The organism is Desulfosporosinus fructosivorans (genome assembly GCF_004766045.1).
Lineage (GTDB): Bacteria > Bacillota > Desulfitobacteriia > Desulfitobacteriales > Desulfitobacteriaceae > Desulfosporosinus > Desulfosporosinus fructosivorans.
In genome coordinates this window covers 1-57671 of sequence record NZ_SPQQ01000015.1, presented here as the reverse complement: position 1 = coordinate 57671, position 57671 = coordinate 1, and the positions used below count along the sequence as shown (strand labels likewise).

At 43.5% G+C, this 57671-nt stretch carries 55 protein-coding genes (1 of these 55 running past the window's edge); 36 read left to right on the top strand and 19 right to left on the bottom strand.

Translation table 11 applies throughout. From position 1 onward, the window contains the following. The 6 genes in view from E4K67_RS25715 to E4K67_RS25690 are tightly spaced (at most 28 nt apart) and all read left to right on the top strand, a layout consistent with a single transcriptional unit that may run on beyond the window. Nucleotides 1–591 carry the 3' portion of a sugar phosphate isomerase/epimerase family protein gene (locus E4K67_RS25715; protein ID WP_135551990.1) on the top strand. Its footprint begins 228 nt before the window's first position, so 591 of the gene's 819 nt are visible here — the last part of the coding sequence; the start codon falls outside the window, past its left edge; it ends in the stop codon at nucleotides 589–591. A 14-nt stretch (nucleotides 592–605) separates the two neighbouring features. Then, nucleotides 606–1643, top strand: coding sequence for a Gfo/Idh/MocA family protein (locus tag E4K67_RS25710; RefSeq protein ID WP_135551988.1), 1038 nt, complete (start codon nucleotides 606–608; stop codon nucleotides 1641–1643). A 14-nt stretch (nucleotides 1644–1657) separates the two neighbouring features. Further along, nucleotides 1658–2494, top strand: coding sequence for an SDR family oxidoreductase (locus E4K67_RS25705; RefSeq protein ID WP_135551986.1), 837 nt, complete (start codon nucleotides 1658–1660; stop codon nucleotides 2492–2494). Then, nucleotides 2485–2976, top strand: a complete 492-nt coding sequence (locus tag E4K67_RS25700) for a KdsC family phosphatase (protein WP_135551984.1) — start codon at nucleotides 2485–2487, stop codon at nucleotides 2974–2976. Before E4K67_RS25705 ends, E4K67_RS25700 begins: the two co-directional genes overlap by 10 nt. A 28-nt stretch (nucleotides 2977–3004) precedes the next feature. Beyond that, nucleotides 3005–4816, top strand: coding sequence for a thiamine pyrophosphate-binding protein (locus tag E4K67_RS25695; protein WP_199242651.1), 1812 nt, complete (start codon nucleotides 3005–3007; stop codon nucleotides 4814–4816). A gap of 15 nt (nucleotides 4817–4831) precedes the next feature. Further along, entirely contained in the window at nucleotides 4832–6004 is a 1173-nt protein-coding gene (locus E4K67_RS25690; protein WP_135551982.1) for a class I SAM-dependent methyltransferase, read from the top strand. A gap of 209 nt (nucleotides 6005–6213) precedes the next feature. Here E4K67_RS25690 and E4K67_RS31210 read toward each other — a convergent pair whose 3' ends face one another. The 6 genes from E4K67_RS31210 to E4K67_RS25665 form a co-directional block, all read right to left on the bottom strand. Further along, entirely contained in the window at nucleotides 6214–6699 is a 486-nt protein-coding gene (locus E4K67_RS31210; protein WP_274594913.1) for an SDR family NAD(P)-dependent oxidoreductase, read from the bottom strand. A gap of 22 nt (nucleotides 6700–6721) precedes the next feature. Continuing rightward, nucleotides 6722–6991 (bottom strand): SDR family NAD(P)-dependent oxidoreductase, encoded by a 270-nt coding sequence (locus E4K67_RS31205; protein ID WP_199242649.1) that lies wholly within the window; start codon nucleotides 6989–6991, stop codon nucleotides 6722–6724. A 141-nt stretch (nucleotides 6992–7132) separates the two neighbouring features. Beyond that, nucleotides 7133–8005, bottom strand: a complete 873-nt coding sequence (locus E4K67_RS25680; RefSeq protein WP_135551980.1) for an NAD-dependent epimerase/dehydratase family protein — start codon at nucleotides 8003–8005, stop codon at nucleotides 7133–7135. A 48-nt stretch (nucleotides 8006–8053) separates the two neighbouring features. Further along, nucleotides 8054–8824, bottom strand: a complete 771-nt coding sequence (gene rfbF / locus E4K67_RS25675) for a glucose-1-phosphate cytidylyltransferase (protein WP_135551978.1) — start codon at nucleotides 8822–8824, stop codon at nucleotides 8054–8056. A gap of 192 nt (nucleotides 8825–9016) precedes the next feature. After that, nucleotides 9017–10681 carry a glycosyltransferase family 2 protein gene (locus E4K67_RS25670; RefSeq protein WP_135551976.1) on the bottom strand — a complete coding sequence of 555 codons (1665 nt, stop codon included), beginning with the start codon at nucleotides 10679–10681 and terminating at the stop codon, nucleotides 9017–9019. A gap of 291 nt (nucleotides 10682–10972) precedes the next feature. Next, nucleotides 10973–11962, bottom strand: a complete 990-nt coding sequence (locus tag E4K67_RS25665; RefSeq protein ID WP_135551975.1) for a glycosyltransferase family 4 protein — start codon at nucleotides 11960–11962, stop codon at nucleotides 10973–10975. Nucleotides 11963–12096: 134 nt separating this feature from the next. Here E4K67_RS25665 and E4K67_RS25660 point away from each other — a divergent pair, with 134 nt between their 5' ends. Then, the gene (locus E4K67_RS25660; RefSeq protein WP_135551973.1) at nucleotides 12097–12672 is read left to right on the top strand and encodes a class I SAM-dependent methyltransferase; all 576 of its coding nucleotides are present in this window, start codon (nucleotides 12097–12099) and stop codon (nucleotides 12670–12672) included. 7 nt (nucleotides 12673–12679) lie between these two features. Here the strand turns inward: E4K67_RS25660 and E4K67_RS25655 are convergent, their stop codons facing one another. Then, a complete protein-coding gene (locus E4K67_RS25655) occupies nucleotides 12680–13675 on the bottom strand; it encodes a glycosyltransferase family 4 protein (RefSeq protein ID WP_135551971.1) in 996 nt (331 codons plus the stop codon). 365 nt (nucleotides 13676–14040) lie between these two features. Between E4K67_RS25655 and E4K67_RS25650 the strand changes: the two genes are divergently transcribed. The 10 genes from E4K67_RS25650 to E4K67_RS25605 all read left to right on the top strand — a co-directional run bounded on the left by E4K67_RS25650 (nucleotide 14041) and on the right by E4K67_RS25605 (nucleotide 23821). Continuing rightward, complete coding sequence (locus E4K67_RS25650) at nucleotides 14041–15099, top strand: nucleotide sugar dehydrogenase (protein WP_135551969.1); 1059 nt, start codon at nucleotides 14041–14043, stop codon at nucleotides 15097–15099. A gap of 90 nt (nucleotides 15100–15189) precedes the next feature. Continuing rightward, on the top strand, nucleotides 15190–16104 hold the full coding sequence (locus E4K67_RS25645; RefSeq protein WP_135551967.1) for an NAD-dependent epimerase/dehydratase family protein: 915 nt from the start codon (nucleotides 15190–15192) through the stop codon (nucleotides 16102–16104). Between the two features lie 120 nt (nucleotides 16105–16224). Next, the gene (locus E4K67_RS25640) at nucleotides 16225–16926 is read left to right on the top strand and encodes a glycosyltransferase (RefSeq protein ID WP_135551965.1); all 702 of its coding nucleotides are present in this window, start codon (nucleotides 16225–16227) and stop codon (nucleotides 16924–16926) included. 108 nt (nucleotides 16927–17034) lie between these two features. After that, on the top strand, nucleotides 17035–17901 hold the full coding sequence (locus E4K67_RS25635; protein WP_135551963.1) for a YncE family protein: 867 nt from the start codon (nucleotides 17035–17037) through the stop codon (nucleotides 17899–17901). Between the two features lie 333 nt (nucleotides 17902–18234). Continuing rightward, the gene (locus tag E4K67_RS25630; RefSeq protein WP_243454633.1) at nucleotides 18235–19026 is read left to right on the top strand and encodes a UDP-N-acetyl glucosamine 2-epimerase; all 792 of its coding nucleotides are present in this window, start codon (nucleotides 18235–18237) and stop codon (nucleotides 19024–19026) included. A gap of 23 nt (nucleotides 19027–19049) precedes the next feature. Continuing rightward, nucleotides 19050–19547 carry a class I SAM-dependent methyltransferase gene (locus E4K67_RS25625; RefSeq protein ID WP_243454632.1) on the top strand — a complete coding sequence of 166 codons (498 nt, stop codon included), beginning with the start codon at nucleotides 19050–19052 and terminating at the stop codon, nucleotides 19545–19547. A 233-nt stretch (nucleotides 19548–19780) separates the two neighbouring features. Further along, complete coding sequence (locus E4K67_RS25620) at nucleotides 19781–20356, top strand: TetR/AcrR family transcriptional regulator (RefSeq protein WP_135551961.1); 576 nt, start codon at nucleotides 19781–19783, stop codon at nucleotides 20354–20356. 114 nt (nucleotides 20357–20470) lie between these two features. Then, nucleotides 20471–21670 (top strand): iron-containing alcohol dehydrogenase, encoded by a 1200-nt coding sequence (locus E4K67_RS25615; RefSeq protein ID WP_135551959.1) that lies wholly within the window; start codon nucleotides 20471–20473, stop codon nucleotides 21668–21670. 7 nt (nucleotides 21671–21677) lie between these two features. Beyond that, on the top strand, nucleotides 21678–23576 hold the full coding sequence (locus tag E4K67_RS25610; RefSeq protein ID WP_135551957.1) for an aldehyde ferredoxin oxidoreductase family protein: 1899 nt from the start codon (nucleotides 21678–21680) through the stop codon (nucleotides 23574–23576). Further along, the gene (locus E4K67_RS25605; protein WP_135551955.1) at nucleotides 23573–23821 is read left to right on the top strand and encodes a MoaD/ThiS family protein; all 249 of its coding nucleotides are present in this window, start codon (nucleotides 23573–23575) and stop codon (nucleotides 23819–23821) included. The genes E4K67_RS25610 and E4K67_RS25605 overlap by 4 nt, the downstream gene beginning before the upstream one ends. A gap of 129 nt (nucleotides 23822–23950) precedes the next feature. Here the strand turns inward: E4K67_RS25605 and E4K67_RS25600 are convergent, their stop codons facing one another. Then, the gene (locus E4K67_RS25600) at nucleotides 23951–24751 is read right to left on the bottom strand and encodes a CAP domain-containing protein (RefSeq protein WP_135551953.1); all 801 of its coding nucleotides are present in this window, start codon (nucleotides 24749–24751) and stop codon (nucleotides 23951–23953) included. A 288-nt stretch (nucleotides 24752–25039) separates the two neighbouring features. On the opposite strand from E4K67_RS25600, the gene E4K67_RS25595 reads away from it, so the two are divergent. From E4K67_RS25595 to E4K67_RS25525, 15 genes are all read left to right on the top strand, one after another. Then, a complete protein-coding gene (locus E4K67_RS25595) occupies nucleotides 25040–25771 on the top strand; it encodes a PIG-L deacetylase family protein (RefSeq protein ID WP_135551952.1) in 732 nt (243 codons plus the stop codon). Beyond that, nucleotides 25772–26920 (top strand): DUF362 domain-containing protein, encoded by a 1149-nt coding sequence (locus tag E4K67_RS25590; protein ID WP_135551950.1) that lies wholly within the window; start codon nucleotides 25772–25774, stop codon nucleotides 26918–26920. A gap of 78 nt (nucleotides 26921–26998) precedes the next feature. Continuing rightward, nucleotides 26999–28021 (top strand): DUF1786 domain-containing protein, encoded by a 1023-nt coding sequence (locus E4K67_RS25585; RefSeq protein ID WP_135551948.1) that lies wholly within the window; start codon nucleotides 26999–27001, stop codon nucleotides 28019–28021. A gap of 105 nt (nucleotides 28022–28126) precedes the next feature. Then, the gene (cdaA, locus tag E4K67_RS25580) at nucleotides 28127–28939 is read left to right on the top strand and encodes a diadenylate cyclase CdaA (RefSeq protein ID WP_135551946.1); all 813 of its coding nucleotides are present in this window, start codon (nucleotides 28127–28129) and stop codon (nucleotides 28937–28939) included. Nucleotides 28940–28942: 3 nt separating this feature from the next. Then, nucleotides 28943–30184 carry a CdaR family protein gene (locus E4K67_RS25575; RefSeq protein ID WP_135551945.1) on the top strand — a complete coding sequence of 414 codons (1242 nt, stop codon included), beginning with the start codon at nucleotides 28943–28945 and terminating at the stop codon, nucleotides 30182–30184. 5 nt (nucleotides 30185–30189) lie between these two features. Beyond that, nucleotides 30190–31791 (top strand): NAD(P)/FAD-dependent oxidoreductase, encoded by a 1602-nt coding sequence (locus tag E4K67_RS25570; protein ID WP_135551943.1) that lies wholly within the window; start codon nucleotides 30190–30192, stop codon nucleotides 31789–31791. Nucleotides 31792–31880: 89 nt separating this feature from the next. Continuing rightward, nucleotides 31881–33218 (top strand): phosphoglucosamine mutase, encoded by a 1338-nt coding sequence (gene glmM / locus E4K67_RS25565; RefSeq protein ID WP_135551941.1) that lies wholly within the window; start codon nucleotides 31881–31883, stop codon nucleotides 33216–33218. A gap of 666 nt (nucleotides 33219–33884) precedes the next feature. After that, nucleotides 33885–35708 (top strand): glutamine--fructose-6-phosphate transaminase (isomerizing), encoded by a 1824-nt coding sequence (gene glmS / locus E4K67_RS25560; RefSeq protein WP_135551939.1) that lies wholly within the window; start codon nucleotides 33885–33887, stop codon nucleotides 35706–35708. 702 nt (nucleotides 35709–36410) lie between these two features. Then, complete coding sequence (locus tag E4K67_RS25555) at nucleotides 36411–36863, top strand: MarR family winged helix-turn-helix transcriptional regulator (RefSeq protein ID WP_135551937.1); 453 nt, start codon at nucleotides 36411–36413, stop codon at nucleotides 36861–36863. Nucleotides 36864–37007: 144 nt separating this feature from the next. Beyond that, a complete protein-coding gene (locus E4K67_RS25550; RefSeq protein WP_135551935.1) occupies nucleotides 37008–37334 on the top strand; it encodes a putative quinol monooxygenase in 327 nt (108 codons plus the stop codon). Nucleotides 37335–37640: 306 nt separating this feature from the next. Next, entirely contained in the window at nucleotides 37641–38363 is a 723-nt protein-coding gene (locus E4K67_RS25545) for a helix-turn-helix transcriptional regulator (RefSeq protein ID WP_135551933.1), read from the top strand. Nucleotides 38364–38480: 117 nt separating this feature from the next. Beyond that, nucleotides 38481–39353 (top strand): EamA family transporter, encoded by an 873-nt coding sequence (locus tag E4K67_RS25540; protein WP_135551931.1) that lies wholly within the window; start codon nucleotides 38481–38483, stop codon nucleotides 39351–39353. Between the two features lie 280 nt (nucleotides 39354–39633). Then, nucleotides 39634–39972: a PadR family transcriptional regulator gene (locus E4K67_RS25535; protein WP_135551929.1), complete on the top strand. Its 339-nt coding sequence runs from the start codon at nucleotides 39634–39636 to the stop codon at nucleotides 39970–39972. 11 nt (nucleotides 39973–39983) lie between these two features. Continuing rightward, nucleotides 39984–41345 carry a permease prefix domain 1-containing protein gene (locus tag E4K67_RS25530; RefSeq protein ID WP_135551927.1) on the top strand — a complete coding sequence of 454 codons (1362 nt, stop codon included), beginning with the start codon at nucleotides 39984–39986 and terminating at the stop codon, nucleotides 41343–41345. A gap of 216 nt (nucleotides 41346–41561) precedes the next feature. After that, nucleotides 41562–41864 (top strand): hypothetical protein, encoded by a 303-nt coding sequence (locus E4K67_RS25525; RefSeq protein ID WP_135551925.1) that lies wholly within the window; start codon nucleotides 41562–41564, stop codon nucleotides 41862–41864. 221 nt (nucleotides 41865–42085) lie between these two features. Here E4K67_RS25525 and E4K67_RS25520 read toward each other — a convergent pair whose 3' ends face one another. The 11 genes from E4K67_RS25520 to E4K67_RS25470 all read right to left on the bottom strand — a co-directional run bounded on the left by E4K67_RS25520 (nucleotide 42086) and on the right by E4K67_RS25470 (nucleotide 53953). After that, complete coding sequence (locus E4K67_RS25520) at nucleotides 42086–43138, bottom strand: electron transfer flavoprotein subunit alpha/FixB family protein (protein WP_135551923.1); 1053 nt, start codon at nucleotides 43136–43138, stop codon at nucleotides 42086–42088. Between the two features lie 16 nt (nucleotides 43139–43154). Next, nucleotides 43155–43940 (bottom strand): electron transfer flavoprotein subunit beta/FixA family protein, encoded by a 786-nt coding sequence (locus E4K67_RS25515; protein ID WP_135551921.1) that lies wholly within the window; start codon nucleotides 43938–43940, stop codon nucleotides 43155–43157. A 32-nt stretch (nucleotides 43941–43972) separates the two neighbouring features. Beyond that, nucleotides 43973–44269, bottom strand: a complete 297-nt coding sequence (locus tag E4K67_RS25510; protein WP_135551919.1) for a ferredoxin family protein — start codon at nucleotides 44267–44269, stop codon at nucleotides 43973–43975. After that, nucleotides 44266–45549 carry an FAD-dependent oxidoreductase gene (locus E4K67_RS25505; RefSeq protein WP_243454630.1) on the bottom strand — a complete coding sequence of 428 codons (1284 nt, stop codon included), beginning with the start codon at nucleotides 45547–45549 and terminating at the stop codon, nucleotides 44266–44268. Before E4K67_RS25505 ends, E4K67_RS25510 begins: the two co-directional genes overlap by 4 nt. An 11-nt stretch (nucleotides 45550–45560) precedes the next feature. After that, nucleotides 45561–46460, bottom strand: coding sequence for an electron transfer flavoprotein subunit alpha/FixB family protein (locus E4K67_RS25500; RefSeq protein WP_135551917.1), 900 nt, complete (start codon nucleotides 46458–46460; stop codon nucleotides 45561–45563). Continuing rightward, the gene (locus E4K67_RS25495) at nucleotides 46461–47225 is read right to left on the bottom strand and encodes an adenine nucleotide alpha hydrolase family protein (protein WP_135551915.1); all 765 of its coding nucleotides are present in this window, start codon (nucleotides 47223–47225) and stop codon (nucleotides 46461–46463) included. Nucleotides 47226–47344: 119 nt separating this feature from the next. Further along, the gene (locus E4K67_RS25490) at nucleotides 47345–48154 is read right to left on the bottom strand and encodes an enoyl-CoA hydratase/isomerase family protein (protein ID WP_135551913.1); all 810 of its coding nucleotides are present in this window, start codon (nucleotides 48152–48154) and stop codon (nucleotides 47345–47347) included. A 28-nt stretch (nucleotides 48155–48182) separates the two neighbouring features. Then, nucleotides 48183–49337 (bottom strand): acyl-CoA dehydrogenase family protein, encoded by a 1155-nt coding sequence (locus tag E4K67_RS25485; protein ID WP_135551911.1) that lies wholly within the window; start codon nucleotides 49335–49337, stop codon nucleotides 48183–48185. Nucleotides 49338–49402: 65 nt separating this feature from the next. Further along, nucleotides 49403–50158 (bottom strand): SDR family NAD(P)-dependent oxidoreductase, encoded by a 756-nt coding sequence (locus E4K67_RS25480; protein WP_135551909.1) that lies wholly within the window; start codon nucleotides 50156–50158, stop codon nucleotides 49403–49405. 335 nt (nucleotides 50159–50493) lie between these two features. Further along, a complete protein-coding gene (locus E4K67_RS25475; RefSeq protein WP_135551907.1) occupies nucleotides 50494–53067 on the bottom strand; it encodes a winged helix-turn-helix domain-containing protein in 2574 nt (857 codons plus the stop codon). Nucleotides 53068–53350: 283 nt separating this feature from the next. Beyond that, entirely contained in the window at nucleotides 53351–53953 is a 603-nt protein-coding gene (locus E4K67_RS25470; protein ID WP_243454629.1) for a hypothetical protein, read from the bottom strand. Between the two features lie 696 nt (nucleotides 53954–54649). Between E4K67_RS25470 and E4K67_RS25465 the strand changes: the two genes are divergently transcribed. The 4 genes from E4K67_RS25465 to E4K67_RS25450 all read left to right on the top strand — a co-directional run bounded on the left by E4K67_RS25465 (nucleotide 54650) and on the right by E4K67_RS25450 (nucleotide 57219). After that, nucleotides 54650–55150, top strand: coding sequence for a DinB family protein (locus E4K67_RS25465; protein ID WP_135552028.1), 501 nt, complete (start codon nucleotides 54650–54652; stop codon nucleotides 55148–55150). Between the two features lie 84 nt (nucleotides 55151–55234). Beyond that, the gene (locus E4K67_RS25460; RefSeq protein WP_135551904.1) at nucleotides 55235–55495 is read left to right on the top strand and encodes a hypothetical protein; all 261 of its coding nucleotides are present in this window, start codon (nucleotides 55235–55237) and stop codon (nucleotides 55493–55495) included. Between the two features lie 153 nt (nucleotides 55496–55648). Further along, a complete protein-coding gene (locus E4K67_RS25455) occupies nucleotides 55649–56122 on the top strand; it encodes a glutathione peroxidase (protein WP_135552026.1) in 474 nt (157 codons plus the stop codon). A gap of 275 nt (nucleotides 56123–56397) precedes the next feature. Then, a complete protein-coding gene (locus E4K67_RS25450; protein ID WP_135551902.1) occupies nucleotides 56398–57219 on the top strand; it encodes a flavodoxin family protein in 822 nt (273 codons plus the stop codon). The last annotated feature ends 452 nt before the right edge of the window (nucleotides 57220–57671 follow it).

Below are 57671 nucleotides of genomic sequence, written 5' to 3'. Positions count from 1 at the left end.
CAGACTCTTTGTGCTGATTATTTCATGGATCATCCTTTCTTTAGAGTCCCAGATCAAGAGCGGAGAGCAAGTATAGAAATTTTACAGGAATTAATCGAAAAGGCTTCTAAAATTGGCATTAAAGCTATCCTTATTCCGGTACTGGAAGTTAGTGAAATTCGATCTATTGAAGATAGGGATTGTTTAGTATTAGCTTTGGGTGAATGTGTTCAACAAGCAAAAGAATTTAATGTGAAACTTGGATTAGAGACGGAGTTGCCGGGGCAAGAATACTTCAATTTAATACGGTCTTTTAATAGCGACTATATTGGAGCCTACTATGATGCTGGTAATACTGCTTACTGTGGTTTCAACATGCGTGAAGATATGGAAATTTTGAAAGAAGTCTTAGTTGGGGTTCATATTAAGGACCGAAAAAAGGGTGGAGAGAGTGTACCCATCGGTACAGGAGACGCTAATTTTCTGGAGGGAATTCCCTTTCTGAAAAAGCAAGGATTCAGGGGCGGATTTATTTTACAGCACTATTTTGAGGAAGATCAGATAGAAGCTGCTAAGCAAAGTTTGAAATTTGTCAATACCCTGATGGCATAGGATGTGATAACAGAATGAAAGTGTTGATGGTAGGGCTGGGCGGGATTGGTCAGCGCCACATGCGCAATCTGAAGAGTATTTTAGGAAGCAAAGTAAGTTTTTCGGCTTATCGCGTACAAGGCTTAAATCTAACCGTTACGGATCAGATGACAGTTAATGAAGGAATAAACTTAGAACAAGAATTTAATATTACGGTTTATTCAGATTTGGACCAAGCATTAGACGAGAAACCTGATATTGTTTTCGTGACGAATCCTACTAGTGAGCATATGAAAGTGGCCTTAGCAGCAGCTAAAGTCGGTTGTGACTTATTTATTGAGAAGCCTTTGTCACATTCTTACGAAAATGTTACAGAGCTAATCCAAACCGTTGCAGACCGCAAGATCGTCTGTTATGTAGGTTTTCAAAATCGGTTTCATCCATGCCTCCAACTTCTACACCAGCTATTGTCAGAGAAAGCGGTGGGGAGAATCCTAGCCGTTAACGCAGAAGTTGGGGAATTTTTACCCGGATGGCATCCTTATGAGGATTACCGTCAGATGTATGCGTCAAGGAGTGATCAAGGTGGGGGAGTGATCCTTAGTCAAATTCATGAAATAGATTATTTGTATTGGCTATTTGGTGCCCCACGCCGAGTTTTTGCCCTAGGAGGGAAGTTAAGTAAGCTAGCCATTGATGTAGAAGACGTGGCAAGTATGATGTTGGAGTGCGCTTCTGAAGGCCAGGTTATTCCTATTCACATTCATGCTGATTTTATCCAAAAACCAGCATCTCGTGGTTGCAAGATTATAGGGGATGAAGGTAAGATTGTCGTCGATTTGATAGGAAATTCTTTATATATGTACTCAAGGAATGGTGATTTGCTAAGGAAGACGGTATTCGATGATTTTGTGCGTAATGAAATGTTTTTAAAGGAGATTTCTGAATTTCTTACGTGTATCGAGAATCGGTCAAAATCTTTTATTTCAGTTGAAGATGGTGCTATTAGCTTAAAAATTGCCCTAGCAGCTAAAGAATCGATGGTTACTGGTGAATGTATTACTCTAAATTGACTCAGGAGGAAGATATGAGGAGAGAATTAGAGCGATTATTTGATCTTTCTGGAAAAGTTGCTGTGATTACCGGTGGGGCTGGATTGTTGGGGATAAAACATGCTGAGGCGCTCATGGAAGCTGGGGCTTATTGCGTACTGGCGGATATCAATGGGGAGATGGCGAGAACGGCAGCCGCTAAACTTATAGCTGAAAAGTCATCTAGAGCTATTGGCGTTCAAACTGATATCACCAATTCGGAGTCGGTAGCAGGGCTGTTAAATCAGACCTTACAAGAGTTTGGTAGGGTTGATATTTTGATTAACAATGCAGCTAATAATCCTCACTATGCTAAGTTAGCCGATGGCTTAGAATCAAGGCGATTTGAATCGTTTCCTTTAGGCATATGGAATCAGGATATCGCAGTGGGGCTAACTGGTTCTTTTTTATGTAGTCAAATTATCGGATCCTATTTAGCCCAACAAGGGCAAGGGGTAATTTTGAATATCGCCTCCGATCTGGCCTTAATTGCCCCAGATCAGAGGATATACAAGGAAGAAGAAACTCCCCCTGAGCTTCAGCCAACTAAACCTATCACCTATTCAGTCGTCAAATCCGGCATTATTGGGTTGACGCGTTATCTGGCCACCTATTGGGCGGATAAAGGGGTAAGATCCAATGCTCTAGTGCCTGGGGGCGTATATGCAAATCAAGATGAGAAGTTTGTTATAAAATTAACGAACTTGATCCCCTTTCAGAGGATGGCCAAACCCGACGAATATAAAGCAGCTGTAGTCTTTTTGTGTTCTGAGGCCTCTTCCTATATGACTGGGGCGTCTTTAGTCATTGACGGAGGGCGAACATGTTGGTGACAAAAGGTATCCTTAATAGGCTTAAGCTTATAGCCACTGATGTCGACGGAGTATTAACAGATGGACACGCAATAATCGACTCAAATGGGCATGAACAGAAACGGATCTACTTTCGTGATTTAGATGCCATTGCTATCGGGAAAAAATTGGGGTTAGAATTTGCGTTAATAACCGGTGAAGACAACGGGATGGTGGACGTAATAGCTAAACGGTTTAACATAACTCAAGTGAGTAGAGGGGCAAAGGATAAGTTGGTTGCTCTACGGACTATTTGTTCAGTGTTGGGATTAGATTCTGCAGAGGTTTGTTATATTGGAGATAGTGATAGAGATGCGCCGGCTATTGCCTGGGCTGGTTTCGGAGTGGCACCTGCTAATGGGTCAAATCAAGCTAAAACCGCAGCTGATTATATTACTGTCTGCAAGGGGGGGGACGGAGTGCTAGCGGAGGTCGTAGACTTAGCTAGGGAGAAAAATGGTTGAATTGTGAAGTGTTAGGTGGGGTGAAACTGTGGAGATTAAACTATCGGACTATATAATGAATTTTGTCGCTGCGCAAGGTGTTAAACACATTTTTCTACTGCCTGGTGGCGGGTCTATGCACTTAGTGGATTCATTGGGACGAAATACTCAGTTAGAATATATACCTCTCCTTCATGAGCAGGCCTGTTCGATCGCTGCTGAGGCCTATGCCAGAATAACGAATAATCTGGGTGTGGTATTAGTTACCACTGGTCCGGGTGGAACTAACGCCATCACGGGCGTAGCCGGAGGATGGCTGGAGTCAACGCCTATGCTCATCCTGTCTGGGCAGGTCAAAAGGAGTGACTTAAAGGGAGAGTCCAAAGTGCGGCAATTGGGTCCTCAGGAATTGGATATCGTTACAGTGGTTAAGTCAATTACCAAGTATGCAGTCACAGTAGAAGATCCAAAGCTGATCGGATACCATCTGGAAAAAGCTATATTCCTAGCTAAACATGGTAGACCTGGCCCTGTTTGGCTTGACGTACCCCTTGATGTACAAGGGTCATTAATTGACACTGAGGACCTAATTCACTTCAAGGAAACAGAAACAGAAATAGAAGAAGGAACTTCCGGGTATCAAGTCTTTGACTGTGTGAGCAGAGCCATAGAGATCCTTAACAACTCGCGGCGGCCTGTGGTGTTAGTTGGGCAGGGGATTCAACGTTCCGGTGCTTCAGAGGTCTTTCAAAAGTTCATTGAAGTTCTGGGTGTGCCTGTTCTGACAACCTGGATGGCGGCGGAACTGCTTCCTGATGCCCATCGCCTGAATTTTGGCAAACCTGGGATGATCGCCTCCAGGGGAGCAAACCTATCTCTCCAGAACGCCGATTGTGTGGTAGCCATTGGGGTTAGGATGGACTCTACCGTGATAGGATTTGATCATACGGACTTTGCCAGAGGTGCGAAGAAAATCGTGGTAGATATCGACCAGCATGAGATAGAAAAACTAAAGACGGACATCGAAGTGGCAGCGGTTGTTGACGCTAAACTGTTCATTCAGACATTTCTAGAAGAGTCCTCCAAATTAATTCCCCAAGACCGACTGGAGTGGATGGTTCGCTGTGAAGAGTGGAAGAAGAAATATCCGATTGTTATGCCGGAATATCGCGCAGAAAAGGACTTTGTCAATGTCTATCACTTTACGGAAGTACTGGCAGAGGAACTAAGGCAAGATGAGATAATCATACCGGGTAGTTCGGGAGCAGGACTTGATGCTTTTTGGCTAGCCTATAAAGTCAAAGGCCAGCAGCGTTTATTTAGTACAGGGGGATTGGGAGCCATGGGATTTGGTATTCCTGCAGCCATTGGTGGCTGTATTGCTGGTAAAAAAAGAGTGATTTCGGTTGATGGGGACGGAGGATTTCAGTTAAATATTCAAGAACTAGCGACTGTAGCTAGTAGAAAATTGCCCATTAAGTTTTTTATTCTAAATAATCAGGGTTATGCTTCCATTCGGAACATGCAGATGGGACGTTTTTCCGGCAATTTAGTAGCGAGTGATAAAACTAGCGGCTTGATGTTACCTGATGTGCTTAGCCTGGCAACTGCTTACGGATTAAAAACCTCTAGAATTGTGACCCACCAAGGGATGAGAGAAAAGATCAGGGAGATTCTGACTGGAGATGAACCTGTGATATGCGATGTGTTGGTAAACCCTAATCTGCAAGTCGTTCCTAGGGTAGTATCAGAGCTCCTTCCCGATGGTTCAATGCGATCAAAACCATTGGAAGATCTTTGGCCATTTCTGAGTCGGGAAGAGTTAGCCGAAAATATGATAATCAAAAGTAGAGTATTTTAGGGGGCTGTTAAGATAATGAAAGACAAGGAGCGTAACTGCCCAATATGTGGTGATATTAACAAAAAGTTTTTATATCATCAGCTATTTGGGTCAGAAAAAATATTCCCTTTCAGAGAATATTCCGTAGTGGTATGTCATAATTGTGGCTTTGGGTATGCCAATATTGTTGAAGATCAAGATAAATTGACGAAATACTATGCGCAAAGTTCTAAATACGAGAATTCGGGTAATGACTTGGGCCCTTCTGCGTTTGATACGGAAAGGTATGAATTAGTTGCAAACTTTCTTGTGACTGCAGGTGTGGACAAATCTGCAAGAATTCTTGAAGTCGGGTGTGCAACAGGTGGTCTAGCACTTGCTCTTCGATCAAAGGGCTTTGATCAATTCATGGGACTTGATCCCTCGCCGTTATGTGCCCAAATTGCTAAGGACTTGTTTGGCGTAGAAGTAATTATTGGGGACCTGGATTCAGTTAAATTTGAATCTAGGTTCGATGTGGTTATACTTGAGGCGGTGTTGGAGCACGTTGTTAATATCCATAGCTTAATTAATTCATGTAAAAAAATATTGAATCCAGGTGGAAGGATTTATTTCGGTGTTCCGGATGCTACGAAGTTTAAAGACTTTACGGATGGGCCATTTCAGCAATTTAGTACAGAACACATCAATTATTTTTCACCAGACTCTCTAGAAAATTTAATGGGTTTGCACGGTTTCACTTGTAAGGATTCTATGCAGTACAAGTTAAATTGTAATCCTCAAACGGAGGTCGCTGGATACTCCAGTTTGTGGATTGAAGGTATATGTATGGATATTAGAAAGGATCTTCAAACCGAGAGTTGTCTAAATGAGTATATTCGTTTGTCGAACGAACAAGCAAACAAGATTGAAACAGTAATTAGTCGTATAGTAGACTCTGGTACGGAGATAATTGTGTGGGGCACAGGTACCCATACAGCGCGGTTACTTTCTGATGGAGGATTAAAAAAGGCTAAGATAATAGCCTTCGTTGACTCTAACCGCCATTATCAGGGAGAACACTTAAACGACATTCCAATCTTACCTCCGGCTAAAATATCCACATTGAGACAACCTATTCTTGTTTCCTCAAGAGTTTATCAATCTGAAATAGTACACGAAATTAGAGAAAACATGAAGCTGCCTAACGAGATTATTCTCCTTTATTAATTAAAATTTGTTCTCATCCATAATTTCTTCGTCCGCGAAATTAATGGGGTTAGACCCCAGAGTAAGCGAAGCTAGCATTGAGCAGTAAAGAATAATCCGCCCAAGCTGTCACTCACACTGGAGTCGAATATACAATGCTCTCGCCAGGCGTGTTTATTCCTAATACACGAATGTCCTGCTGAGCAGCTCAAGTTCTCTTCGCTTTGTGATCAGCGTTGTAAGGCGCCTCCATCTATCAAAAAGCTTTGACCTGTGATATGAGTGGACAGGTCAGAAGCTAGGTAGAGCATCAGGTTGGCCACCTCTTCCGGTTCAGCATAGCGACCATCAGGTATAGTACTCATGATTTGCCGGGCGCAGACTGCTGGAGCTCCAGGTGAATAGGCTTCCTCAAGAGAATGCATCATGCGGGTGTTAACATTGCCGGGGCAAACCGCATTTATGCGAATACCCAACCGGGCGACCTCCAATGCTGCGGTCTTAGTAACTCCCAGCACAGCGTGCTTGCTGGCAATATAAGCTACCGTATTAAGGGAGCCTGTGAATCCGCTCGTTGAAGCCGTGTTGATCACTGTTCCGCTTTTCTGCTTGATCATTTCCGGCAGCACGTACTTCAGACCAAGAAAGACTCCCTTGACATTGATCGCCAGCACTCGATCGAACGTGTCTTCAGGGTACGAAACTATTGGCTTCACGATTCCCTCCCAGCCGGCATTGTTAATCAAGACATCGAATTCGGCCATATGCCGTCAATGTTTCATGGACATACCTTTGGACATCTTCGGTCTTGGACACATCCGCTTGGATGAATATGGCTTCACCACCTTCATGATTAACCAACGTCACTGTTTCGCTGCCCAGTTCCTGGACCAGGTCCACCACAGTGACCTTAGCTCCAGCCTTCGCCAGTGCAAGACAAGCTGCCCGACCGATGCCGCTCCCTCCACCAGTGACAATAGCAATCTTGCCCTTAAATCTTTCTCGCATAAACTTACCTCCCCAAGTAATCCTATTTATTAATCAGACACGGGTACTACTGAGATGACAACTTTAAAACATTTAATAATTTTGAACGGTTGAGAAATGTTCAACCTGTCCCCCATTGGAATGATCACTGGAATTCGCTACTTAAAGACGGGCGGGATCGATGTTGTCTTTCCGTCCTCCATACCATTGATAAAGTTCATTGATGGCAGAACTCATATCTGCAAAGGTGTAGCCCCCTATTTCGTCTAGCAGCATCAGGTTGTTTCCACTGTATTCGGGTCCTAAACCCGGGCGAGCAATTTCAATAGCAAGGTCCTTGCCAGCTGTGTTGAGAACTTTGCCGGCGAGGGTCCGTAAGTCATAGACTTGTCCGGAACAAATATTATAAGCTTTGCATTTCGGCTCGTTTTCGATAAACCAGGTCATGATTTGCACTAAATCATTGATATATAAATAATCAAAATAAACATTCTGCCTTATTGTAATCGGCATATCCCAGATTACCCTGCAACAAGCATGTGAAATAAAGCGGAGCTCCCAGTCTTCATATTTGCCGAAAACACCGAATAGGCGTAAATCATAAGTGTTGGGAGCTTCTAAAGTGTATTTGGCCATAACATATTTGGAGAAACCATAAGGGTCGACCGGCACATGATTGTCAAAGTAGCTTTCCGGCATCTTAGGAAGATAATAACGGCGGTCATATTCCGCCCCCGATCCGAAATAATACATTTTGCCGTAAAGTTCATGACTTCGAGCCAGGTTAAAAAACATGCGCAAATTATTGGGAAGGACACTGTGGATATCCCGCTTGGCATTAAGGGTAGCATTTTCGGTAGCTGTATGAATTACAACATCAAAATGCTGGCTGGACAAGAAGGTATGGACGACTTCTTCATCTAATAAATCCAGTTCCGTGTGCGAAGGGGCGACGATGATATAGTTGTCTGCTAGTTGCTCTTTTAGATTGTGACCGATAAAACCGAAGCTACCGGTGATTAGAATTCTTTTCATAAATTCCCCCTGAGTCTATTACATAAGAAGATTCTCCCCAGGAACTTCTCACCAGACTTTCCATGGGGCTTGACTGGTTTGCCAAAGTTGTTCCAACAAAGTTTTATCCCTTAGAGTATCCATTGGTTGCCAAAATCCGGCATGTTCATAGGCTTGAAGTTGGCCGGCATTGGCCAAGCTTTCCAAAGGTTCTTGTTCAAAGAGCGTCTGGTCGCCCTCTATATAATCAAAAATACCCGGTTCCAACACAAAGAACCCTCCATTGAACCATGCCCCATCACCACCAGTCTTTTCCGAAAATGTTTTAACGCTTTGCTCGCCATCTATTTGCAAGGAGCCAAAGCGCCCTTGGGGCTGTATAGCTGTAATGGTGGCCAGCTTTTTGTGCCTTCGGTGAAAAGCCAATAAGTTATGGAGATCGATATTGGCAACACCATCGCCGTACGTGAGCATAAAGGTTTCATTGTTAAGGTAGCTTTGAACCCTTTTTATCCGGCCTCCGGTCATAGTGTTAAGCCCCGTATCAATCAAAGTCACATGCCAGGATTCTGCGGAATTCTGGTGAATTTCCATGCCTCTAGTGCGCAAGTCAAAGGAAATATCGCAGTTGTGCAGGAAATAATTATAAAAATATTCTTTGATAATATAGCCTTTGTAGCCTAAACAGATCACAAAGTCATTAAAGCCGTAATGACTATAAATCTTCATAATGTGCCAAAGAATTGGTTTGTCGGCTATTTCAATCATCGGTTTTGGTTTGAGATGGCTTTCTTCGACAATACGGGTGCCAAAACCACCGGCTAGGATTACTACTTTCACGGGTATTCAATCCCCCCTCAGCCTACGCTCATGTTGTGGCTGTCTTGACAACGTTACAATCTAGTCTATGAAAGGAGCGGTTCAAAAGTTCTTAAGCAAGCAAGGGTATCCGGACTTATAGTATACATAGAGATGGTCATGAGGATTAGGTTTCATATAAGGGGATTAACAGAAGTGTTTGAGGCGTTAGGTCTATTCTCCTGTTGGCCTTCCAGAATACCATAATAACCAGCAATAATTACCTTCTATGATTGTCTTATCAGCATTTAACATGTTAAGGTATTGAAGTTCATTATTATTTGTAGCACATATTGCAAGTGTTCCACCTCTAGTCAGCATGTTTCTGAGTTTATTAAAGTTGTTAGATTCACATATAACCCTCTCAACATTTCCTTCTAATAAGATAAAGTCAAATAAAATATTGTTGAAGATACCATCAGTTATAATTGGAACGTATCGTACATCGTTACTTAATGCCTGTAAATCTGGAATATATCGCTCATCATCCGTAACAAGATGTAAACCTACATCCTCATTTCCCGCTTCTTTATGCAGGGTTATTATCTTAAGCGGATTTGAACCAAAGCCAGAATTTATACCTAAGATATTAGCTCGCCCAGTTGATTTGACAGTTAAGGTTGCAATCAATTGGGGGTCATAACAAAAACCCTTACTCCATGCATCCACCCCGTATCGCTCAATGAAAAGCTTTCGGCTTTTTTCAAGAGTGTTTTCTGTGGTGTGTGCTTCTTTGTTTGTGATACTACCAAAATGATAGCAATAGCAATCTTTTGCTAAAATCATTTTGTATCCTGCACGTCTCACTCGTAAAGCAAAGGCATCATCCCCAAATTCACCAAATATAAAATATTTGTCAAATGCACCTATACCCTGGGATGAACAAAAAATGTCACTCCTATAAAAAGCAAGTGGATTACATAGTCTTGTTCTCTCCTCCCAGCGGTGTGAATCCGAAATATTGTTTGCCTTTGCAAAAGCATGCATTCCTTCCAATGTTGAATAGCCCGCTGATATTGTTTGGAGATTTGAGATATTAGGGGTTGCAGGAACAACCATAGCTATTTTAGAATCGGATTCAATACAATTTATCAGGTTATCGAGATAATTTTCGGTAACGATAACGTCATTTGAGACCGATAATAAATATCGGCCTTCAATAATTCTGGAAACCGCACTGACCATTATATTTAGAGAGTTTTTCTGAAGGGTAAATATCTTCGTGGGAGAAAGGGATTCAAAGTATTGGGATGTACCGTCATTTGACCCATTATCGATTAGAATCAACTCGTAATTTAAATAGCCTGGCGTGAATTTTAGGACGCTTTCAATGCATTGTTTTGTATAGTCTAGTTTATTGTAAGCAAGGATTAAAATTGAAATATCATATTTGTATTGACCATTCTTAATACTGCGATCAATGTATGGATTAGCATTCATCAGAAAATATTCTTCTTCATAATGATGTTTCTCTTTCTCTTTATCACCAAAGATAGAAGTAAAAAAATAAAAGTCATAATAAAAGTCTTTTAAAATTGGGATTAGCTCAAATTCAATTTTTGAAGTTGCTTTATCAGAACGAGTTCTAACCAGTATTAAAACTCTATTGATAGTATGAAGAAGATTTTCACAACTAATCGGGGCCGAGATATAATAAATTACCTCCTTTATTTGAATGGCAATAGGATATATCGCTTCCAATACATTTAGCATATCTCTTGCAGTTGTTTCAACTTGTACAAAGTTTCGATCAACAGCACAATCATACATAGATTGTGCTTCCTCTATTAAAGAGTTGATTATTACCAAAACTTGTTTGGCTAACGCTTGGTCAATCACCGAAGTTACCTCCAAAGTTTAGATGTAGGGATAAGGAACAGTACCGCCCGTCAACGGAGCGGCCTGATTTTTGCACTGGCTACACATTAGTGGGTTATTGATACATTCTATTCACAAATTAAGTTATCAGTTACAGTTACGACTGTTCCGCAAAATCCTATCGCAATATAGACGTTCATTGATAGCAATAGCTTGGAGGTTGCGTAATGCAAAAACTGAAAAGTATCTTCTATAGGAATAACCAACATTGTAAAAAAACGGGTTGAGTACTACTCAATCCCGTTTCTGCGATTACATAAGGCTCCTTAAGAATGCCTCTACCTGGTCCGCGGTGCGTTGCCATGTCCAAGCTTGCGCGAAAAGATGACCCGAGGAAGCTAAACGCTGACGTTCGGTATCTTGTGTTAATAAGTGATAGATTGCAGTGCTTAGCTGTTCGATGTCGCTAGGAGGAACTAACAAACAGTTTTCACCGTTTCTAACGTAATCCCGATTTCCACCACAATCGGTGGTCACAACGGCTGTACCACAAGCCATCGCTTCGAGGGGTGGTAAACCAAACGCCTCGAAGTAAGAGGTGTAAACGAAGATGTCTGCCTGAGCATAGAGCTGGGCGAGTTCTTCATCCGTCGCTGAAGTTTTAATCAGACAAGGCACAGGGCTGGAAAATAGGGCATTCTCTGGGATCGAAACGGTTAAGTCAAAATTAACCCGTTCCTTTAAACGGGTGACAACTTTTAAAAAATCTCCGCCTCCTTTCCAGGTATATCCAGAGACAGGGTCGCGCATGATGTAAAAAATGTTCTTGCACCCTGTTTGTTCAGACCGTTTAGGATACGGATGAAATGTTGAAGTGTCTACTCCACCAGAAATGACCGTGCTTTCTAAACCAGTTTCCTGGCGTATAAGTTGGCGGTGCCACTCTGATATTGCCATGATGGGGGCGCCACTCAGATAGGTCTGTTTCGCAGCTGTCGAATCAGGAACCCAGAGGGGTTCATAGCCAAGACTAAGGCGTACTACCCGACCTTTTTGAGATTCCCAGGCCGGCTTAAACGTTAAATAGAAATTAGGGAGTATGAAATCAGCTGAAGGTATGGAATTGGGGGTTAATTCTTTCACCCGTCTTAATTTAGTACGCAAGGGCCAGACTTGGAGTCCTTTTTCAGGCATGACGACTTCAATATCATGCCCCTTATCTGCTAAAGCATTAGCTAGGTGATAAATAAAACGGGCCCCCCCACCCATTTCTAAACTAAGAACAGGAAACACAATTTTCATGGTTTGTCCTCCCTTTTGCTTACGTACTACATATTATGCGTGCTAGTAGGTGATTTGTGTGTCAGATGGTACTTTAAGGAAAATTTTGAATACCATGATAAAGAAAGAATTTAACATTGAAAGGATGTTAGCCAGTGACAGTCAATGTTGTAAATGATAAAGATTTCCTCGTTGTGATTAATGAGCTCCTGTCAGATTCCCGCACGGTCCTAGATATTGGCTGCGGAGTTGGTGAGACTCTTAAAGAATTTTCTTGCCCAATTAAAATTGGAGTTGATGCTCATCGGCCATACTTAGAGCATGCTAAGTATGCCGAACAATTTATCAAATTGAATTTTAGGGCAGAGCGCTTGAGCGAACTATTTCTGCCTAAGTCACTAGATAGTGTAACGTTGATTGATGTGATTGAACATTTTGAGAAGGAGGTTGCCTGGGACGTTTTGCGCCAAGTAGAAGAGATAGCTGCTAAAAAAGTTATTATCTTTACCCCTAGGGGTTTTTTTCAGCAGCTAGACGTTGATCATTACGGTTTAGGGGGAGAAAGCTTTCAACGGCATCGATCGGGATGGGAGGTTGAGGACTTACAAAAACTCGGGTACAATATAATTATTTTCAGCAAGTTCCATGATCAGGAGAATAAAGCGTTTTTGGAAGCCTATGGTATAGATGCCGAGCCCCTCGATGCCCTCTTAGCTTGGAAGGATTGTTAAACAGTAGCTAAGTGCGGGCTAATTGTAAAAGTAAGGTTTCTAGTTTATCGGCTGAATTTCGCCAGGTCCAAGACTGGGCGAAGTGGCGTCCGACTTCGGCAAGTTGATTCCGTGTATTTGGTTGAGTTAATAAGTGAGCAAGTATAAGGGTAAGTTGTTGGATATCACTGGGGGGAACAAGAAAACAGTTCTCCCCGTTTTTTGTATAATCGCGGTTACCGCCATTATCGGTGGTTACGACCGCAGTTCCACAGGCCATTGCTTCCAGAGGTGGCATGGAAAACGCTTCAAAATAGGAGGTGGAAACGAAAATGTCCGTCTGTGCATAGAAGCGGGCCATCTCACTGTCAGCGTGGGCTTTCACTATCTCATAGGGAAGGGGTGCATGATAATTTGCTCCTTCCGGAGCGACCACCTGAATATCAAAGCCTGGAACTAACTCAGCTAAATTTTGGCAGGCTTGCCAAAAGTCCTCGCTTCCTTTCCAAGTATAGCCATGTTCCTTGGAACGTAGGATATAGCCGATCGTTAGGCGTCCCGTTGATAGTGATTTCTTGGTGTAGGGGCAGAAGACTGTGGAGTCCACGCCCCCAGGGATTACGGTGCTATTTCGCCCGGTTCCTTGTAAAATTAATTGACGATGCCATTCTGAAATGGAAATAATCGGGGCATTTATAAGGTAAGAAGCCAGAGCTTTTTCTTTTTCTGCTACCCACAGAGGCTCAAACCCAAGGCTAAGTCGAACGACTCGGCCTTTTTTTGATTCCCAGGCAGGAAAAACAGTGGGATAAAAATTTGGAAGTATGAAATCCGCAGGTGGTATGGCATCAGGACTAAGTTCTTTGACCCGGGTAATTTGCGCTCGTAGAGGCCAAGCTACTACAGCATTTTCAGGAAGTACAATTTCCACACTGTGTCCTTTATCCACCATTTCATTGGCTAATTGATAGATAAAACGTGTCCCCCCTGTTTCTAAACTTAGTACGGGAATAACAAGTTTCATAGTTTAATCCTCCTTGTATGGTGGTCCCTTCTCACCATTCTTGGTTACAGGGACACTCGGCCAAGCATGGCCAGCGGTCCCTTCTCGCTATGCTTGGCCAGCAAACTAATTATCCTTATAGTGTATGCAAGGCCATGCATCAAGGTGGCATGCCTGCCAAATCTTCTACTCCTTTTTGAAGAGTACATAGTTGCTTGTTCTTGGCTAGGTTTAGTTAACTCTAATCTGAAAAACCGTATCGTCTCCTGTGTTTCTATCTGCGTTTCCCGCGATTATTTCGGGGAAAAGCAAACTGTGGTTGTGTCAATACTAGGTGGACTTCCATAACTTATAGGGATGAGTTATGGGGAGGTTGGATCCAAAAAATGAGAATATGTGTTGTTGGTTTGGGTAATATCGGCTTTAATCTTTTCACTTACCTTAGTCATAAATTCCCGGGAGAGGTCCAAGGTGTGGATATAAATGAGAGTAGGGTCAACGAATTACAGCACCAAGGTTATAGGGTGACCTCAGATTATCGAGCTTTAACGGGGATTGATGTTTGGTTAATGGCTCCTTCCACTGGTAATCAGGGACAAAACTTGTTTTCGGCTTTAGAGCAAATGATTCTCTTTCCGGGTTCTTTGATTTCCATTGAATCGACATTGCCTCCAGGAACCATGATACGCATCCGAGAATTCTTAGAGAAAAAAGGGTTTGATTTAGGAACTGATATTTTCTTGATCCATGTTCCTCATCGGGTAATGTTTGGGGTGGATAAAACCGTTTGTGATACCCCGCGAGTAATGGGGGCTTTTACCAATGCCTGCTTAGAAAAGGGGCGTCAGTTTTACACTCCGTTGGTTCCCCAAGTGGTCGAAGTATCGGATATCAGGGTAGCTGAGTTGTCGAAAGTGGTTGAGAATGTCAAGCGCTATGTGGATGTGGCTTTTGCTCAGGAAATATATAGCTATTGCATCGACCAGGGAATGGATTATGACGAGCTAAAAAGGGCTGTCAATAGTAAGAACAACGTCGAACTTCTCGGTACTGACTGGGGCATTGGTGGGGAGTGTCTGCCCAAGGATATGAACTTTCTACGGACGGTCTGTCATTCCACTTTGTTAGAAGGGGCTGAACAAGCTGATCAGGACTATCGAGATCGAATCGTGAAACAAGTGGGCAGTGGTAAAGAGGTCTTGGTCAAAGGTTTGAGCTATAAATCAGGTGTTAAGGATCTGAAGCATAGCAGGGGGGTTGACCTAGTCCGGGCTCTAGAGGCTGCGGGAAATTCGGTTTGGGTCGAGGATCCCTTATTCACGTCGAAGGAACTGAGGGGAGCGGGCTTTAAGACGAGTGATCAGATCGATCAGGAGAACAAAAATCAGGATCAAGTCGTTGAAAAGATTGTATTGGATCGGCATGATGCCCTAGATATTAAATAAAGCTAAAGGTGCTATAAGTCATGGACTGTCAACAAAATAAAGAATTTATACCTTTCTAGGACTTAAAAAGTGTGCAAAGGAGCAAATGCAATGGCTAAAATTCTAGTGACGGGTAGTAAGGGGACTTTAGGTTCGCGCTTAGTTGAAGTTCTTCAGTATCGAGGACATGATGTATGGGAGGTTGATTTGCAACATCATCTGGGGGGAAAATATATTCGAGCGGACATCTCAGAGTATCGCCAGCTAGAACGAGTTTTCGAGCAAGATTACGATTTTGTCTTCCATCTTGCAGCTGAATTTGGCCGTATCAATGGAGAGCATTATTATGATACCCTCTGGAAAACAAACGTAATTGGGACGCGAAATATTTTAGAATGGCAATTAAAAAAAGGTTTTAAACTTATATTTACCAGCTCCTCTGAAATCTACGGGGAAGCAGCAGAACCTTTGTTGACCGAGGATTTACCGTTAAAAAAGACGATCATTCAGCATAATGACTATGCACTAACCAAGTGGGCTAATGAGGTTCAAGTGATCAACTTTGCCAAGAAATATGACTCTCCGATTGTTCGACTGCGCTTATTTAATGCCTACGGTCCAGGAGAGTATTATCATTCCTACCGTAGTGTTGTTTGCCTCTTTATCTACCGGGCGTTAAAGGGAATTCCGTATGAGGTTTATGAGGGCTACTACCGTGTCTTTATGTATGTCGACGATTTAATTCCGACCATCGCTAACGTGGCGAGTAACTTCAAGCCCGGTGAGGTGTATAACATCGGGGGAACGGAATATCGCAGTGTCAAAGATTTGAGTGAGTTAGTGCTAAACTATACGAGCGGTGATCCGCGCTTAGTGAAGTATCTTCCAGAAGACAAACACAATACAGTCAGTAAACGACCGGATATTAGCAAAGCAACGAGTGACCTAGGGCATGACCCGAAGGTATTGCTAGAGGAAGGATTACCCATTACCGTCGAGTGGATGAAGACGATTTATCGTAGTTAGTAGTTGGTAGTTGGTGGTTTAACATCGAATGCGCCCGGATACCCAGACAACTTCAAAGATACCTCGAACTGGAGTATGAAACTTCAGCCGAAGTAAGTTTATAGATAAGGAGGACGGCTAATGCTAATGCCCAAAGTCAGTGTTGTCATCCCCACCTACAATCACGCTCGATATCTCCCTTATGCGATTGAGAGTGTCTTTAATCAAAATTATCCAAATCTAGAGGTTTTCGTCATAGATGATGGTTCTACCGATGGGACAGCTCAAATCGTGAAGCCATATATTCCAAAAATCAACTATATTTATAAGGGGAATGGGGGGACACCCAACGCCTTAAATCATGGGTTATGTCGTGCAACGGGGAAGTACGTGTGCTGGTTAAGTGCAGATGACGCGCTAATAGGTGAGAAAATGTCTAAACAGGTAAGCCTGATGGAAAGTGATCCTAGTTTGGGTTTTAGCTACACGAGCTTTGTGGTAATTGATGCTAATGGCAATAAGCAATATGATGTTAATTCAGCCTATTTTCCCAACAAGCAAGTGATGGTGACGAAGCTCATGGAGGGCTGCTTTATTAACGGGTCGTCCGTAATGATGAGGTGTTCTGCCTTAGAGAAAATAGGTTATTTTGATGAGGGCTTGCCTCAAGCCCATGATTATGATTTGTGGTTTCGTTTTCTTCGTCATTACTCTTGCGGATTTTTAGAGGAACATCTGTTAGCGTATCGTTGGCACGGTGAAAATATGAGTAAAAATCCGATTGATGCCTGTATTCTGATTGTCCAAGAGAGAGCAAGACGATTATTTCCCGAATGGTTATAGTAACAATGATTTAGTCTTTAAGAGCTTCCTTAAAGGTAGAGACTTCTAAACGTACAGAAGTCTCTGCCTTGAGAAAAAGACGAACCGGAACGATAAGGAGGAAGAAACATGGATTTATTGACAACTGGCTTGATCAAGAATAATGAAGTTTCTGGTATAAGACCAAGTTTAACGTTCTCAGTAAGAATATCTAATGCTGACTCAGTAAGTGCTAACATTCGAATAAATGGATTTTATTGGCTTGAAACGACTAAGACGGAGTACGTTTTAGATATAGTAACCGTAGCACCTGGGGAAGTAGCAACTAGAGACTATTATGCAAATTTTGATGCTTCTGAGTTTCGGTTTGCCACCAGCTCTGAAGCCCTAGAAATTTCAGCTTGGGGGAAAGATGCTGCTGGAAATGCGACCGTAGTTCACAGTTTATTGCCTGGAGAGCTATCTCTAATGGGTATGGAAGGAATAGCGAAAACGCCAGGAATGTCGATTTCTTCTATGCTTAACCAAATTTACGTACTAAACTCTAGTAGCAATAATATCTCAGTAATTGACGGAAAGACCAATACGTTCCTGGGAAACGTAATAGTTGGTTCAGGGCCTTTCGGCATAGGTGTAAACTCAATAACGAATCGAATTTACGTAGCAAACTTTGGCAGCAGTGATGTCTCAGTAATTGACGGAAACGCCAATACGGTCATGACCATCATTACGGTGGGAATCAATCCGGTTGGCGTGGGTGTCAATCCTACAACTAACAGGATTTATGTTACGAATTGGGGTAGTCACAGTGTCTCAGTTATTGATGGATATACTCATGTTGTTATAGCAACAATTTCGGTAGGTACGTCTCCAGAAGGAGTGAATGTAAATCCGATAACGAACCAGATTTATATTACAAATCATGGTAGTAGCAATGTCACAGTTATCAATGGAGACACCAATGCGGTCATAGCCAACGTAGGAATCCTGCCATGAAGATCATGACAATACTAGGGACACGTCCAGAAATCATTCGTTAAGCCGAATTATTCCTCTCTTAGATGAACTCTGCAATCATATTTTCGTGCATACCGGTCAAAATTTTGATTGGACGTTGAACGAGATATTTTTTACTGAGCTAGAATTAAGATCTCCGGATTATTTGCTCGACTGCCGGGCACCGACCTTAGTGGGCTAAATTGGGAAGATACTCAGTGAATGTGAACGTGTAATGCTCAAGGAAAAGCCCGATCGGCTGCTTGCCTTAGGGGATACCAACAGTGCTTTGACGGCTATGGTCGCGAAAAGGCTGCGGATCCGGTTTATCATATGGAGGCGGGTAACCGCTATTATGATGACCGAGTACCAGAGAAAATCAATCGTCGAGTGGTGGATCATTGCAGCAATATACTACTGCCTTACACGGAACGAAGTAGGGCTAATCTATTGAAAGAAGGGATTGAAGGAGAACGTATTTACGTAACCGGTAACCCCATTTGGGAAGTTCTAACCCATTACTCAGATAGGATTGCCCAAAGTGAGGTTCTGCAGGCGTTGGGAGTAGGCTGCAAAGGCTATTTTCTTGTGACCTTACACCGAGCTGAAAATGTCGACGACGAGGCACGTTTGGCAAAATTTATAACCGCTTTTCAAAGAATCTATGAAGAATACAGGTTGCCACTTATTTGTAGTCTTCATTCCCGTACTCGTTCTCAGTTGGAAAAGCAAAACAGAACGATTGCAGGAACAGGCATCCAAGTCGTGAAACCACCAGGGCTGTTTGATTTTGTCCGTTTGGAACAAAATTCCTACTGTGTTTTGAGCGATAGTGGAACAGTTCAGGAAGAGTGTTGTCTTTATAAGATACCAAATGTGACGCTACGCGATGTGACTGAACGTCCAGAAACATTGGAGGTAGGAAGTAACCTGATTGCGGGATGTGAGCCGGAAGCTATCTTACGAGCCGTAAAAACAGTGCTAAGTCAGGGCTGGGATTGGGAGCCTCCGGCGGAATATATGGTCCAAAAGGTAAGTAAGAAACTTGTAAAAATAATTATGAGTGAAGTGCAATTATCAGAATTTTTTGAATATAAATATATGGAGAGGTGCGTATGGTATTAGTATAGTAAACGAAAGGGTTGAGTATGATGATGGGGTTAAGTGGGCACGAAGATTTTATCGTTCACCTAGCAAGGCTTGTCAGGCCAAAGTTATTCGTGAAACTTGGGTTATTTCATTGTGCCCTCTTCAATAGGGTTGTGCCTTATGCGGAAAAATCAATTGGAGTCGATGTACAGCCAGAAGCTGGAAACTATATGAAACAGTCACAGGACACTCGTTTTGTTAAGAGTACAACTCAGGAGTTTGCCAAAGAGTTAGAAGCTAACCCGCTACAGATTAATATGTTATTCATTGATGCCGATCATTCTCAAGCTGCGGTGCTCCAAAACTTCCAGGAGTTCTTTCCCTTCGTTGCCTCCAATGGACTTATTTTGTTACATGACTCCCATCTGGAGAGGGCAGAAACAGTGAAACCAGGATCATACGAGTTAATACCGATCCCAGTTTCAGGGGGCTTAACAGTTTGTCGAAAAAGTCAGGGCATTAGCGTGGGCAGAGTAAGATATCATCCCCGTATCTAAGAGAACGAACGCGAGCACTTTGCTTGACTCCGTTCTCTTTTGGTTTGTCTACATATTTTATGGAAAGAACCAGTTGAAGCAAACTTCAGAAGATCAGCTTAAGTTCCTCTCAGGGTATTAGCTGTCTTCAATAACCAGATACACTAAGCCATTGTTGCATATTGACTTTTAACTAGAAGAGAATAATATTATATTATCAAGTCGGTCAACTGACCGATATATGAGGTGAAAAAGTGAGTCAAGAAGATACAGAGAGCCATTTAATCAGTACACGACAATGCATACTTGATGAAGCTAGTAAGTTGATTGCCCAGAAGGGTGTCAAAAATACGAGTCTGGCAGATATCTCAAAAGAAGTTGGAATAAGCAAGGGGACGTTATATTACTACTATTCGACGAAGAGTGATATTGTGTATGACATTGCCGATATTCATCTTAAACAAATAACAGAAGAGCTTTTATCTTGGATTGATAATATTGAGCACAATATTGCCTCGGAGGAAATATTAAGGGTAGTATTCGAAAAAATATCAACTGCAGAAACAAGAGGTAAGCTACATCTATATCTCATTAGTGATGCGGTAACAAGCAATGAACCTCTTAAGCAGCGCTTCCGGGAAAAATATAAGGAATGGAGAATAACTCTGGAAAATGGTTTGAGAAAGGTTCTGAAAACTAGAACAGCAGACTATGGAGTATTATCCTATATAATACTGGCAGCACTTGACGGATTTACAATTCAGTGGATGTTAGGCGTAGAAGAAATTCCAATTGATGGTATTGCAAACCTCTTATCGAAGGTTGATTAATAATTTTATAACTTCTCGGTCAGTCGGACGACCGACAAGCGAATGTGGAGAGCGGAGGTGGAGAAAAAGCCAATAGAATTGCCAAAAACTGAAAATAGAAAGAGGGGGGTTGTAATGTATAACTTGTATTGCAGGATTTATCAACATGTTTTTAAAGTGGTTTCTTATATTTTGCCTTGGCGTAAGCCCGAATTACTGCAAGGAGAAAACAGCTTAGATAAGCTGCCAAAGCTTATAAGAAGCAAGGGTATTGATAGCGTTTTGATCATAACTGACAGGGGTATTGCCTCACTTGGACTTATGGACGGACTACTTAAGGGCTTGGATGCTGAAGGCGTGGAATTTAAGGTGTATGATAAAACTGTTCCGAATCCAACCATTGATAACATAGAGGAAGCCTTGAAAATGTACAAAGCAAACAATTGCAAAGGTATTATCGCGTTTGGCGGCGGCTCGCCGATGGATTGTGCAAAGGGTGTGGGTGCGCGCGTAGCAAGACCCAATAAAAGTATTTCTCAGATGAAGGGCGTTTTTAAGGTTATGAAAACAATTCCTCCGCTGTTTGCCATTCCAACAACCTCTGGAACAGGGAGTGAAACGACAATTGCTGCCGTGATAACTGACAGCAAGACTCATGAAAAGTATGCCATTAATGACACTTCGCTCATTCCACATTACGCTGTAATGGACCCCTTGCTTACGGTTAATCTGCCGAATCATATTACTTCGACAACGGGAGTTGACGCTTTGACACATGCCGTCGAGGCATACATCGGCAGAAGTAACACAACCCAGACAAAACAGCAGGCTAGAGATGCAATAAAGCTAATTTTTGAAAATATCTTTGAGGCATATTCTAACGGCTCAAACCTTCTCGCCCGTGCGAATATGCAACAGGCTTCCTTTTTGGCAGGGCTTGCCTTCACTCGGGCCTATGTTGGTTATGTACATGCCATAGCCCATACGCTCGGTGGATTTTACTCGGCTCCTCATGGACTAGCTAATGCTATCATCTTGCCATATGTCCTAGAGTATTATGGTGAAACAGTGCACAAACCTTTAGCTGAATTAGCGGATTTGGTTGGTATAAGCGCACCAACCGACACCTTGGAACAAAAGGCAATCAAGTTTATAGAAGCAATAAAGAATCTCAATGAAAGCATGAACATACCAAAAAAATTCAAGGGTATTGTGGAGGGCGATATTCCTTTAATGTTAAAACGTGCTTTGGCAGAAGCCAACCCACTTTATCCTGTGCCAAAGATTATGTCTAAAGAGGATATGTTTAATATTTATCGTGCGATTAAGGAGTAGGTGAATTATGTTTGGTTATGCTGGGAAAATTGCTAAGATTAACTTGAGTAGTGGTATAGTTGAGGACTATCCTGTATCCGATCAGGATAGAGAGCTGTTTTTAGGAGGCAAAACGCTGGCTGCAAAGATCATTTATGACTCTTTTAAGAGTAAGGTGGAAGCTTTTTCTGAGGAAAACATTCTTGTCATCACGACGGCCCCTCTTACCAGTTCAACGTCGCCCTGTTCCTCCAGATTTAATGTGTCCACAATTTCGCCTTTGACTGGTCTGTTGGTTTCCTCGAATTGCGGTGGAAGCTTTGGATTGCACCTTAGGCGTGCGGGTTACGATGGACTGATTATTGGCGGAATAAGCAAAGATAAGGTCTACCTTGATGTCACTGATGAAAAAATTACAATTAAAAATGCTGACCATTTATGGGGCAAAAATACGGGCGAGGTACAAGAACTGTTGGGTGGAAAAAACATAGGTAAGTTCGTTATCGGTATTGCTGGCGAAAATATGGTCAGGTATGCTGCGGTTATCAGTGGGGAGCGTGCTGCTGGGCGTGGCGGAGTAGGTGCTGTGTTTGGTTTTAAGAATCTTAAAGGGGTTGTCGCCAGTGGAAAAGAGAGTATAGAAACGTTTGATAAGGAAGATTTTAAGAAAAATAACCTAAATTGGATTAAGGCGCTAAAAACACATATACTCACAGGCGAGCAGTTGCCAAAGCTGGGATCTGCGGCGCTGGTAAGTATGATGAATTATCGTAATTTACTTGCTACAAAGAATTATTCAAGAGGTAGTTATGATGACTTTGAAAAGATCAATGGTGAAACATTAAGGCAAGATCATTTGATTAAAAACAAGGGCTGTGTAACTTGTCCAATTCAGTGTGGTAGGGTGGTTAAAGCCTATGGGAAAGAGGTTAAAGGACCTGAGTTAGAAACCTTGGGCTTGCTTGGCAGCAATTTGCTGAACAATGATATGCAAAGCATCTTAAACCTTAATCATCTATGCGACGAGTATGGATTGGATACCATTACCTTTGGGAGTTGCGTTGGTTTTGCAATGGAACTCAATGAAAAAGGCTTATGGAAGAATGGCTTGAGCTTTGGCGAGTGCTCACCTCTGGAAGAGCTAGTTAAAAAAGTAGCAACTCGTCAAGGTATTGGTGACGACTTGGCAGAAGGAACAAAACGTATTTCAGAGAAATATGGTGGTAGTGACTATGCAATGCATGTCAAGGGACTTGAAATTGCTGCTTATGAGCCACGTGCTGCCCAAGGAATGGGATTAGGGTATGCAACCTCAAACAGAGGGGGGTGTCACTTAAACGGAGGTTACCTAGTTGTGCTTGAAGGACTGGGGCTAAACGTCAGTGGAAAGACTGCCAAGGGAAAAGCTGCCTATACCATCTTCTTTCAAGATTTGATGGAGGTAGTCTCAGCCGGTGGTACTTGTCTATTTACCACTTATTCGTTGTTACCACAGGTATTGGTCAAAAATCCAAATAATAGTCTGGTAAGGTTTATTAACAAGGCCATCCCTTCTTTTGGTGGGTTAGTGAGCTTTTTGCATAACCATACCTGGTTAATGAGCTTTAATATGAAGGGGATACTGCCGCATCCCTATTCTATTAAATCAGTGACAGGCTTTAAAACAACGATTGGAAGCTTTATCAAGACCGGTGAAAGGGGCTACAATCTTGAAAGAATTATCAACCTTAGGCAAGGACTGAAGGGTAGTGATGATACCCTGCCAAAGAGGCTTACAAGTGAACTTCAAAGGGTAAATGATACTGACAGTAAGGTTAAACTGCCAGAAATGCTGAAGGACTACTATAAAATCAGAGGCTGGGATGAACAGGGTGTGCCAACAAAAAGCAGACTCCAGAAGCTGGGTTTGAAGGGCTATAGTGTATGATTACTGTTAAGTTCTTTGGGTTAATCAGTGTTGACAGCAATATAAGGCAGCTGATTGTCAAAGAAGGTACAGTAAGGCAGGTATTAGACGAGGTCATTCAAAGCTGCCCAAACATCTCGGAACACAAGCTAGAGCAGGCGATTATGTTTGTCAATAAAAAGCATATCAGTGGAAATAAACGTTTTTCTGTCGTACTCAAGGATGGTGATGAGTTAGCATTACTTAGCCCCTCAAGCGGAGGTTAGTGAACTTGTTCAACTTAAGTTGAACATCGAGATTTCGGTGGGGGTCACTCCATGATTTACAATGGGAGTCTCACGATTAGATGGATAAAGCAAAAGGACCTCCGACAGGAGGTCCTTAAACAAATTCAACTACTGTTGTAAGAATTCTTGAACGTAAAGATTTCCATAGGCGCTTCCATAAGCAATTCCTACACCAACATGTGTGAAACGAGGATCCAGAATATTTGCTTTGTGGCCAGGGCTTTGCATAAGAGCTGCCATTGACCCGGCGACGGATTTATTACCGGAAATATTTTCCCCAGCCCAGCCTACAGTTATTCCTGCTTGTTGCATCATAGCCCAGGGGCTACCATAAGTCGGAGAGGTATGGCTGAAGTAGTTGTTAACTTTCATATCATTGGCTTTAGCTCGTCCTACTGCAGTTAAACGTAGGTCTGCAATTACTGGGTTGACACCAGCAGCCTGTCGTTGCTGATTAATCATATCCACCATAAGTTGTTCATCAGCGGTTAAGGCGCTCACAGGTGGAATGACTGGGGCAATTGGAGTCGTTGAAGGAGTGGTAGGAACTGTAACCGGAGTAGGAGCTGGAACTGTAACCGGAGTAGGTGTTGCAGTTCCAGGAGTGGCACTGGGTTGAGTATAGATATTTTTCAAGGAAACGACATTTCCACTGACGGTAGGTTGGGCGGTCCAAATCGAGGGTGTTGAAGTTTGAACACTCGTGGTGGTTTGAGTTGTCTGAGTCGGAGTTGTGTATGTAGCTGGAGCGGGTGTGGCTTGAACAGCAACATTAGACTTAATGGTAACAACAGACCCTGATAAAGGCCGAGGTGCGCCTATGTTAACGGCGGCTTGTACGGGTAAGGCAACTGCGGTCATAAGGATACCGATTTGAATTCCGACAAGAATTTTTGATTTTTTTTGCATTAATTTCCCTCCTCAAGGTGTTTTAAGGGCAATCGACGGTGACAACTGCAGTATAACACGGGAAGTTGTATCAGGAAACGGTACTTTTTTACAGGCGGGCAATGTGCTCGTATAACTGGAAATTTCCCTCAAGGAATAAAAAGAGGTATAATAAATGCTAATCTATTAATAAGATAATTAGTGAATAAAATGGAGCTTACTTAGATAACTAGGCTGTTTATTAACACCTTTATCCTCTAGTCGAACGAGTTTACTATTAGATAAAAAAAGAAAGGGTGAAGCAAAAGTATGGCAAAACAGATGCTACTCATCTTCGCCCATCCTGACGATGAATCCTTTGCCTTAGGTGGAACAATCGCTAAATACGCTGAACAAGGGGTGAATATTACCCTGGTGGCTGCGACCAAGGGGGAAGCCGGTAAGGTAGCAGGGATTTGTAAACCTGAAGACCTTGGCTCCATTAGGGAAAAGGAACTTCGAAACGCTGCTGGTGTCCTAGGGATTGCAAAGGTTATTTTTCTTGGATATCGCGATAAGGATGTTCCCAGCGCCCCCCCACTTGAAATAGTAGAGAAACTTGTTCGAATCATTCGCGATGTTCGTCCACAAGTTATCATTACGTTTGGCGCAGATGGATCATCGGGACACAGGGACCACCGCGCGATTCATCACTACACAAAAGCAGCTGTTCAGTTTGCGAAGGAGCAAATAGAACTGGATTGGGGAAACCCATATATTCTACCTCGTTTGTGTTATGTCAGGCCTGGATGGCGACTTTCGGCGGACAAGCTTCTGGAAGCTGATTATACGATCTCGATTTCAGCTTGGGCGGAGCGGAAATGGCAAGCAATTTTAGAGCATCAGACTCAAGCGGGTTCACGCCAAAGGTTTGAAAGGTTGGAAAAAAAGGTAAAGCAAGATTATTTAAGCCAAGAGTATTTTCAATGTGACCAGGCGTTGAGCGCTTTTCCAGGACGAGGGAAGGATCTCTTTGAGGGCTTAGAGAGGGTGGAAGATTAAGTGCCGGCGAAAGTTGTACTGAAATATTGCCCAGATTACACAACGGATGTGGAACTGCGTTTACGAGAAGGACTTGCTGAATTGGGGGGCATGTCTGAGTTTGTGAAACCGGGTCAAAAGGTTTTGCTAAAAGTGAACTTGCTCATGAAAAAGCGACCGGAAGAAGCGGTTACGACTCATCCCAGCGTTGTAGAAGCAGTGGTTCACCTTGTTCAGGAGGCCGGTGGGATTCCGATCATTGGAGACAGCCCAGGTGGTCCTTACACTGTAAACGCACTCCGGGCGATTTATACGAGGTCGGGTTTAAGAGAGGTTGCAGAGCGCACTGGAGCAATTCTTAACGAAGATGTTGGACAAACGACCGTCCAGTATCCAGACGGAAAACTCGCTAAAAGCTTAACCATTATCAACTGTGTCTTGGATGCAGATGTTGTAATTCCCCTTTCTAAGTTAAAAACTCATGGCATGATGACCTTTACCGGAGCTGTTAAGATCCTTTTTGGAGTTATTCCAGGCCTTTTAAAAGCCGAATTTCACTTTAAAATGTTCAAAGTACGTGATTTTGCCGATCTTCTCGTGGATATCACTACTTGGGTAAGACCAGCTTTAAGTATCATGGATGGGGTCGTGGGTATGGAAGGTGATGGGCCTTCGGCTGGAAATCCTCGCAACATTGGTGCACTTATTATGAGTACGGATCCATTTGCCCTAGATGTCGTAGCTACGGATCTGATTGGCTTAAAAGCAGAAAAGGTTCCGACCATTATGGCAGCACGCGTTCGAGGGCTAACAAGTCGTCTTGATGAACTTCAGTTGATAGGAGATTCACGCTCGCTCTGGCGAATTCAAGGCTTTATTATTCCTAGAGCTGTATCAACAAACTTTTTGGATATGGTTCCCCTCCCAAACAACGTTAAGAAGTTTATACTCAACCGAATGCGTCCGCGTCCGATTTTTGAGCATGAAACATGTGTGGGGTGTCGTGACTGTGTCAATAATTGTCCCTCTAAGGTTATCACGATGAATGAGAACCAGCGACCAGTTGTGGACTTAGAAGGGTGTATACGTTGTTTTTGCTGTCAGGAGCTTTGCCCGCAGCAAGCGGTAAAACTCTTTAAGCCCTGGTTGGGTAGAACCTTACTGAAGTAGGGGAATTCGTGAATTGCCCCTCAAATAGCTGATTGGCAGATAATGTGTTAATTGTGTTTCGAGAAGGTGGTTTTATTCATGACAGAAAGTTTGATGATCATCGATGTGGGATCTGGCACTCAGGATATTCTTCTCTATCAGCCAGAAAAATCGATCGAAAACTGCCCGAAATTTATTGTTCCAAGCCGAACTCAGATTGTTGCAGCTCAGATTCGCAAAGCGACAGGGCTTGGTCAAGAAATTTTCATGCATGGTCATTTAATGGGTGGAGGAGCGTGTGCTGTAGCCGTCAAAAGGCATTTGGCTGCAGGTCTCAAAGCTTACGTAACCCCTCAGGCCGCTTTAACCTTTAATGATAAGTTGACACTTGTGGAGAGAATGGGAATCGTACTTCGCGAAAAAGCACCTGAAGCTACTACACCCATTTGGTTGGGGGATATTGACCTCACGGCTCTAAGACAGGCTATTGAGGCGTTTGGCTTGGATTATCCTCAGAGGCTAGCAGTAGCCGTACAAGATCACGGGTTTAGTGTAACGGAAAGCAATCGAATCTTGCGCTTCCGACTCTGGGAGGAGTTTGTGATGCAAGGCGGAGACTTACGAAAGCTAGTGTATACTAAGGATATTCCCGAGGTATATACCCGAATGCGTGCAGTCCGAGAAATCATGCCAGAGGCAATCCTATCCGATACAGGGACTTCTGCCCTTTTAGGAATAATGGCAGACCCGTTGGTGATCCCTCACCTGAATAAAGGGATTTTAGCTGTCAATATTGGGAATTCGCATACCTTGGCTGCAGCCATTTGTGGGGATAGGGTTTTTGGTATCTTTGAGCAACACACGAGTTTCCTTGCTTTAGAATCTTTGGCCAAATTCATTCAGCGTTTTCAGTCCACTGAATTAACCAATGCCGAAGTCTTTGAGCAAGGCGGACATGGCGCAACGCTTCATCCAGAAATGAAGCCAGGATGGGATTTTGTCGCGGTAACCGGCCCCAGAAGAAGTCTGGCAAAACCTCTTAATTGGTATGAAGCAGCCCCTTATGGGGATATGATGTTAACAGGGTGTTTTGGGCTCCTTGCGGGGATAGGGGAAATATAAATTTTACTTAATTCTTCTTCGAGGAACGCAGGTTTTTTTACTTTTACGGAGAAATAATAAATGTAGGTAGAGCAGGTTTGTGCGCAGGAAGAAAGGGGGAAGACCATGGCAGAATTCTTATCGCAATATCGCAATTTTGAATTGCGGAGTGCTATCGATATCGTCGTGGTGGCATTGGTCTTTTACCAATTCTACATGCTCATTAAACGTACACGTGCTGTGCAGTTGGTTAAGGGAGTCATGGTTTTAGTGACCGTATCTCTTCTTGCCAGATATTTTAAACTTGTGACGATTAGTTGGTTATTGGATGCACTATTACAAATGTTTGTCATAGCGATACCTGTAGTTTTCCAACCTGAGCTCAGGAAGGCGCTGGAGCAACTAGGGCGAGGGAACTTTTTTACCCGTCACCCCTTAGTACCAGGAGTGGATAATTCGGGACAAGTTGTGGAAGAGTTAGTTCGTTGCTCACAAGTCCTCTCCAAGAACCGCATCGGGGCGTTGATTGTACTCGAACGGAAAACTGGAATTCAAGATTTCGTGGAAACTGGGATTAAGATTGACGGGGTGGTTTCTTCGGAATTTCTAGTTAATATCTTTATTCCTAATACCCCGCTCCATGATGGTGCTGTGATTATTCGGGGGGATCGCGTGGCTGCGGCAGGGTGCTTTCTCCCGCTATCTGAAAATCCAAATATCCAAAAAGAATTGGGGACACGCCATCGAGCTGCAATAGGCTTAACAGAAATTACAGATGCATTGATTATTGTAGTCTCAGAGGAAACAGGCGCTATTTCTGTTGGAATTGATGGAGCGCTTACGCGTTCTGTGGATGAAAAAATGTTGCGAGAATTGTTGTTGAGGGAACTTGAAATCAAGACAATCTCTTCATCAGCCATTCCGTTTTGGAGGTGGTAGCCCATGCTAAATCTACTTCGGCGAAACCTCGGAGCCAAAATTCTATCATTCTTGTTTGCGATTCTCTTTTGGCTTTTTGTGATGAATGAAGGGACCACTAGTGCCCTAATCCATGAGCAACCACTTTCTATACCCCTCGTCGCCAGTGGGTTACCTCAGGATATGATTGTTATGACTCAGCTACCTTCGGTCCTGGTTCGCTTTCAAGGGATTAATCCTAGTGCTAATATTAAAGATATGTATGCTCAGGTTGATCTTTCTAGTGGAGAACCAGGGGAACGCAGCTATAATATTAAAGTCAATGCCCCTGTGGGCACAAATGTAGTGGATGTTCAACCCGCAAACATTATATTACGACTGGATACTGTCCAGGAAAAAATAGTTCCGGTCGAGGCCCTTGTTACGGGTGTTCCCGCGGAAGGGTATAAGTTGGGTAGCACCTTCGTTAAACCGTCAGCGGTTAATGTCCGTGGGCCGAGTTCTATTCTTAGCACGCTAACCAAAGTAACCGTGGAAGTCAGCGCAACGGGAGCCAATGAAACAATCCAGATTTCCCGACCGGTGAGTTTTCGTGATAAAGAGGGTAAACCTATTTTCGGACCTAATCCGAACGTGGATATTTTGAGTGCCTTTCCAAGTACAGCGGATGTGATTGTACCTGTTGTGAAAAAGGAGCTTTCCTCCAAGATGGTTCCTTTAAAAGTAACGAGTAGCGGCACGCCAGCACAAGGAAAGATCTTGCGCTCCTTAGTTCCTTCTCCAAACAGTGTACAGGTTTTAGGAACAGCTGAGGCTTTAAAAGGATTCGATGCAATAAATCTAGGTCCAGTAGATATTACCAATCTGGCGGAAGATAAGGTATTTCCGATTCCAAACGACAAAGTAGCATTACCCCAGGGGGTTTCCTTTAGTCAAGGAACCACCTTGAGTATAGTAGCTCAAATTGGACAAGGAATTATTCAAAAGGGGATTTCTGGAGTCGTCGTTCAAATTCGTAATCTCGAGAAGGATCTTGAGCTTGAGCAACCGCTTCCCCCTATTGACATAGTGGTAGAGGGGCTGCCCGATGTCTTAAAAGATGTGACAGCGACTCAGATTCAACTCTGGGTTGACGCCACTGACCAGGTTGCAGGGCCATATGCCAATGCAAAAGTTTACTGGCAACTTCCGCCAGGCGTTAGTATGTCTACACCACCACAAGTGAACTATAGCCTCAAAGCTAAAGTAGCAAAAGGAGTAGAATAATTTACATGGATTTACTTATGACAAATCTGAGAATTCCTGTTGAAGAGGATGCTCTATTATTAGCAACGATAGCACGCAAGTTAAAAGTTCCAGAGCAAAGCATCAGTGGCCTTCGTTTTCTACGACGTTCCTTGGACGCTCGTAAAAAACCCTATCTCATGTACGATTATACAATCCAGTTTTCACTTGATGTTCCTAACGTGGAAATGAGTCGCGTTTTGGCTCGGGTTCCTGGGCTGAAGGAAGTGCCTTTAGAAGTTCCAGTAGTATGGCCCACGCCCAGTAAGACCCTAAAACATCGTCCTGTGGTGATCGGTTCCGGACCAGCAGGTTATTTTGCTGCGTTAGCCTTAGCGAGAAGAGGGTATGCTCCCCTTGTCCTTGAACGAGGAGACTCGGTTGAGGAACGTACCCGTAAAGTTCAAGAGTTTTGGGATACTGGGAAGTTAGACACGGAGAGCAATGTGCAGTTTGGTGAAGGTGGAGCAGGAACATTTTCCGATGGCAAGCTCACAACCCGCATCCAGGATCGACGGATTTCGGACATTTTAGAAACCTTCGTCAAGCACGGGGCACCTTCCGAAATTCAGTATTTGGCTAAGCCACACATTGGAACGGATATTTTGAAAAATGTGGTCAAAGGGATTCGAGAAGAAATCGAGTCCTTAGGTGGAGAGATTCGTTTCCGGGCTAAAGTGACCGGACTGATATCCTCCTCTGGCCGCATGCAGAGAGTCATTGTAAACGGTCATGAAGAGATTCCCGCAGATGCCGTGATTCTCGCAATTGGGCATAGCGCCCGAGATATGTATGAGCTTTTACATGCTATGGACGTCACACTCGAGAAGAAATCCTTTGCCATTGGCCTGCGCGTGGAACACCCGCAGGCTCTGATTAATCTTTCCCAGTACGGAGTCGAGGAACACCGTCATCTAGGCCCAGCAGATTATCAGCTGACCTTTCAGGATGTAAGGACGGGCCGTGGCGCATACGCTTTTTGTATGTGTCCTGGAGGAAAAGTTGTGGCTGCAGCTTCGGAAGAAGGCGGAGTTGCCACGAATGGTATGAGCAGTTATGGGCGGGATTCGAACATTGCCAACAGTGCCATAGTAGTGACAGTTGGCCCAGACGATTTTTCAACAACCCATCCACTGGCCGGCCTTGAATTCCAAAGGGAATGGGAACGCAAGGCTTTTTTAGCGGGTGGGGAAACTTACCGAGCTCCAGCTCAGAGGGTCACGGATTTCTTGGATGGACGTGTGTCTGACCACTTCGACTTAGTAGCGAGTTATACACCCGGCGTCGTACCTTGTGAGTTACATTCTGTGCTCCCAACGCCGGTAGGGGATGTATTAGGCAGGGCTCTTCGTGTTTTCAATGGGAAAATAAAGGGCTTCTCAGGAGACCAGGCGACCTTGACAGGGATCGAGACAAGGACAAGCTCCCCCATCCGCATTGTGCGAAATGTTCAGGGGGAATCCACTAGTTTAGTGGGTCTATATCCAACGGGTGAAGGCGCTGGATATGCCGGGGGAATTACGAGTGCTGCAGTGGATGGTTTAAGAATGGCCGAGCATCTTATGGCGCAATATGCTAATGTAGAGTAGAATAATAGAGTTAACCCTGTGATATAGATAGTCAAACACATTTATAGCATACGATCAATACACTAGAAGAAGGTAAGGAGGGAAAAGGTTTGGGTCGACTCTTTGGAACCGATGGGGTACGCGGCGTGGCCAACAGCCAGCTAACACCGAGTCTCGCTTTTCGCCTTGGGCAAGCGGGTGCTTACGTCTTGAGCAAGGAGCATCCACACCCCCGAATTGTGATCGGCAAAGATACCCGAATTTCTGGGGACATGCTTGAAGCGGCACTGATCTCAGGAATTTGCTCTGTCGGAGCAGATGTTTTGCGGGTTGGAGTCTTGCCAACACCAGGAATTGCCCTTTTGACACGCACCCTTGATGTTAGTGCTGGTGTTGTGATTTCGGCATCCCATAACCCTGTCCAAGATAACGGCATTAAATTTTTTGATTCAACAGGATATAAACTACCAGATGGAATTGAAGATGAAATCGAAAGTATTGTGTTAAACGAGGAAAAACCTTGGGAGGTCCCGATTGGTGGAGAAGTAGGACGAGTAATTGACATCAACGATGCTGGGCGTCGTTATATGGATTTCCTAAAAAACACTGTGGGACGTCTGGATGGAATTAAAGTTGTTTTAGATTGCGCTAACGGGGCAGCAGCGTATGTAGGGCCCATAGTATTGCGGGAAGTCGGAGTTGAGGTAATCCCCATTTGCAATACACCAGATGGTGTTAATATTAATGCCAGTTGTGGATCAACCCACCCAGAACAGTTACAGAGGGCAGTTATAGAACATGGCGCTGCTCTGGGGCTAGCTTTGGATGGAGATGCCGACCGTCTTATAGTGGTAGATGAACAAGGAAATATCTTAGACGGGGATTTCATCATGCTCATTTGTGCCTTAGCCCAAAAAGCAAAAGGAACCTTAGATTTAAATGCAATTGTCATAACTGTGATGAGTAATCTTGGCTTGCATATGGCCCTTAAAGAAGCAGGAATTGAGATCTTTCAGACCCAGGTTGGGGATCGCTATGTCATGGAAGAGCTACTCAGAACTGGAGCAAAGCTTGGCGGGGAGCAGTCCGGACACATTATTTTCCTCGACCATAACACAACAGGGGATGGATTATTGACCGCCCTCCATTTATTATCGGTTATCAAGGAACGACAAATTCCACTCTCCCAGCTCGCATCACAGATGCGGCGCTTACCTCAGGTGCTCCTCAATACTACGGTACAACATAAGGATCGCTTAATGCAGGATGAGAGAGTTCTCGAAAAAGTGAAAGAAGCAGAGCTTGCTCTCGGCGACCAAGGCAGAGTACTAGTCCGCCCCTCTGGGACGGAGCCGCTGATTCGAGTGATGGTAGAAGGCCCTGATCAAGATAAATTAAAAGAACTTGCGCAGGGAGTTATCGACATTATTAGGCAGTGCGACGAATAAAGTACACAGTTGGATTACTTTATTTTGATTTTAGCGTATAATGGTATGTGCTCAGGTGCAATTAACCTCACGGCGTATGTGAATATGCCGTGAGTCCTGCCCTGTCATTTCAAAAGTATTTTAGCATAAGTGCAAAACCCAAGAATTTCGCCAGCGCCAAGAGCTTGGCGCACGCCGATTTTAAGCGGATGTATTCAAGATTATGGAGGCATCCTTTAAATAACGAACAATTCCTAAGTTAGGTATCAGTGACTTAGGCTATGAAAGAAGGTGATGCGACAGCAATAATGACAACGACAAGTCAAAAAGAACAAGACCAGAAAAATGGACGGTTGTTTCAGAACGGCAATATAATTTGAGCGCCAGGGCCTTAAAGTTTCATACTTAAGGTCGACGAGGAAGAGGGTTATCGAAATTTTCGGCGGATCCCTCTCGGTGGCTTGTCACCGTAAGCTTGCTTAAAACCGAAGAGTAATTTTCGGGACAAGGAGTAAGCTGACAAGACAAGGGATGGTTATGTCTAAATGTACCCCCTTGCTAGCGTTGCCTAAATTCTGAATCAACAAAGTCGTCCGTGTCGGGACGGCTTTTAATTTACTCGGCAGAAAGTAGGGGCAATTCATAAATTGCTCGTACAGATTATTTATTTTGAAAGGAGAAAAGCATATGTGTGGTATTGTCGGATATATAGGAAAACGAACTGCTATACCCGTTTTGGTGGAGGGCTTGAAAAAGTTAGAGTATCGAGGGTACGATTCAGCGGGAGTAGCTGTCCTAGACCAGCAGAAAATCGTAGTATCTAAAAGCGTGGGTAAATTAGTAGCCTTGGAAGAGGAACTTGGGGAGGATTTTTCCCAGTCTTGCATCGGGATCGGACACACTCGGTGGGCGACTCATGGCCGTCCGTCGTTTGTCAATGCTCATCCTCATAGCGATTGCAAGCAGGACTTTGCAGTGGTGCATAATGGAATCATAGAGAATTATTTAGAACTAAAAGATAAACTCATCGAAAAAGGACACCAGTTTGTTTCGGAGACTGACACAGAAGTTTTGGCCCACTTAGTGGAAGACTTTTATGAAGGAGACCTGAAAGAGGCTGTCCGTAAAGTCTTAGCGACAATTCGTGGCTCCTATGCCATGGTTGTCTTAAGTCTCAGAGACCCGGATAAGCTGGTTGCTGCTCGTAAAGATAGTCCAATGGTTGTAGGTCTCGGAGATGGAGAATTTTTCGTAGCCAGTGACATCACGGCCATTCTAAACTATACACGAAAAGTGTATATCTTAGATGATGGCGAAATGGTGGTTGTTACTAAAGAGGAGGTAAAGATCACAGACTTCGAAGGAAATCCACGTACAAAAGAAGTCTTTGATGTGAAGTGGGATGCAGTGGCTGCCGAAAAGGGCGGGTATGAACATTTCATGCTTAAGGAAATTCATGAACAACCGAAAGCTTTGCGAGATACGATGTTGGGTCGCTTAAAAGACGGGAGTGTTGTTCTCGAGGAAGTAGATTTAACCCTTGAACAACTAGCACGGATCAATAAAGTTTATATAGTCGCTTGCGGTACGGCCTGGCATGCCGGATTAGTCGGTAAGACCTTGATCGAGCGTTGGGCCCATTTACCGGTTGAAGTGGACATTGCCTCCGAGTTTCGCTATCGCGGCCCGATTATTGACGATCATACCCTAGTAATAGTGATCAGTCAGTCTGGGGAAACCGCAGATACCTTAGCAGCTCTACGGGAAGCCAAAAATCGAGGTGCGCGCGTGGTGGCGGTTACGAATGTAGTGGGGAGCACGGTATCTCGAGAAGCCCATGATGTAATCTTTACCTGGGCAGGTCCTGAGATTGCTGTCGCTTCGACAAAGGCCTATATAACACAGCTCGAAGGAATGGTCATGCTCGGACTCTATCTCGCTCAGGTCAAAGGGACGTTGCCTCAGGAAAAAATTGGTGAGATTATTACTGCTTTGAAGCTGATTCCTGAGCAGGCTCAGGAAGTTTTAAATCAGGAAGACCTGATCAAAGAGTTGGCGCAGTCGTTCGTGAAAGTGGAAGACGCCTTCTTCATTGGTCGCTCACTTGACTGGGCAGTCGCCATGGAAGGAGCCTTGAAACTCAAGGAGATTTCCTATATCCACGCCGAAGCCTATGCCGCTGGGGAATTGAAACACGGTACCTTAGCGCTCGTCACGGAGGAGACCCCTGTCATTGCTTTAGCAACCCAACGGGATGTGTATGATAAAACCATCTCTAACGTCAAAGAAGTAAAAGCGCGGGATGCTCGAGTGATCGGGCTTACCTATAAGGGAAACACTAATATGGCGAAGTCCGTCGATCATGTGATCTACGTTCCAGAGACCATAGATGAGCTGGCTCCGCTTCTCACAGTTATACCGCTTCAGCTATTGTCGTACTATGTCTCCGTGGCCAGAGGGTGCGATGTCGATAAGCCGAGGAATTTAGCTAAGAGCGTTACGGTGGAGTAGGGACCGAGTGTGGGTTTGTGGTATCTGTAGTTTTGGGGAATAAAGTTTGTCCTAATTATAGACCAGAAATAATGTCGCCAATAAAGTCGGTTAGGCATTCTTATTAACCACTATCCAATGAAGTAGCTGTTAATAAAAACAAAGTTGTACACTGAAAAATAAAGTTGAAAAGAACAGAATTATTTAAGGGGCGTTTCAAAATATTTCTATTTTGAAGCGCCCCTTATTCTTAGAAAGTGTGTTATCAGGTGTATAGGTTTCCTCGAACGTGGCACATCGGTGTTACTTCATTGAAGGCTGATTTAGGGGCTAAATGTTCCCGCGAACAGGGCACGTTGAGAGTATAGTTTTGATGACAAATAGTGGTCAAAAGGACAAATGAGAAAGGGATGCACTTTCCTCTTTCAATATACATCCAGTATTTCGAAGCTGTGGCCATTATCCTCAAGCAATTCCTGATGTATTTTGAATGCAACTCTATGCAGTATAAATGCCGTAAGCAGTCTATAGGTAGTCATTATTTCCTACCCAGCTGTAGAAAAAGAACGAATTTACTAGGCACTTATTTATATCTTGACATTGACTAAATCCAGCATTATACTCAATTAAGTATTTAACTATTAAGTATTTAATTAATTGCATGCAGGTTCAGATGAAGAAATCCTAAAACGATTTTGAATAATCATTCTAAGGAGGAGTAAGGTGCAAAATGATGAAATATTATTAATGATTAAGGAATTTTCAAATGTTTCTCATGAATTTAACAGCAAAACATTTAAATTTATTGACGATCAACTAAATAAAACAGGACTGGTTAGAACGCATTTTAGAATGTTACAGGAGCTGGTGGACGGAAAAGAACTTTCAATGAGTGATTTAAGTGAAATCCTCCATGTTACAAAACCAAACATAACAGTGTTAACTGATAAGCTTGTTAAGCTGGATTATGTTGAACGTGTAAACAGCAGTCGAGACAGAAGGGTCTTCTTGATTCGGATTACAGACGAAGGAAAAAAATTTATGAACAAATCAGCTGAAGAGTTAATTAAATCCTCCGCCCGTTTTTTTGGTAATCTTGATGATGAAGATCTGGAACTCATAAAACAAACTACTCAAGCTATGAAAAAGCTGTTATCCAAATTCAATAAGGAATAAATGTATACACAGTACCCTAATAAATTTTTTTTGATAAAGAGTTGCAAATGAATTAAAGAGGATTTAGTAGCGAAAGTGGTATTAGAGTTTTTAAATTTTGACATTTCATGTAAGTAAGTTAAGTCAGAAAAAGAGGGGGATTGTATGAATACAACAAACGACAGCAAAAAGTACCCCAGCAGTGTAACAGTATTCATTGAAATTCATGCTAAAGATGGCGAAGAGGAGTTTGCACGAAAGGCTTTTATGACAACGATAGCGACAACAGAAAAACCTGGACTCTTGAGCTATGAAATCTTTGAAGACAGCAATTACCCCGGAACTTTTTACTCTACCCAAGAATGGGAGAATATAGAAGCCTTTCATGCTCACATGAGTGCCGCAAAATCCGGGCTAAAAGAGGCTACTGCAATGTTGCGGGATGCGCCTAGGACTAGCATACTTAAGCGTATCGGACAATCAGCCCACTAATTAGAGTAAGTGAATTAGCTATGAAACAATATATGGGCTATCATCGTTACCAACTGAATACAGAAATCCTGCAAGATGAGCGGGCGTATTTCAAACGAAGATACGTCCGCTTTATTATGCCATTCTTTAAATAATTTCACACCAAAAACAAAAAAATTAGAGGAAAACACAACGCGTTCTTCGGATGCTGGAGCGTTTAACAGAAGAAATCTTCATATAAATTCTATAAGTAAGATGTTAAAATAATATATTGTGAGTAATATCATAGTGAGTTTAGTTAATGTTTTTGAAAAAGGTGGGGCAGCAGTGGATAATAAAATAGTTTGTGAACACAGGACTTATACCGATGTTATAAAAACCCATGACCACAGATTTGTTCAGTTAATACTGCCGCTTCAGGGAGTTCTGAACATCAAGACCGAAGGCAAGGAATTAAAGTTAGATGAGGCCCATTTGTTTTTACTTCCCCCTTCCTGCCAGCACACCTTCTGGGCAAAACAGAACAACAAATTTCTGGTATTGGATATTCCACAATTTATGTTTCAATTCGGGGAATTGGATAATTTCCCAGGTGGACAAAACTATGAAATGGATGAGAAATGGAAAGCCATTAGATTCCTTCTTTTAAGTGAAGCTGATCAAGGTAAAATCGAATCATCTAGGATCAGTTCTCTTTTTCGTTTTTTTAATACCTATTTGACAGAATATCAGATTCCGGACTCGGTTAAATATATTCAGAAATTCTATAACGAACAGATAAGCCTGGAGAAGCTCGCTTCTTTGGAACATTATACTGTTAGTTATTTTTGTTCATGGTTCAAAGGCATTATGAACTGTACCCCGATGGCATATCTGAAAAAAGTGAGAATCCAGCAGTCAAAACAACTGCTTCTTGGGACAAGTCTTAATATTTTGCAGATTGCTTGGGAGGTCGGATATGTCCACCAGTCTTCGCTAGATAGAGTATTTAAAGAAATCGAAGGTATTACTCCAGCAGAATATAGGCGGAACAATATGAAGATAAGCTAAAAAATATCCTAATCCTGGTGAAAAAAACTTTATCATTTTGCTTTATTATTATATAAAAGGAAGCTGATTGGTTTTACTTTTATTATCAAAAGTTAAAATTAGCTAAAGGAGAAAATAATGAAGCATAATGAAACTTTTTTTTCAAGCCTAGTGGTGGCAGCGGCGGTGCTCTGGGGAACGACAGGCACTGCTCAATCTTTTGCCCCTCCCGGTGCATCGCCATTGTCAATCGGATCTGTTCGCCTAGCAGTAGGCGGAGCGGCTCTTCTAATTTTTGCCTGGCGGCGGGGAGCTTTGTCGGGAAATCCGCCTTGGTTCAAGGGGACCACATTCCTCGCAGCCGGGTGTATGGCTGCCTATCAGCTTTTCTTTTTTGCCGGAGTTTTGAAAACGGGGGTGGCTGTAGGAACAGTAGTGACCATCGGCAGTGCGCCGGTGTTCGCTGGTTTAATTTCTCTGACTTTGCGGCGGGAAAACCCGGGGCTGAGGTGGGCGGCAGCCACCTTGCTTGCAGTCATCGGATGTATTCTGGTGATTACTGGCGGTCAGAAACTAGCGCTGAACTCTATTGGCACCGTCCTGGCCTTGGGAGCCGGCGTCTCATATGCACTTTATGCCGCCGCGAGCAAGGAACTGCTGGTGTCTCACCCTCCGGAAGCAGTGACAGGGATTGTATTCTCCATTGGGGCATTGCTACTTTCTCCTTTTCTCTTTTTTGACAACCTGGAGTGGCTGAAAACCATCCAAGGTACCGGTGTTGCCCTCCATTTGGGATTAGTAGCCACTGCCCTTGCTTATATTTTGTTTTCACATGGTTTGGCCAAAATACCCTTTCCCAAAGCAGTTACTTTATCCCTTGCGGAACCGGTTACTGCAGCGGCATTGGGATTGTTTCTGCTGAAAGAAAAATTATCTCTTCTTTCTCAAGTCGGGATGATTCTGGTTTTTGCCGGATTGGTTATCCTGTCCTTGGGGAGATTACGTAAATAATGAAATAAAACTTAATTCATCGTCTTGCGGAAATAAGGGACAATGGACAAATATTTAATGCGTTGGTTGAGAAGATAGAAATTCTCACACCAACGTATTTTTTTTTGAGCTGAAGAGCGGGATGAGGATAGAGGTACGGATTGGGAAGTGTGTAGATTAGGGAAACTTGTATGAGCTTCACACTAGTTAACGACGTGAGTACAGTTGACATACCTAATACTTCTAGGTATAATTCATATCATACCTAGAAGTATTAGGTATAGTGGGGGGAATTGAATGAATGAATGTATCTAAAGACTTGATAGCCGCCTCTGCCACCCCTCTCATTTTGGCCATCCTCAAGGAATGTGACAGTTACGGCTATGCGATTATCAAGCGCGTGAAAGAAATGTCTGAGAATCAACTAATTTGGACGGAAGGTATGTTGTATCCGGTATTACATCGTCTGGAAGAACATCTGTTAATTGAATCTTACTTGAGTAAATCGGAGGCAGGCCGGCAGCGTAAATATTACAGGATTAAGGAGAGTGGGTTAACCGAGTTGGAACTCCAAAAAAAGCAGTGGGAAATAGTCAATAATGCTCTTGCTAGGACCTGGAATGAAGAAAGTAATTCGTAAGGAGGATCAAGATGTTTGATTTGGAAACAGAGGTTCATTCGTGGAGCGATCATTTGAGAGCCCATGGTAATTTAAGCGATGCCGATATTCATGAATTGGAGAATCATTTGCGGGACGAAATCGAGGACTTAATTGTAGCAGGACTCACGCCAGATGAAGCGTTTTTAATTAGTGTCAAACGTTTAGGAAATGTCGATGCGATCTCACATGAGTTTGCCAAAGTAAATACTGAAAGCCTATGGAAACATTTATTGGTAGATCCGATAGATTCACTGGCCAAGCAGCTGAATCGGCGCGATATTACCCTGGTGGTGATTTTTGCGTTGCTAGCCGGGACACTGTTCAAAATTCCCGAACTTTTTGGTTTCGGATTACTCGATCAAGACGGTGAAATTAAAATATTCTTCATTAAAAATTTTAGTTTCTTTATTCTGCCTTTTATTGCGGCATTTTTCTTAATCAAGAGGAAAGCAGAGTTAAAAACATGGGCAACGATACTGGGGATTTTTATCCTAGCAGCGGTGATTATCAATGTGTATCCGTCATTTGATCCTCACCATACAGAAGTTCTTACCATCGTTCATCTTCCTTTGTTTTTGTGGTTGGTCGTCGGAGCAACTTATATAGGCAGGGAGTGGCAAGGCAGCAAAGGGAGAATGAATTTTATACGCTTCACAGGTGAAGCCTTTATCTATGGTGTATTAGTTATGGCAGGTGTAATGGTGTTATTCCTGTTCACGCTAGTTATTTTCGAAGCCATCCAAATTGACGTCCAAAAATTTCTTGCAGAGTATTTACTGATTTATGGAGGGTGTGCGGCAGCCATGATTACTGTATATTTAGTAGAGGCCAAAAAAAGCGTGGTGGAGAACTTTGCACCTATTTTGGCCAAAATATTCAGTCCGCTCTTCCTTATAATTATGGTTGCTTTCTTAATAGTTATGATTATTACCGGTAATAGCCCATTTATGGAAAGAGAGTTCCTAATTGGATTCGATTTTATGCTGGCGTTAGTACTGGGGTTGGTATTGTACGTCATTTCGGCGAGAGATATTCGCCAGCCAGCCAACCTGTTTGATTACTTGAATCTAGCCCTGATCCTGACAGCCCTGGCTATCGACGGGGTTGCTTTATCGGCCATACTTTTCCGCTTGTCCGCCTTTGGCATTACCCCCAATAAGCTGGCCGCGCTAGGTGAGAATTTGGCTTTGCTGGGCAACTTGGTCGGTCTTGCCTGGTTATATATCGGGTATTTCAAGAAGAAATTTGATTTCACTAAGATAATAAAATGGCAGACAGATTATCTCTATGTTTATTTCACTTGGACAGCAATTGTTGCATTTATATTTCCGATTGTTTTTAGGTTTAATTAATTCGTAACGGTGTACTTGCTTGTCTTTTTGTATCAACCCACACTCCTGCTGCGGTTACCCTAAATGAGCGTTTTGAAGCCTTTTGATCAATAACTAGGGTTGTAAGCGATTATTGCTTACAACCCCTAGTTATTGATTGAGAATTTTTTCATATAATAAATTAGGGGTACCTTGGGAGGAAGAGGGTAAGATTATTATTTAGTAGGAGGGATGAAGATGGGTGATTACGGAATATACAAAGTTCGTTTCAATATCAACCACTCTAAAATTCGTGAAGCCCAAGTTTATAAAATCAAAGATAATACGATCAATATCAATGAGAGCATAACAATGAACAGGGAGAGTATTATATCTAAAATTTATTCACATGATTCTTTTGTAACGTTGATTAAAGACCCTGGAGGATATTTGCAAAAAGGAGCAGAGGTTTATATCTACCAATTATGTCTAGAAGATTACATTAAAACTGAGGATAATTGTATCAGAACGGACTACTTGGGTAAATTGTCAGAGTTCTAATATGAGTCAGAATGAAACTATTGTCGTTACTCACGATATGTGGTACTTTTCATACGAGTACAAGAAACCAACTGTGAATATTACATCCGCTTGAGGATAACTGAGTAGTCCTCAAGTCTCTATCGTGAATTCATAGCGCTCCCTTTGAACACAATAAGAATTTAGCTAAAAGACCAAAGACCCGAGTCTTCACTCAGGGCTTTGGTTTTAACGTAGTAATACTACTTACAAATATTGTTAGGAGTCATTATAGAGGGAGGAGTGGAATTGAGTTTTTTTCTTTTGCGGATTTCATCCGTTAGAAGCGGTACAATTTCAAATAAATCTCCAACAATACCAAAGTCTGCAATGTCAAAAATTCGGGCTTCAGGGTCCTTGTTGATAGCCACGACGAAATCTGAGGAGGACATTCCTGCCACATGCTGGATAGCCCCAGAGATGCCGCAGGCAATATAGAGCTTTGGCCCCACTGTTTTGCCAGTCTGTCCCACCTGCTGTAGGGGGGAGATCCAGCCCTCATCCACCGCGGCGCGGGATGCTGCAACCGCTCCACCCAGAGCGCTTGCCAGCTCTTGTAGGAGCATAAAATTTTCCGCCTTGCCAATCCCCAAGCCACCGGAAACGATGATATCCGCTTCCTCGATTTTGACTCCGGCAATTCCCGCTACGTGGATAAAATCCCGTAGCTTGGTACGTATTTCTTTTTCGGGAGTGGAAATCTCTTCACGGATTATATTTGCAGTCCGGTCTTTATCCGAAGTTCCGCGTTTAAAGACACCGGGTCGCACAGTGCCCATTTGGGGGCGGGTATTTGGGCAAATAATATTGGCCATCAAGTTTCCGCCCATGGCGGGACGCGTCCAGGTCACCTCACCCTCTGGGGAGATCTCAAGGCCTGTGCAGTCTGCCGTTAGGCCAGTTCCCATACGGCAGGCTATCCTAGGTGCTAGGTCTCTGCCGTTGATGGTCGCGCCAACGAGTACGGCGGAAGGCTGATGTATTTTAATAAGCTTAGTGAAAGCATTGGTATAGGCGTCGGTGGTGTAATCTTGATATTCCGCTCCATCCACCAAAATCACCTGATCGGCACCATAACTTATCACAGTCTGGACAACGTTCTCCATTTTATGGCCGATTACAATGGCGATTAGTTCCTCACCGACCGTATGGGCCAACTTCTTTCCTTCGTTTATCAGCTCTAAAGCAACATTTTTTACCTGCCCGTGTTCTGTTTCCACGAACACCCAGATATTTCGACAGTCATTAATATTCAAGTTTTCCCGACCTCCATTAAATCAATTCGGCCCCGACTAAGAAACCAACCAGTTTTTCTGTGGCGGCTCTACTTTCCAAGCCATCCAGCTTAACACCGGATTCTTTCTTGGGGGGGCTAAAGGCCCGTTTTACCCTAGTGGGAGAACCAATGAGTCCCAGCTTGGAGGGGTCAAGGGTTAGATCTGCCGCGGTGAACACCTGAATGACTGCCCGATTGGCGGCCATTTTAGTGCGGATGGTGGGCATCCTTGGCTCGTTAATAGATTTTACTACGGTGCACAGACCAGGTAGCTTCATTTCCACTACCTCATACCCTTCGTCATGTTCCTTGTTGACGATAAATGTTCCGTCAGCATATTCAAGTTTCGCGGCGTATGTTACCTGGGGTATTCCCAAATGTTCCGCGATTTCTGGGCCAACCTGCGCGGTATCGCCGTCAATGGCCTGCTTTCCACATAGGATTAGGTCAAAGTCACCCAGAGTACGAATGACCTCGGCCAGTACATAGCTGGTGGAAAAGGTATCTGCTCCCGCAAAAGCCTTGTCGGTGACCAGAACACCATGGTCAGCCCCAAGTGATATGCACTCCTTAAGAGCCTCACTGGCCTTTTTCGGGCCCATGCTAAGCACAGTAACAGTTCCGCCATAGGCTTCTTTGAGCCTGACGGCAGCCTCTAGGGCGTTTTTGTCAAAAGGGTTGACGATGCTAGGCATGCTTTCCCGAATAATCGTATTGGTTTCCGGGTTAATTTTGATATCCCCTGTATCGGGAACCTGCTTTACGCACACAATTAGTTTCATAATTTTCCTCCTAACGGTCAGTTTTGAAACAATCAGCCATAGCGGAATTCCACGCCAAAGCTACTTTCCGGGTAGTTCCATTGCTTGACGATGGTTTTACCGCATAGCACCCGGCAAGTGCCGCATTCCAGGCATCCTGCAAAGTCAAAGCGAACGCTTCCAAATTCATCCTCGTCATAAAGGGCAGCAGGGCAGGCTTTGATCACTTTTTGCAATTCTTGTTCCCCCACATAGTCCTTATCTATAACAATGTGAGTGCTTCCTTCGTTGACCGCTATCTTGTCAACGCCTAATTTTTGAATAACATCAAATTTTTTAACCTTGCTCATAGTAATTCTGCCCCCTTTATAAGCTCAGTCCTTAACCATCCGCCGGTATCCATTAGCTTCTCAGCCAAATGTCTAGCGTTTTGTCCATCAACTGTGAAAAGATCCGCCATCATGTGGTCCAGCTGCTGTGGGGCCTCTTGGTAAAGGCGGCTGTTCTCCAAGAACTCCGGGGCGCCCTTGTAAGATTCCAGGTCCTTCATTACAAAGCTTTCTTTCAACAGTTCCTCATAGCGCTTTAGTGACGACTTAGAAAAGTCGCCATTATTCTTGGCCTCGATGATAGCCTTTGCGGCTAGCTCACCGGAAGCGACGGCCAGATCCATTCCTCGGACTTGATAGCCTAGGTTGATGACCAGGCCTGCTGCGTCTCCCACAGCCAGTACGCCGTCACCGTACAGGGTGGAAACGGCGTTTATTCCGCCCTCAGGGATTAAGTGGCCGGAGTATTCGACCAGTTTTCCACCCCGAATGATGGGCTCGATGACGGGATGATGCTTGAATTCCTCCAGCAATTGAGGAATGGTTTTATCAAGACTGTCAATATCGTTTAGGTTCACCGTCACCCCCAGAGAAATGCTGTCAGAGTTGGTATAGAGGAAACCGCCGCCCGCTGCGCCACCCGAAACGGAACCTGAGAAAATCCAAGAAAGGCCTTCATCTTTAGCTAGTCCGAACCGTTCCTCAATGACCTTTTCTCCCAGCTCGATGACCTCTTTTGTTCCCAGCGCTACTTGCTTAGGGGTCAGTTCGGACTTGAGGCCACACTTTTGACCGAGCAGGGAATTAACACCGTCGGCCAGCACCACAACATCCGCCTCGATTTCATCTTCGCCGGCGATGATGCCGCAAACCTTACTGTCTTTCATGATCAGGTCATCCACGCGGATGCCGCAGATCATCATGACTCCGGCTTCCTCCGCTTTTTCCGCCAACCACCTGTCAAAGCGGCTGCGGCAAACCACATAGGAATCTTTTTCTGCATTGCCTGGTCCACTGCAACTGTATTCAAGGGTGACTGCATTTTCTGGTGTGGTAAAGCTTAGTCGTTCTCGGGTTACTCTTCTCTCAATGGGAGCCTCTTTAGCAAATCCAGGAAAGATTTTTTCCAAGCTGTGGCTGTAAAGCCTACCTCCGGTAACGTTCTTGCTACCTGAAAAGTTGCCCCGTTCCACTAGAATGACTTCAAGTCCTGCGCGGGCCATAACTGTGGCGGCAACACAGCCGGCGATACCGCCGCCCACGACTACTGCATCAAATTTTTCTCCCATACCTATTTCCAAATCTCCCTTCCTTAAAGGCTCCTTTGCAACTCAGCAATGAGTGCGGGAACCACCTCGTATAAATCTCCTACGATCCCATAGTCTGAAGCAGCGAAGATAGGGGCCTGCTCATTGTTGTTGATGCCTACAATGATTTTTGCATCCCGAACGCCGTAGATATGCTGGATCTGGCCGGAAATACCACAAGCTAGGTAGACAGAAGGACTAAGAATGTTTCCGGAAATTCCAACGTATTTTTCGACTGGCAGCCAGCGCCTTTCTTCTGCCACTCCTCTAGAACACGCTAAAGCCGCGCCCATAGCATCGGCTAGCTGTCGTATTAAGGCAAGATCTTCTTGCTGTTTGAGACCCTGACCTACTGACACCACTCTGGTGGCATTGGAAAGGTCCTCGCCGCTGCGTACCACTGGTTCGCAGGACAGGAGTTGTACCCGCAGGTCTTCTTTTAACGAAATCGTTTCTACTACAGACTGTCCTGAAGTGGCTTCAAAACAGCCGGAACTGACCGTAGCCACGCCACCCGACGGTAGCTTTTGCCGTGAATTCACTGCGCCTCCGTACATCATTCTCTCAATGATATAGTCGCCAGCATCCCCAATGATGGAGTGGACATCGGCGCAGAGCGGAGCTTTCATATATCCGGCAACCCTTGCCGCCACATCTCGTCCGCGCAAGGTCGCTCCCGCCAGAAGTAGTTCCATAGTGTGTTTTTTCAAATAATCTGCTAGCGCTTTTGAGTAATTTTCGGCTGGACCTGAGCCGATCTCCAAAATTTTATCCGCTCCGCAGCCCTGGAAATCCTCCGCTGGGGTCCCCATGGCCAGGATTACACTTTCTTTGCCTTCTTGCTTGGCAAAGGCCACTAATTCTGCAGCCAGGCTTTTTCGGTCACTGTAAATATAAATGGCCATTTATAGCACACCTTCTTTCTTCAGCGCTGCTACCAGGCCCTTAACCTGATTCTCCAGCCCGCCATCTAGCAGGATGTTTTTCCGATCCATCTTGTACCCTTTGGCACTCAGCTCCGTCACACCATTTTCCACGCTGACAAGCTGACCTGCATCCAATTCCGTTACCGGTTTTTTTCCTGCGGCCATGATGGCACGCAACCCTGGAACTGGAGCGGGGGCGATCTCCGGCAAAACTGAAATCACGGCGGGTAGAGAAACTCTGACCTTTTCCACAGTGTTTTCCAGCTTACGGGTCATGACAGCAATGCCTCCGTCAAGTTCCATTGCTGCTACGGCGGTCACCACGGGCCAATCTAAGATCGCGCCGATCCTTGAAGGTACCTGCCTAGCGTAAGTGTCATTGGCGCCTTCTCCACAGATAATCAAGAGTGTATCTTTCGTTTGCTGAACAGCTGCCGCCAGCATTTCTGCCGTTACCAGACCATCTGTTCCTTTGGCCGTATCTGCGTTTACATATATAGTTTCATCCAACCCACGGCTCATAGCATCCTTAGATGTGGCCTTGATTTCCTTACCAGCGCCAAAAGTAAGTCCGATGGATTTTCCTCCAAGTATCCTGGCTGTTTCAGAGCCGTATTGAATGGCGTTAAGGTCATATGCACCAATCTTCTGGTTAGCTTTTGAGATGTCGATGGTCATATCGGCGTTCACTTGAATATCTGATTCATCAATCACACGTTTATAGCATACAATCACATTTCCCATGAGTTCATTCCTTTCTTACATTTTGGCAAACGTTACGCAAATGCCGCAGGAGACCACGCGACTGTTTTCATCCCCTGCGGCGGTCATATTACCGATTTGGTTAAACCAATCTGCTTTACTTAATAGCCTTTTAAGTTAGGGAGCCTATTTTCCATTTGGGCCATGGTCAGTTCCTTGAAATCCTGTCCCAGAGTGCAGAAGGTCATATAATCGGTTTCTGCTTGTAGGTAGGTGTCGAGGGTATAATCATGCATTTTGTTGGACAGCTGCTTGATCTGATTGACGGCGAGAGGGGGCTTTTTAGCAATCTTTTCTGCCAGTTTCATAGCCACGTCCATGGCGGTTCCGGCAGGGGCCACCTGATACACCATGCCCAATTCTTTGGCCTGCAGGGCAGAGATGGGATCCCCCTGCATGGCGATAGCCTTGGCCATCATAGGACCAACCAGGCGTTGGAGGGCGTACATGCCGCCAGTATCCGGAACCAGGCCATAGTCCACGAAGAGTTCCACAAAGACTGCGTTTTCGTCAGCGATGAGGATATCAGTGGAGAGCGCAAGGTTTGCGCCTCCGCCCAGACATTTACCTTCGGCTACGCCAATGACGGGAACTCGCAGGGAATAGAGCCTGCGAATCATATTGCCAATTTCCTGCATAATTTCGCGGGACTCCAAGACGTTCTTGGCAAGCTTAGTTTTAATTATGTCTAAAGAACCAGGTCCAAAGGAGATAGGACCCTCACCATGAAGGAGGGCTACATGGATGTCTTTGTCGAATTGAATATCTTCAAAGACGGTAGTTAGTTGATCTACACTTTGTTCAGTAATTCTGTTCCAATCCTCTGGATTGCAAAGTGTGATGACGGCGATATCATTCTTCTTCTCCATTTTGACAACGGTGTCAAACTTGGAGTCGTAATTATGGTACATAGTTTTCACTACCTCCCGCTAAAGTTTATTAAAATTTCTTAAGTCTCATCATTGTGCCTATAAAGTCTTGAAGAGCCTCAACTGAAGCACCACCAATGGCCAGAACTTTTGCGTCTCGCCAAAAACGTTCTACTCCAGTTTCTCGGATTACGCCAACACCGCCGAAAATTTGAATAGCTTCTCGGCAAATCTCTTCGGCGATTTCTGAACCACGGATCTTCATCATCCGTCCCTCGCACAGCACCATCTCACCCTGATCCTTCATGGCATAGGTACTGTAAACAAAGCCGCGCAGTTCTTCAATCATCGTGCGCATCTTCACTAATTTGAACTTGGTCACCTGGAATCGATCATACATAGGCAGACCTCTTTGGACGCGCTCTAGGCTGTATTGAAAGGCCATCTCATAGGCGGCTTCTGCAATACCGAGACCCACTGGGCCGCAGGTGAGGAACTCATTAGTGCAACTGACCGCGGCAGCCATCATGCAGCCACCAACTTGTCCCAGCAAGTTCTCTTTTGGGAGATGCAGATCCTGGAAGGAAATGCTCCCAGTAGCAGAACCGTGCCAGCCAAGCTTGTGTTCCCAAGCACCGATGGTAAGACCAGGGGTATCTTTATCAATCACAAAAGCGCTGATACCGGCGCGAGTTACAGGATCTACTTCAGAAGTAGCTGCGAAGATGACGTAGGCATCGGCTACGCCGATGTTACTCACCAGTACTTTACCACCGTTGATGACCCACTCGTCACCTTCCAACACGGCTTTGGTGGTATGCTCTACATGATTGTCACCGCCAGCTGATTCGGTGGATCCACAGGCTAGAATATATTCACCGGTAGCAGCCTTTGACAGATATTTTTGCTTTTGTTCATGAGAACCCAGCATCGAGATCATGCCTCCAGCAAGCATGGAATGGGCACCCATAGCTACGGTCAATACTGGGCAGGCCTTGGCAATTTCTTCATAAATTAGCGCGGCAGTGGTGTGGTCTAGGCCTAGGCCATCATATTCAGTGGGAATGGTAATTCCTAAAAAACCTAGTTCGCCAGCCCTTTTAAACAGTTTGACAGGATATTCGTCGGTGGCATCGATCTGCATTGCTACAGGTTTAACTTCTTGTTCTACAAAGTCTTTTACGACATTTAGCATTAGTTTACGGTCTTCATTCATATACCACATGGTAGTACCTCCTATAGTTTATTTCATGTTAATTTCGATAATTGCTCTATTGTTTTGGAGAAAGATTAGAAAATGGTATACCCTCCGTCGACTGCAAGGGCAGCTCCATGGATAAAGGAGGCGTCCTCGCCTGCCAGAAACAGGATGGCTTTGCCAACTTCGCTGGGGTCGCCTGGCCGTCCAGCGGGGGACATTTTCACCTTGATGCTCACTGGGTGTTGAGGAATTGCCAGCACCTTGGAAATCATAGCCGTATCGATGGGACCGGGCAGGACGGCATTGACTCGAACGCCTTTTCGGCCATGATCCATTGCCATCTGACGAGTTAGACCCAACATGCCGTGTTTTGCCGTGGTATAAGCCAGCCCGCCACGACCGGCAGCAGTGGAAGCCATGGAAGCTACATTCACAATAGCGCCGCCACCCTGCATCTCCATCAATGGAATTACTCGTTTGCTTAGGCTGAAATGTGCAGTCAGATTGGTGGAGAGGACATTATTCCATTCCTCATAGGTGATGTCGTTCATATTGGAGGTGGATCCTCCAATGCCTGCATTGTTGACCAGAATGTCAATTTTCCCATACGAATCCAGCACCATTTTTACCAGCGCATCGAGATCCTTCTCAGAAGTTACGTCGGACTTTTGAAAGATTGCCTCGCCGCCCATGGCCTGAATCACCTTGATACACTCGTTGCCCAGCTTTTCGTCAATGTCAGACACAACGACTTTTGCACCTTTTTGTGCGAATAGAATTGCAGTGGCTCTTCCAATTCCGTTGCCAGAGCCAGTGACAACCGCCACCTTGTTTTCAAAACCCATACTACTTGCCTCCTGTCCAACTTTTTCTTGCCGGTACGTTACTTCTGCGCCTCCACCAGCTATTAAGGCAGATTATATCGATGCTGGAGGGTGAGTACATCGGCAATAGTTGTAAAAGAGAATGAATTTAAATATTATTCTTATCCATTTGAGACGATCTTTTTTTAGAACAGGATGATCAAGACTGCCTCAAAAGGATGAAAGAAGTATGACTAATCCACGGAAAAAAGTATGAGTATCTGAAAAGTGAGACCGCATACTAAAAGCACCGGTCTGGCATTACAATGAATCTTGCCAGACCGGTGCTTTTGGTGGATAGCTTATGATGAGAGAAGCTATAATTTAATCAGTTTAAGTTTCGCCGCTTTATCCACTGCTTCATATCTCCGGGAAACCTGCAGCTTTTGATAGATAGTGTTGGTGTGGGATTTTATGGTGGAGACGGTAACTCCCAACTCTGCCGCTATTTCCGAATTTGAGAGATTGGTAGACAGCAGATGAAGGACTTTGCGTTCAGTCACCGACAAATTGATAGGAATGTCGTCCATAAAGACAGAGCCTTTGAGTTTTTCATTCATCAGGATATTATGTACCTTGCTCGCACTAAGTAGCTGCTTTATGTATTCCAGCGTTTCCTTGGAATACTGAAATTTGCTCTTTTCTCGGAGCATATGGCTGAGTATCATCTCAACTGTAGAGCCTTCATCAATAAAAATACGGATATAGCCCAGCTCTTTTCCCACTTCTACCGCTTCCAGCATAGCCTGATTCGCTTCTGCCTTGTTGCCATTGCAATATTGGGCAACGGCTTTCAGCACTAGGACCTCTATACGGAACATTCTGCGGTTGTAAAGCAGGGCCATATCCTGAAGTTTCTCTAGAATCAGGAGAGAAACGCCGTACCGTTTTCTCCGAATCAGAATTCGAACCAAAACAGAAAAACGGTAGTAGTCCGCGATACCGATGGAAGATTTGATGTACTGATTGTGAAAGGAATCAAGCCACCGGTCAATTTCCCGCTCTGAAAGGAATTCCAGTTTGGTTTTAACTCGGAAAGCTTGAAAATTCTGCATCAGTTCTTCTGCACCTAGGGTTTTTATGGCTGTTTCCACATGTTCCAGCAGGACATCCAGATCCTCGTAGAAGCCTGCTTTTTGCAGGGATGTGATCAGCAGAGCATATCCGGGGAAAATAGCGTTGATGTTGCTGTTCTTTTCGCCCTTGTTCAGACCTTCGATGGCACAGGACTGGGCTCTATCCAGCAAATTAAACTGATAGGCAATTTCACCGGAGGCAATGTCATCATGGCCGGTCCAGTCGGCACCGTTAATTTTCCTCACCAGCGCATGAATCGCTTTCATCTTTTTGCCTTCTACATCTAAATAGCCCGAGAAATCGCGGATGCCATTCAAGATACTGGGGAGGTTCATAGTTACATGAAGTGATACCTTTTTGGAGCGACTGCCGCTAAGAATTGCGCAATCTTGCTCAAAGCTCATTTGAATATTGTTGACGTCAAAATCAGGCATCAGGATCTTGACACCGGAATAGCAACGGATGAAAGTATCATCCTGATCGGTAATTACCCCATGTTCTTTGATTTCTGCGTATTTTTCACGGCAGATATTATCCCAATGGGCAGCAACCTCCATGTTTCCAGACAGAAAGTTGGAAAACATACTGGCGCAGGACAGGATGGAGGATTTATTGATGTACTCTTCCGGCAGAGCGTCCAAATAAATGTGAGACAGCATAATTTCATGGGTGCCTAATTTTCCGGGGGTCACTTCAAGCAGGAGGGTAGCGAGCTTGTCATAATTCCTAGAATGGAGAAGGCAGTCTAAGGCATGGGAATAGTAGTGGTTTTGGGCATACCATTCAGCAGCGATCTCATTTTGAGCTTTAAGATGGATGCGCTTATGGCCCTTAGCCTTATGCAACAAATATTCTTGAAACATGGGATGAAACCGGAATTTCTTGCTTACGCCGTTGTTAGCCTCAACAATAAGCATAGCTCCGTTGTCCTTAGCCAGCTGAAGATAAACAGCTGCTTTCATGCCGGGGCAGAGGGCCTGGCACAGCTCAGGATAAAGCAAATCTGTTATGGACACTTTCAGCAGAAAGGTCCTAATATCCTGAGCCAAATGCCCCCAAAGATGCTCATCCAGATAATCATAAACAAGACCGGCGTACTTTTCTGGATCTTTGGGGTTCAAGACGTTGTAACTGAAGCGCCTCGCTGAAAGTCCAATGGCAGTCAGCCCCACAGCCCAGCCACGGCTTGTCTGCCAAATGGAGTCGATGTCCTCCTTTGTCATGCTCAAACCGGCATTATCGAAGTATTCCGAGGTTTCCTCCTTAGTAAACTGTAGGCTGTCATATTCAATGACCCCCACACTGCTGTGGAGCAGAAGGGGGATAAAGACGTCAGGAATTGCTTTGTTGGTTAAAATATAAATGTGCCAGCAATAGGGTATTGTTTCCGCCATTTCTTTAATAAACTTGTGTATCTCCGAATTATTTATACAATCATAATCATTAAAAAATAGGTATCGAGCGTCAGTTGGGCCTTTTCTGGAATTGATAACATGTTTTACAAAAACAGTCGCATCTGAGGTAGAATGAATAGGCTGTTCCAGAAGCTCTGGAAAAGCTTCACAAAATGCCTGAAACAACACCTGGATAAAGCAGTTTATTTCATTGTCCCGCGCCTCTAGATTGAGCCAGATATAATTATGATTATAAGCTTTGACAAACTGAGCGGCGGCAATACTTTTCCCATACCCGGAGGGAGCTTGAATAAACACCAGCCTTTTATTGGCGTAATCGTTTAGCAGGGTGATAATCCTTACACGTTCGACCAGTGTGTTTTCCAATAAAGGTGGCAAAAAGTTTGTCTTGGGTAACAAAGTTTGACAACCTCCCGTCCGAATATATGAAATGTATAAATTTATAATAGTTTAATATTTCATCTGCGACAAGCCTTAAACTTTTTTCTTATTGAAAACTTTCATAGTAAGTAGAAGATTTTATCCAATAATTCCACAACTATAGATTACTACGATATCTATAGAATTAAGGCATAATTAAAAGGAATGAGCCCTGATAAATATAGGGCTCATTCTCTTAAGGTCGTCTGATTAAATTTTGTCTAACTTTCCGGGTTACATAGTAATCTGCATTCTTATCGATTCATTTAAAAATAATTTCATTATCCGAGAATGGATTCTTGCGTATAGCCAATGAAAATAGGTACGGATATTCGTTCTTAAGATGAATCATATATTCAACCCATTCTCGAATTACAAGTTGATACGATCTCTTTATATCTATAGAGAGATGATTAAAGTCGTTTGTCGGAAGATCAGTAAAGGTGTTCCTATTTTCGAGTTCATCCAACACATGATAGACTGACCATAGCATATCTGTGAAATGATCATGTTCTAGGAGATTCGGATTTTTAAACATACTCAAAATATACGGTTTTTTCGTGATAAGGAAGTTCTTCAAGTCCAATAAATCTCCGGCTCGGCTATCCATTGCATAATCAAATTCACTCGCGAATTGCAATGTTTTTTGGTTATTAGGATTAATTAAGTTTTGCTCAGAACCAAACTCCTTTTTGAGTATCTCCAAGTTCGTATTAAACTGCGAAAGGTTTTGAATTAACGAGGATCCTACTTCTGTATAAAAAGCGCTGATTACAACCTGCATTTTTTTAAATTTCTCTTGCTTTTCTCTTTTGTTCAAGTACTTATCTAAAATAAAAGAAATCAAGACAACTTCGAGGGGCATAAAAGCTAAATCCTGAAACAGCAAAAAAAACGTTTCATGTGAATTATGGAATAGTAATATCTGCAGCAAATAAACGATAATAGAGCTAACCACCAAGGCAATACCAATCGTCAGGTTACTTTTATAGTCTTTAATATGTCCACACCGCCTTCAATAATAGTAAGTTAACATTATTCGACTTTATAACCTATTTTTACAATAATCTCATTTGTCATCAAAAAAATCAAGCATGAAAGTGTTGCACTCCGAACCATTATTTAATATACGGTTTTAAAAAAGGCCTAGGCAATAATCCCTAGGCCAAAATTTTCAATGGCTAAGCCACTCAGAGTTTACCGATTATTACCAACAATAGAGCTATAATTATCAACAATGCCACTAAAATACCTAAAAATCCTATAAGCACTATTTCACCCCCCATTTAGGCTCCTACAATAATAGTTCTTGATATATGGTATTCAACATGTCCATTATATGTTCTGCTTAGCGAGACGCTGGTTGGTGAGTCAATAGACAAGTTTGCGAATTGTCAGGTCGATTTTGTTGATCGGTCTGATTACTTTGTATTTCTATAAAATAAATATTTCTAAGATCTTTAGGAGGAGATCAAGGGAAAATGTGGAAGGTGGTAGTAGAGGTAGAGTATCAGGGCAGTTAGAAGACGGTCAAATGACTAAATCGTTTGGAGGAATAAGTATGCCATCATGTAAAGAAATTCTGATCACACAAATGCGTGCCTGCCACAATCAGAATGGATGGTTTGCTCCGTTGAACGTTGCCCTACGGGGAATAACCGCAGAACAGGCCGCACAACGAGGTGGCCAATCTACAAATTCGATCTTAGGCATAGTTCATCACCTTGTATTCTGGAATGAGCGCTATCTGCAACGGTTTAAGCTGGGGGCTGTACTTCCTCTTGATATTTCCAACGCCGAGACGTTCGAATATATAGATTCTGGCGAAATTATAGAAGGCTGGGACGATTTGCGACAAAAATTAGATCATCTATTTACCCAATGGGAAGAGGCCATCATCAAATGTGATGATTCTAAGTTGGACAGTCAGGTTAACCCGGGTGATGAATTATGGTGGACCACCTTGGCAAATTTGGTAATACACAATGCAAATCACATAGGGCAAATTGTCCATATTCGGAAAGAACAAGGTTTATGGGAAACATGGGGAAGCATTGGATGAAATCACAGCGCAACTGAGTCATTCCAGGCATGTACGGTGGGATGTGTCTAAGGCCTCTATTTACAATAAAAAGGGGAAAAGAAATTGTCATTTGTATTACAAATCCTTGTTGTCATAACTGGTTATATTCTGGCTTACCTTTTGGGTCGGCAATTTAGGTATTTGATACCGAAGGGAAAAGAATTCGAGATTGGTTCGGCCTGTGGCATAGGAGTTATGATCATTTTTATGACCAAAAATTTTTGGTTACCGTCAGACAAAAATGATTTGTATTTAGCAATAGGTTTTGGATTAGCGTCAGGCTTAGCAAATAGTATTATAAACTTTGGACGAAACAGAAAATAGAAATTTGTGAATCTCTGTTTTAGAGACCTAATTGTTGTACGTTAATGTCTATTTATCACAGAGATTTCAATTTAGAAAATTGACATTGACAATTTAAAATTCATTGCATATAATCAAATTGTAAACAATGTATTTTAAATTGGAGGAACAATGATGAATATATATGACTTAAGTGTAAAGGATGCCAACGGAAAAAATATTTCATTAAAGGAATATAAAGGTAAAGCATTACTGATTGTCAATACTGCTACAGGTTGCGGTTTTACTCCACAGTATAAGGGGTTGCAGGAATTATATGATCAATATAAGGATAGGGGATTTGAGATATTGGATTTCCCCTGTAATCAGTTTTTAGGTCAAGCGCCAGGCGAAGACCAAGAAATTGTTGACTTTTGTCAGTTGAAATATGGCGTTAGCTTTAAAACTTTTTCAAAAATCAATGTAAATGGTTCTAAAGCTGAACCTTTGTTTTCTCTTCTGAAGAAAAACAGTCGTGGACTGATGGGTTCTTCAATCAAGTGGAATTTTACAAAATTTCTTGTATCTAAAGATGGTCAGATTGCGGGCAGGTTTGCTCCCAACGTTGAGCCAGGTAAGCTGCAAAAGGAGATTGAAGCACTATTATAAAAAATGGACAATCAAATTTTGCTCAAATGGGGCGAAACAGACTGCTCAGCCTGTTTCGCCTCATTTACTTCGAGTGAGATGTTAGGATATCCTGTGCATCGTTAACTTTGTTATAGCATGGACTCTTGGGGCTAATTTCTATATCGAATGAGGTGTGAATTCGGTTGACATTAGTAAAATAGTTATTAAACTTAAGGGGAACGATAGCCAATGTCAAGGTGATAAATATACATATAGATAATTCACGATATCCTAATATTGAGGAGGGATAGTGAGTGAAGAAGGTTTTAGGGTTGGTGGCTTCACAACGAAAGCTAGCTAACGGAGAGATTCTAACCAAAGAGGTGGCAGCTACGGCGGGAGAGGACTGCCAACTTGAACTATTAAGGCTGGCCGATTTAAAGTTGGAATTATGCCGTGGCTGTTATGCTTGTTTGAAGTCAGGTGGGAAATGCCCCATAGATGATGATCTATATTTTCTGGTAGAAAAAATTAAAGCTGCTGACGGAATTATACTCTCCGCTCCTTGTTATGCTCTAGGGCCCGCCGCAGTGACTAAAGTACTGGGCGATCGCATTATCGCTCTAGCCCAAATCATCGACGATTTTTGGGGCAAGCCCTGTGTGGTTATCACAACTGCAGGCATCGTAGGTTGGGAGGGTTATACTTCGTCTGCCCTTAATACAGTAGCCAGATTTATGGGCTTCGAGCTTAAAGATAGCCACATGTTCATGGGAGCTTTGCCTGGCGAAGGGATATTGGGAGATGGAGCCTTATTTAGAGTAAGGGAGATGGGGCTGGCTTTATTTGGGCAAGCTCGCCAACCAGGAAAAGGTGAGTGTCCTACTTGTTGGTCTGATATATGGAAGTTTCCTCAGGCAGGAACCGCAGTTTGTCCTATCTGTGGTCAGACAGCCAGCTTGGTTGCGGGGGAAAATGGAGTTCAGTGGGTATACAACGATTTAAGCAACATGTTCAAAAAAGAGCAGTTGAAACATCACTTCCAAGAGTGGCTGGGTGGAAAGGTTCAGGAATTCATTTCTCGCCGGAAGGAGTTGGCGGTAGTACGAGATCGCTATAAAGGGAATAATTTCTGACTAGGTAAATGACGAAGTTAAGCAAGGCTTCAATAGAAACTCATCTATAAAACAAGAGGATATACAACTGTATCAGCTGATTTGTTACTAATCTTGGCTTAATGGGATTATGGTAAAAGATAACAGTTGACAGAGTGTGCTAAAAGGGGTATTCTAATTGAGCGCCACGAAGACGCACACTGAATGAACAAGTGAGGGGTTAAACCTTCAAACTATTCAATCTAAACACAGTAATTTAATCGTTGACAACGCAAGTTGAAAATGCTAAGATGTAGATCCGGCCCAAAAGGGTGCAGGGATACAAACTCATAAAACATGGACTTTAATGGTCTTTGAAAACTAAACAACAAGGACAGCCAATGAGAGAAACTCTTAGGAGTTTCAAAAAAACAATGAGCGAATCATCTTCTTCAATAGAGAAGTGAAATAACTTTTTTTGGAGAGTTTGATCC

Coding starts and splice junctions, on each gene's coding strand:
- E4K67_RS25710 (WP_135551988.1), top strand. CDS start 606: ATGAAAGTGTTGATGGTAGGGCTGGGCGGGATTGGTCAGCGCCACATG.
- E4K67_RS25705 (WP_135551986.1), top strand. CDS start 1,658: ATGAGGAGAGAATTAGAGCGATTATTTGATCTTTCTGGAAAAGTTGCT.
- E4K67_RS25700 (WP_135551984.1), top strand. CDS start 2,485: ATGTTGGTGACAAAAGGTATCCTTAATAGGCTTAAGCTTATAGCCACT.
- E4K67_RS25690 (WP_135551982.1), top strand. CDS start 4,832: ATGAAAGACAAGGAGCGTAACTGCCCAATATGTGGTGATATTAACAAA.
- E4K67_RS31205 (WP_199242649.1), bottom strand. CDS start 6,991: ATGCGAGAAAGATTTAAGGGCAAGATTGCTATTGTCACTGGTGGAGGG.
- E4K67_RS25680 (WP_135551980.1), bottom strand. CDS start 8,005: ATGAAAAGAATTCTAATCACCGGTAGCTTCGGTTTTATCGGTCACAAT.
- E4K67_RS25665 (WP_135551975.1), bottom strand. CDS start 11,962: ATGAAAATTGTGTTTCCTGTTCTTAGTTTAGAAATGGGTGGGGGGGCC.
- E4K67_RS25655 (WP_135551971.1), bottom strand. CDS start 13,675: ATGAAACTTGTTATTCCCGTACTAAGTTTAGAAACAGGGGGGACACGT.
- E4K67_RS25650 (WP_135551969.1), top strand. CDS start 14,041: ATGAGAATATGTGTTGTTGGTTTGGGTAATATCGGCTTTAATCTTTTC.
- E4K67_RS25645 (WP_135551967.1), top strand. CDS start 15,190: ATGGCTAAAATTCTAGTGACGGGTAGTAAGGGGACTTTAGGTTCGCGC.
- E4K67_RS25640 (WP_135551965.1), top strand. CDS start 16,225: ATGCTAATGCCCAAAGTCAGTGTTGTCATCCCCACCTACAATCACGCT.
- E4K67_RS25635 (WP_135551963.1), top strand. CDS start 17,035: ATGGATTTATTGACAACTGGCTTGATCAAGAATAATGAAGTTTCTGGT.
- E4K67_RS25630 (WP_243454633.1), top strand. CDS start 18,235: ATGGAGGCGGGTAACCGCTATTATGATGACCGAGTACCAGAGAAAATC.
- E4K67_RS25625 (WP_243454632.1), top strand. CDS start 19,050: ATGATGATGGGGTTAAGTGGGCACGAAGATTTTATCGTTCACCTAGCA.
- E4K67_RS25615 (WP_135551959.1), top strand. CDS start 20,471: ATGTATAACTTGTATTGCAGGATTTATCAACATGTTTTTAAAGTGGTT.
- E4K67_RS25610 (WP_135551957.1), top strand. CDS start 21,678: ATGTTTGGTTATGCTGGGAAAATTGCTAAGATTAACTTGAGTAGTGGT.
- E4K67_RS25605 (WP_135551955.1), top strand. CDS start 23,573: ATGATTACTGTTAAGTTCTTTGGGTTAATCAGTGTTGACAGCAATATA.
- E4K67_RS25600 (WP_135551953.1), bottom strand. CDS start 24,751: ATGCAAAAAAAATCAAAAATTCTTGTCGGAATTCAAATCGGTATCCTT.
- E4K67_RS25595 (WP_135551952.1), top strand. CDS start 25,040: ATGGCAAAACAGATGCTACTCATCTTCGCCCATCCTGACGATGAATCC.
- E4K67_RS25585 (WP_135551948.1), top strand. CDS start 26,999: ATGACAGAAAGTTTGATGATCATCGATGTGGGATCTGGCACTCAGGAT.
- cdaA (WP_135551946.1), top strand. CDS start 28,127: ATGGCAGAATTCTTATCGCAATATCGCAATTTTGAATTGCGGAGTGCT.
- E4K67_RS25575 (WP_135551945.1), top strand. CDS start 28,943: ATGCTAAATCTACTTCGGCGAAACCTCGGAGCCAAAATTCTATCATTC.
- E4K67_RS25570 (WP_135551943.1), top strand. CDS start 30,190: ATGGATTTACTTATGACAAATCTGAGAATTCCTGTTGAAGAGGATGCT.
- glmS (WP_135551939.1), top strand. CDS start 33,885: ATGTGTGGTATTGTCGGATATATAGGAAAACGAACTGCTATACCCGTT.
- E4K67_RS25550 (WP_135551935.1), top strand. CDS start 37,008: ATGAATACAACAAACGACAGCAAAAAGTACCCCAGCAGTGTAACAGTA.
- E4K67_RS25540 (WP_135551931.1), top strand. CDS start 38,481: ATGAAGCATAATGAAACTTTTTTTTCAAGCCTAGTGGTGGCAGCGGCG.
- E4K67_RS25535 (WP_135551929.1), top strand. CDS start 39,634: ATGAATGTATCTAAAGACTTGATAGCCGCCTCTGCCACCCCTCTCATT.
- E4K67_RS25530 (WP_135551927.1), top strand. CDS start 39,984: ATGTTTGATTTGGAAACAGAGGTTCATTCGTGGAGCGATCATTTGAGA.
- E4K67_RS25525 (WP_135551925.1), top strand. CDS start 41,562: ATGGGTGATTACGGAATATACAAAGTTCGTTTCAATATCAACCACTCT.
- E4K67_RS25515 (WP_135551921.1), bottom strand. CDS start 43,940: ATGAAACTAATTGTGTGCGTAAAGCAGGTTCCCGATACAGGGGATATC.
- E4K67_RS25510 (WP_135551919.1), bottom strand. CDS start 44,269: ATGAGCAAGGTTAAAAAATTTGATGTTATTCAAAAATTAGGCGTTGAC.
- E4K67_RS25500 (WP_135551917.1), bottom strand. CDS start 46,460: ATGGCCATTTATATTTACAGTGACCGAAAAAGCCTGGCTGCAGAATTA.
- E4K67_RS25495 (WP_135551915.1), bottom strand. CDS start 47,225: ATGGGAAATGTGATTGTATGCTATAAACGTGTGATTGATGAATCAGAT.
- E4K67_RS25490 (WP_135551913.1), bottom strand. CDS start 48,154: ATGTACCATAATTACGACTCCAAGTTTGACACCGTTGTCAAAATGGAG.
- E4K67_RS25485 (WP_135551911.1), bottom strand. CDS start 49,337: ATGTGGTATATGAATGAAGACCGTAAACTAATGCTAAATGTCGTAAAA.
- E4K67_RS25480 (WP_135551909.1), bottom strand. CDS start 50,158: ATGGGTTTTGAAAACAAGGTGGCGGTTGTCACTGGCTCTGGCAACGGA.
- E4K67_RS25470 (WP_243454629.1), bottom strand. CDS start 53,953: ATGCCCCTCGAAGTTGTCTTGATTTCTTTTATTTTAGATAAGTACTTG.
- E4K67_RS25465 (WP_135552028.1), top strand. CDS start 54,650: ATGCCATCATGTAAAGAAATTCTGATCACACAAATGCGTGCCTGCCAC.
- E4K67_RS25455 (WP_135552026.1), top strand. CDS start 55,649: ATGAATATATATGACTTAAGTGTAAAGGATGCCAACGGAAAAAATATT.